A 57,487-nucleotide genomic window follows, 5' to 3' on the forward strand; every position below is an offset into this window, starting at 1 on the left:
CCGGGCCGAGAGCATCAGCACCGGCAGCTCTGCGTGCTCGCTGCGCAATTGCTTGAGCAGTTCCAGACCGCTGCCATCGGGCAGCATCACGTCCAGCACCACCGCCGCCGGGGCCGATTCGGCCAACGCCTTGCGCGCGCTCTGGCCATCGTGGCAGGCACGCACCAGAAAGCCTTCCTGGCTCAGCCAGCTACTCAGGAGTTCACACAACTCCTGGTCATCATCAATCAGTAACAGCTCGCTCATGACTCACTCAATTTAGCCATTGCCGACGTTTTCGGCTTGCTCCACTGGCAAAGATACCGCACAGCAGCGCCAATAGCGCTACCCCGGCGCCCGTAACGAACCATTGCTGCTGTTCGGTCAGCAAACGCGGCAAGGGACTGGCCTGGGCTTCCTTGAGTTGCAGCTTCAGGCGCTGATTCTCTTGGCGCAACCTGGCGAGCACGGCGCTTTCGCGGGTGTTGTCGGCATTTTGCAGTTGTTTGCTCAATTCTTCCCGCTGCTGCTCGCTGGCCTTCAGGCGCTGCTGCAACTCGGTAATCTGGCTGCCGGCACTTAATGACAATGGCGTGGAGCTGCCGCTTTCGGTGGTTTCTTCACCATGGGCGGGCGCCATGATCGTCAACGTGACCCACATCAGACACAACGGACCTTTGCGCATTGCGATTCCTGCTAGCAAATGGATATTGGGCAGGTTGTCGGCAGGCAAACGAGAATAATGAGCGATTGAGAGCGGTGAGAAGCGGGAAGGTTCAGTGCCGGGTAGAGGAGATATTGCGGTTGATGATTTTTGTGGTGAGGGGATTTATCCCCGATGGGCTGCGAAGCAGACCTGAAATGGGAGCATGCGGTGTGTCAGGCACACCGCATTGGATGGCTTTGGGGTTGCTGCGCAACCCATCGGGGATGAATCCCCTCGCCACAGAGCCCCTCCACATTCCTTGGTTACGGCAGGACTTGCTTGAACGGCTTGACGATCACATTGGCGTACACGCCAGCAGCGATGTACGGATCGGCGTCGGCCCAGGCCTGGGCGGCGCTCAGGGAGTCGAATTCGGCGACGATCAGGCTGCCGGTGAAACCCGCCGCGCCCGGATCATTGCTGTCGATCGCCGGGTGCGGGCCGGCCAGCACGATGCGGCCTTCGCCCTTGAGCACTTGCAGGCGTTCGAGGTGGGCCGGGCGCGCGGCGAGGCGGGCTTCGAGCGAGTTGGCGACGTCGGTGGCAATGATTGCGTAGAGCATGTCAGTCCTCGGTTTTTGGCGTTGTGGTATCGGCGTCGTGCAGATGGCGGGACAGGTAGATGCCCTGACCGACCAGGAACAGCACGGTCATGCCCAGGCTGCCGAACACCTTGAAGTCGACCCAGATGCTCTGGAAGGTGAATGCCACGAACAGGTTGGCAGCGCCGCAGAACAGGAAAAAGGCGATCCAGGCGATGTTCAGGCGGGTCCAGACCGGATCCGGCAGGGTCAGCGCGTGGCCCATGATGCGTTTGATCAGCAGGCGGTCACCGATGAAGTGGCTGCCGATGAAGGCCAGGGCAAACAGCCAGTTGACCACCGGGGCTTTCCACTTGAGGAAAGTCTCGCTGTGGAAGGCCAGGGTCAGGCTGCCGAACACCAGGCAGGCGATCAGGGTCAGCCATTGGCTCTTTTCCAGCTTGCGCTGCTTGATGAACAGCGCGCCGTAGACTACGAGGGAGCTGATGATCAGCATCGCCGTGGCGCTGTAAATACCGCCTACAGTCACCTCATGGCCGGCGATGTCGACGACCCGTGGATCCAGTTTGTAAACGATGAAAAACAGCAGAAGCGGGATGAAATCGATGAATTGTTTCACAGTGAGAGCCAGAAGCTGGATGTGGCGGCATAATAACAAACATATGGGCGCGCGATAGCGCCAGCTGATTTGAGGTTACAACTCCCCGTGAATGTTGATTTGCACTGCCACAGCACGGCCTCCGATGGCGCCTTGGCGCCGGCGGTTCTGGTTGCGCGTGCGTTTGAAAACGGCGTGCGAGTCCTGGCGTTGACCGATCATGACACCCTCGAAGGGCTCGCCGAAGCGCGCAGCGCTGCCGAAGAACTGGGCATGCAACTGGTCAATGGCGTCGAACTGTCCTGCACCTGGGGCGGCGCGACCATCCACGTGCTGGGCTACGGTTTCGACGTCAACGCCGCGCCCTTGGTCGAGGCCATCGCCAGATTGCACGATGGCCGCTGGCTGCGGTCGGAAGAAATAAGCCGCAAGCTTGGCCTCAAAGGTATGCCCGGTGCCCTCGAAGGCGCCCGGCAGATCCAGCAGGAACTGGGCGACAGCGGCAACGCGCCGGCCCGCCCGCATTTTGCCGACTGGATGGTGCGTGAAGGTTTCGTAAAGGATCGCGCCGAGGCATTCCGCAAATGGCTCGGCGCCGGCAAGCTGGGTGACGTCAAGCAGCACTGGCCGACGCTGGAAGACACCGTCGGCACCCTGCGCGCCGCCGGGGCGTGGGTCAGTCTGGCGCATCCGTGGCACTACGATTTCACCCGCAGCAAGCGCCGAAAGCTGATTGCCGACTATATTCAAGCGGGCGGGCATGCAATCGAAGTGGTCAATGGCCATCAGCCCGCAGAACAGGTCGGCAGCCTGGCGATCCTTGCCCGTGAGTTCGGTCTGCTGGTCAGTGCCGGCAGTGATTTTCATGGCCCTGGTGGCTGGTCCGAGATTGGCCAGTACCGGCCGGTTCCCGAGGACCTTCCACCCCTGTGGGGTCGGTTCAAACATGACACAGTTATCGCCGCCGTCTGAACAGGTAGAGAATGTGAGTCAATTTTTCCAGATCCATCCGGAAAACCCGCAAGCGCGCCTGATCAAACAGGCGGTCGAGATCATCCGCAAGGGCGGGGTGGTGATTTATCCCACGGACTCTTCCTACGCCATCGGTTGCCAGATCGGCGACAAGACCGCAATCGAGCGCGTACGCCGTCTGCGTCAGCTCGACGAAAAGCACAACTTTGCGCTGATCTGCAGCGATCTGTCGCAACTGGGCAACTATGCCAAGATCGACACCGGCACCTTCCGCATTCTCAAGGCGCATCTGCCGGGGCCTTACACCTTTATCCTCAATGCCACCCGCGAAGTGCCGCGTTTGCTGCTGCATCCGAAGAAACGCACCATCGGCCTGCGGGTGCCGAGCCATCCGATTGCCTTGGCGTTGCTGGCCGAACTCGGCGAGCCGCTGATGAGTGTGACCCTGATCATGCCCGGCGATGAAGATCCGCTGAGCGATCCGTACGAAATGCGTCAATTGCTGGAACACCAGGTGGATCTGATCATCGACGGCGGTTTCGGCGGGATCAAGGCGTCCACCGTGATCGACCTGACCGGCGACGACCCGGAAGTGATCCGCGTCGGTTGCGGCGACCCCGCGCCGTTCATGGTCGAGGCCTGAATGTCCGCAGTGGAAACCGTTGTCGATCCCCAGGCCGGCGCCCAGCAGGAACTGCCGTTTGCCATGGTCTATGGCCAGGCGGTCACGGAAATGCCGCTGGACCTGTACATCCCGCCGGATGCGCTGGAAGTGTTTCTCGAAGCCTTCGAAGGCCCGCTCGACCTGCTGCTGTACCTGATCCGCAAACAGAACATCAACATTCTCGACATCCCGGTGGCGGAAATCACCCGTCAGTACATGGGCTATGTCGAGTTGATGCAGTCGGTGCGCCTGGAACTGGCCGCCGAGTACCTGGTGATGGCCGCGATGCTGGCCGAAATCAAATCGCGGATGCTCCTGCCGCGGGCCGAAACCGTCGAAGACGAAGAGGACGACCCGCGCGCCGAACTGATCCGCCGCCTGCAGGAATACGAGCGCTTCAAGGCCGCCGCCGAAGGCATCGACGGCCTGAGCCGGGTCGGACGCGATGTTGTGGTGCCCAAGCTCGACGCCCCGGAAGCCCGGGCGCGCAAGCTGTTGCCTGATGTCGCGCTGGAAGAGATTCTGATGTCCATGGCCGAAGTGCTGCGCCGGGGCGACATGTTCGAGAGCCATCAGGTCAGCCGCGAGGCACTGTCGACCCGCGAGCGCATGAGCGATGTGCTGGAACGGCTCAAGGGCGGCGGTTTTGTGCCGTTTGTCGAGCTGTTCACCGCCGAGGAAGGTCGCCTCGGTGTGGTCGTGACCTTTATGGCGATCCTTGAACTGGTCAAGGAATCCTTGGTCGAGCTGGTGCAGAATGAGCCGTTCGCCGCGATCCACGTGCGAGCCCGAGCCGAATAACGAGTCGAAACATGAACCTGACTGAACCCCGCGAGCTGGCGCCCCTGCTTGAAGCCTTTCTGTTGGCCTCGGGAAAACCGCAATCGCTTGAACGCCTCTACGAACTGTTCGAAGAAGGTGAGCGCCCTGAACCGCCGGTCTTCAAGAAAGCCCTGAGCCTGCTGACCAAGTCCTGCGAGGGCCGCGCGTTCGAGCTCAAGGAAGTCGCCTCCGGCTACCGCTTGCAGATCCGCGAGAAGTTTTCGCCGTGGGTCGGGCGTTTGTGGGAAGAACGGCCACAGCGCTATTCCCGTGCGCTGCTGGAAACCATGGCGCTGATCGCCTATCGCCAGCCGATTACCCGGGGCGAGATCGAAGACGTGCGGGGTGTGGCGGTCAACACCAACATCGTCAAAACGCTGATCGAGCGCGAGTGGATTCGCATCGTCGGGTACCGCGACGTGCCGGGCAAGCCGGCGATGTTCGCCACCACCAAGGCGTTTCTCGATCACTTCAATCTGAAAAACCTTGAAGACCTGCCACCGCTGGCCGAACTGCGCGAGATGGAAACCGAGCCGGTCCTCGATTTCGACGACGCACCGGTACCGCAGGGCTTGCAGGAACAGGCCGACGCCAGCGCCGAGCCGGAAGAGCCGAAGGAGGAAACCAGCTTCCACAGCTTGCTGCTGGAACTGGACAGCATGGAGGAGGGGATCAAGACCGACTTCGATGATTTGTTGCGCGATGCGGCGGACGGGGAGGCGTCGGCGACTGAGCCGGAAGTCGAGACCGTCGAGCCGGCGATTGAAGTTGAACTTGAGGCCGAGCCTGAAGCCGAACCGGAGGAAGACATTCTTGGCGTTGCCGAGGCCCGGGAAAAACTTCTCGCTGCCGTCGCTGCCCTCGAACCACCTGCAGCAGAGCCCGAACTGAGTGAAGAAGAAGCCGAGGCGCGCGCCCTGGCCGAAGCCATCGAAGCCGAACGCCGCGAGTTCGAGGACTGAGGCGCGCCGAAAAGATCGCAGCCTGCGGCAGCTCCTACAGGGACCGTATTCCAATGTAGGAGCTGCCGCAGGCTGCGATCTTTTGATCTTCAAGGGAGACCCCATGAGCTCGACCAAAGACCCGTGCATCAGCCTCTGCAAGTTCAGCGATGACATCTGCCTCGGCTGTGGCCGCAGCAAGCGCGAAATCCGCGCCTGGAAGAAACTCGACAAGGACGACAAGCGCACAGTGCTGGCGGAAGCCGCGCTGCGCCTGATCAAACTCGGTGGCGCCGGTCGGCGGAAAAAGAAATAACTGTCGATCGATCAGCTAGTCTCTGATGCGCGATGGCGCACATCCGCGTATGATTCGCGACCCTTCGGCGATCCCTTCGCCCGAAAACCAGATTTCAATGTTTCAGGCGCCGCCTGAACAGACCACACCGGGAGGTGCCCAGATGAGTGACATCAATCAGAAAGACGACCAGGAAATCGGCCCGGCAGGCGAAAAACTGCAGAAAGTCCTCGCCCGTATCGGCGTCGGCTCACGCCGTGACGTCGAAGCCTGGATCAGCCAGGGCCGGATCAAGGTCAATGGCAAAGACGCCACCCTCGGCCTGCGCGTCGACATGCACGATGCCATCACCATTGATGGCAAGGTGATCAAGCGCGAAGAGGCGGCCGAGTCGGTGCGCCGCGTGATCATGTACAACAAGCCCGATGGCGAAATCTGCACCCGTGACGACCCGGAAGGCCGTCCGACCGTGTTCGACAAGCTGCCGCGCCCGAAAGAAGGCCGCTGGATCAACATCGGTCGTCTCGACATCAACACCACCGGTCTGCTGATGTTCACCACCGACGGTGAGTTGGCCAACCGTCTGATGCACCCGTCCTACGAGATGGACCGTGAGTACGCCGTGCGTGTCCGCGGTGAAGTCGACGACGAGATGATCGAGCGCCTGAAGGCCGGCGTGGTGCTGGAAGACGGCCCGGCGCGTTTCACCGACATTCAACAGGCGCCGGGCGGCGAAGGCTTCAACCACTGGTATCACTGCGTGGTGATGGAAGGCCGTAACCGTGAGGTTCGTCGCCTGTGGGAATCCCAAGGGCTGGTGGTCAGCCGTCTGAAGCGCGTGCGCTTCGGTCCGGTATTCCTCAACTCCGACCTGCCGATGGGCCGCTGGCGCGAAATGAGCCAGTACGAAGTCGACGTGCTCAGCGCCGAAGTCGGCCTGACGCCGGTGGCGATGCCGCAACTCAACGCCAAGAGCAAGGACAAGCTGGAGCGTATGCAGCGTAAATCGTCGCGGCCAATGGCCAAGACCGAGCGCGTGCGGACCCTGCGTCCCGCCGCTGGCGCGCCGACCGGTCCGCGTCCGAGCCGTGAGCCGAAGATCGAAGGCGAGCGTCCGGGTCGCAAGCCAGTGGCCCGTGACGGCGAGCGCGCACCGCGTCCGGCCAACGGTCGCACCGAGCGTGGCGAAGGTCGTGCGCCGGCCGGTCGTGGAACGCCAGTGGCGGATCGTCCTGCGGACACCACCAACAAGCGTCCGGCCAAGCCTGCACCGAAGCGTCCGGGGATCAAACTGGTCGACGGCGACAAGCCATCAGGCAAGCGCCGTGGCGCACCGGCCGGTTCCGGTCAGCGTCCAGGCTTCGGTCGCAAGAAGCCGGAATAAGGCAGCTGTGAGCTTTGAGCGGCAAGCTTCGAGCTAAAACAAAAACGCCAACCGTAGGGTTGGCGTTTTTTTTGTCTGGCAGAAGTTATGCAGCGACTGATTCGGCCTCTTCGCGAGCAGCCTCGCTCCCACATTGGAGATGCGACAAACACAAATCCCCTGTGGGAGCGAGCCTGCTCGCGAAGGCGTCAGTCGCCTGAAACACAATGCATCCGTCTGGATTATTGGCTGGGTTGCGCGCTATTCCTGTAGGAGCTGCGGCACGCTGCGATCTTTTGATCTTGATCTGCAAAAACAAGATCAAAAGATCGCAGCCTCGTTTCACTCGACAGCTCCTACAGGGGGGGGGGCAGTGGCTTCAGAATGGAAATGTCTGCTTAGAAGACAAAACGTCCGTCAAACACCGGCTTGTCATCCAGCGCCAACACCCCGCCGGAGAAAATCAGGTCCAGATGATGACTGCCCTTGGCCCCGCCGCCGAGGCCCAGGTGCAGGCCGCAATGGCGCTCCTCGAAACCGGCGTTGCGCGCATACAGATCCTTCACGCCTTCGTTGGTACCAATCCCCAATTCCTCAATGCGCCGGTTTGACGGATTGGCGTCCAGGTACTTGTTGAAATCATGCTCCAGCCCCGGCACATCAGTGGCGATGCGGCTGATGGTCGAGTTTTCGATCCACAACTCCAGTGGCGACTCCAGCACGCCGTACTTGCGCGCAAACGGGATAGTGCTGAGGAACGTGCCCTTGAATTTCACATGGCCGTTGATGGCTTCGCTGTGGGTGGCGATCTCGCCGGGGGCCAGGTCGAAGTTGCCGACGCCGTTGATGTCGGTCCACTTCTTGATGCTGCTCAGCGGCGTTTCAAACCATGAGCCGTGGTCGTCCTTGAAACTCAGCGTGGTCGCTTGGGACATGCGCTGGATCAAGTGACTGTTGAGCCCGGCGATACGCTGCGGCGTCACGCTGAAGGTGTCGTAAAAATAGTCGCCGTAATCCTTGAACAACAGCGACTTCTTCCAGTTTTCCGCCATCACGCTTTGCAGGGCGCGCACGAACTCCGGGCCGTCGGGGCGCGGATTGGGCAGCGTGGAAGAGTCGTAGAAGAAAATGTACAGATCGCTGTCGGCAATCGCCGCGGTCAGCGTTGCGGTGCTTTCCAGGTCCAGGCGTCTGGCGCTGAAGGTGAAGCGGGGATGATCGCCGGCCTGTTCGGCGATGGCGCCGGTCAGGGCTTCGTAATCGGCGGTGTGGCCGAGCAGTACCTTCGCCGAGTCGAGACCGGCAAGGGCAGGGTGATGTTCGAGGTAGTAAAGGAAATGCGAGATCGCGCGGGGCTTATCCATGAGTCCTCCCTGACTGACCGTGAGAAAGCGGCAGGCACGACCGGCCGGATCGTGCCTGCCCGGGGATGTCTTACAGAGGCCACATCGCCGTGCCGAACGGAACCACCGCGTCGGCTTGCATCATTTCCACGGCGGCCTCATGGGTTGGCGCTTCAAACCATTCGTCCAGTTGCAGTTCGGTGTCCAGGTCTTTTTCCAGTGCTTGCATGGTCGATCTCCTAGATGACATTCACGGTTATGACTGGCCGGTCGAGGTGGCCGGCAAGACGTGAAGAACCTAGTTCAGGGTGTTTTGTAATGCAAAAAATTATTTATTTAAAATTTAAATAAACTTTTTATTCTGTTTTTAAGCGGCGATTTTCTTATTTGAAAACAAAAAACTAAGCCGCCACTTTCATTAGCAAGCTTGCTACCGTCAATTTGCAGACGTCCTACAGAATTTTCCGAAATGGAAAATCTGCGTTACGCCTTGTAAAGAAAAATTTACGAAAACGCCGATGAAGTCCAGTGGATTCACCCCGTTGCCGACGCTGTAAGAAAAACCTGCCGACGCCCGCCTGCAAAGGCCTTGCGCAGGGCTCTGGCGTGCTTGTTTCAGCCTCGTTTGCAGGGTGAGATGCGCCTCATGCCTGTCGTGCAGGTGCATAACAAGAAGGAGGCGCAATGAACGCCGAGATTGATTTTCACTTCTCTCCGTGGGGCGGTTTTTCGCTCGTCCCCGTCGATGGCCTGCAAAGGCCTGACTCAATTTTTGCAGTCGCCCGAGTGTCTCGAGGCGGCCCCATGCAATCCCGGCAGGCGCCACGCTGATCCAGCGGGGTCTGGCAGCAGGGGGTTAGCGGTGTACAATGCGCCGCGTTTTAACTGTGACCCTCTGCGTAATCGCGCAAACCTCAAGGCTATCCGCCTTGTTCACTCCGCCACGTCACAAGCGTGTCGGGTTCGATTTCGTCACAGATAAAAACAAACAGGTGACGCATGACCGTTGTAAAAACGCTGAATTCCTGGTGCTTGCGCTGGGGTTTGATCGGGGTTGTCTGAAATCGCAACCTTGCAGCAACGTCTACTGAACATCATCAAACCTTGCGTGGGACCTTTTTCATGAGTGGACAAAACTCGCAATCAGGCGAGCTGAAACGCGGCCTGAAAAATCGCCATATTCAACTGATCGCCCTCGGTGGCGCGATCGGTACCGGATTGTTCCTTGGCTCGGCCGGGGTCCTGAAATCCGCCGGCCCGTCGATGATCCTCGGCTACGCCATCTGCGGCTTCATCGCCTTCATGATCATGCGCCAGCTCGGCGAGATGATCGTCGAAGAGCCGGTGGCCGGTTCCTTCAGCCATTTCGCGCACAAGTACTGGGGCGGTTTTGCCGGTTTCCTGTCGGGCTGGAACTGCTGGATTCTGTACATTCTGGTGGGCATGTCGGAGCTGACAGCGGTCGGCAAGTACATCCACTACTGGGCGCCGGACATCCCGACCTGGGTCACCGCCGCTGCATTCTTCGTGCTGATCAACGCGATCAACCTGGCCAACGTCAAAGTCTTCGGGGAGGCCGAATTCTGGTTCGCGATCATCAAGGTCGTGGCGATCGTCGGCATGATCGCGCTGGGCAGCTACCTGCTGGTCAGCGGCCACGGCGGTCCGCAGGCCTCGGTCAGCAACCTGTGGTCGCACGGCGGGTTCTTCCCCAACGGCGTCAGCGGTCTGGTGATGGCGATGGCGATCATCATGTTCTCCTTCGGCGGTCTGGAAATGCTCGGTTTCACTGCAGCCGAGGCCGACAAGCCGAAAACCGTGATTCCGAAAGCGATCAACCAGGTGATCTACCGGATCCTGATTTTCTACATCGGCGCGCTGGTGATCCTGCTGTCGCTGACCCCATGGGACAGCTTGCTGGAAACGCTCAATGCGTCCGGCGATTCGTACAGCGGCAGCCCGTTCGTGCAGGTGTTCTCGATGCTCGGCAGCAACACCGCCGCGCACATCCTCAACTTTGTGGTACTGACCGCGGCGCTGTCGGTGTACAACAGCGGTACCTACTGCAACAGCCGCATGCTGCTGGGTATGGCCGAGCAGGGGGATGCGCCGAAAGGTCTGGCGAAAATCGACAAACGCGGCGTGCCGGTGCGTTCGATCCTCGCGTCCGCGGCGGTCACGCTGGTGGCGGTGTTGCTTAACTACCTGATGCCGCAACAGGCGCTGGAACTGCTGATGTCGCTGGTGGTGGCCACCCTGGTGATCAACTGGGCGATGATCAGCTTCTCGCACTTCAAGTTCCGTCAGCACATGAACAAGACACAGCAGACGCCGCTGTTCAAGGCGCTGTGGTACCCGTACGGTAACTACGTCTGCCTGGCGTTCGTCGCGTTCATCCTCGGCGTGATGTTGCTGATCCCGGGCATCCAGATATCGGTGTACGCGATTCCGGTGTGGGTCGTGTTCATGTGGGTCTGCTACGTGATCAAGAACAAACGCGGTGCGCAGCAGGCGCTGCACGCGGCCAGTGCTTCCAAGTAAGCGCTGAGGCAAAAACGACAAACCCGGCCAATGCGCCGGGTTTTTTATTGCCCCTTCGGCAGCTCCTACAGGGTTGATGGCGTATCCTGCTGCTTCTGAATACGGACGCTTTTCCATGCTGGTGATTTCCAACAACGTGCATCTGCCGGATGCCGAGATCGAACTGACGGCCATTCGCGCGCAAGGCGCCGGTGGGCAGAATGTCAACAAGGTCTCCAGCGCTGTGCACCTGCGCTTCGACATTCCGGCCTCGTCCTTGCCCGAGTTCTACAAGGAGCGGCTGCTGGCACTGCGTGACAGCCGCATCACCAGCGATGGCGTGCTGATTATCAAGGCTCAGCAATACCGCACGCAGGAAGCCAACCGCGCCGATGCGCTGCAGCGTCTGGTCGAGCTGATTCTCAGCGCCACCAAGGTCGAAAAGAAACGCCGCCCGACCAAACCGACCCTCGGCTCGAAGAAGCGCCGGCTCGAATCCAAGACCAAGCGTGGCAGCATCAAGGCCGGGCGGGGCAAGGTGGATTTTTAATCTTCGAGGTACTTCGCCGTGTGCTTGTAAAGGTACACGCTCAACGCCAGGCCGCTCAGCGCAGCGAGGGCGGCGAACAGGAAGATCGAAGCGAAACCGAAACCCGACGCAATGGCCCCGGCCAACGGCCCGGTAATCCCCAAAGACAAGTCGATGAACAGCGAATAAGCGCCAACGGCCGCGCCTCGGCTGGAGGCCGGCACCAGGTTCACCGCTTCCACGCCCAGCGCCGGGAACACCAGCGAGAAGCCGAAACCGCTCAGCGCCGCACCGGCCAGTGCCCAATGTGCGTCTGGCGCTAGCCACAGCAGTAACAGGCCGAGGGTTTCCACCGACAGACAGGCAATCGCCACGCGAAAGCCGCCGAGGCGGTTGATCAGGTTGCCGAACAGCAGCCGTGCGCCGATGAAGCTGGCGCCGAACAGGCTCAGGCACAACACCGCGTTATCCCAGTGCCGAGTGGCGTAATACAGGGTGATGAAGGTGGCGATGGTGCCGAAACCGATCGAGCCCAGTGCCAGACCGCAGCCGTGCGGGAACACGCGACCGAGCACATGCATGAACGGCAGACGCTCGCCGGCGACAATCGGCGCTGCGGTTTTCGGCCACGCCAGCAGTAAGCCCAGCGCCGCCAGCAGAATGATGCTGACGCCCATGCTCCACAGCCCCAACTGGCCGACCAGCCACACGCCGAACGGCGCACCCACCGCCAGCGCGCCGTAACTGGCGATGCCGTTCCACGAGATGACTTTGGCGGTATTCGCCGCGCCAACGCGGCCGATGCCCCAGCCGATTGAACCGGAGCCGACCAGGCTTTCCGCGCTGCCCAGCACCAGACGGCCGATCAACAGGCTGATCAGGCTGAGCATCGGCAGGTTCGGTGTCCACGCCGAAATCAGCATGAACACGCCACTCAAGCCGCAACCGGCCAGACCAATCATCACCGCGCGCTTGCTGCCCTGGTTGTCGATGATCTTGCCGGCGTACGGACGGCTGAGCAGGGTGGCGAGGTATTGCACGCTGATCACCAGCCCGGCGATCACCGCGCCAAAGCCCAGATCACTGTGGACGTACCCGGGCAACACCGCGAGCGGAATGCCGATGTTCAGGTAGCCGATGAAAGTGAAGAGGACGATGGAAACGACTTGCAGCGTGACCGCCAGGGGGCGCTGGGGTTGTGGCATAGAGGACGACATGGGGAACGATCCACGGCAAAGCAGGATTAGATAGGCTGCTTATGATACCGGCGCGAACGCATCTGGGGCGGGGAAAAGTAAAACTATTTGCCGGATAGGGGGGATCAGGGTTTGGCCGGGGCGACCAGTTGCGTGGTGACGAGGGCGGCGAGGGCGTTTTCTTCGCTGCCGAAACGGGCGAGCAAGGCAGCCTGTTTTTCCGGAGAAAGGCGCTGCCAGATCTCGATCATTTTCTCGGTAGCGCCGATCAGGACGGCGGCTTGGCTTTCGGAGAATTCGTCGGTCATGGCGGGCTCGGTTTCAGGCAGTGTGGAAAGCGCATCTTAGCGCTTTCCACACGGTCTGTACGGCGGGGTTTTACTCTTCGTTGTCAGCCTGGCGGCGTTCAGCGGCTTCTTTCGGCTCGGGCTGTTGGGCACCGGCTTGTTGCGTGGTCGTCTGCTCAGGTACGTGCAGGCTTGGGAAGGGGAGATTAGGAATCTCGTGCATGGTTGCGCTCCTCGCTAAGTCTGTTGATAGATCTGGTAGATCCGCGCTTCTTGAAAGCCTGCGCAGGATACAGCAGGAAAAATGACAATCAGACTTTTAATTCAAATTAATGCGACAGATGGCCGCAGGGGAGCGCCGCGAACCAATGTAGGAGCTGCCGAAGGCTGCGATCTTTTGTTCTTTGTTTTTAAAATCAAAAGATCGCAGCCTTCGGCAGCTCCTACAGGGTATTGCGTGTAGATCGGGAGCGATCAATTGCTGTTGCAGCGTTATTTGCAGACGTTGGCGATGGCGTCGGCCAGCAGTGCCAGGCGCGTGGCATCTATGCCGGCAACGTTGGCCCGTCCCGAGCTGACCATGTACACGCTGTGCTGCTCACGCAGTTGTTTGACCTGCTCCGGCGACAGCCCGGTGTAGGAGAACATGCCGCGTTGCACGCCAATGTGCGCAAAGCGCTCGCGCAGACCGTGCGGTTCCAGTGCTTCGACCAGACCGCTGCGCAACTGCGCGATGCGTAGGCGCATGGCTTCCACTTCGTCGGTCCAGCGTGCTTTCAGCTCCGGATCGGCGAGGATGGTCGCGACCACGGCCGCACCGTGATCCGGTGGCGTTGACCACAGGTTGCGGGCGATGTGGGCCAGTTGGCTGCGGAGGTCGATCAGCTTGTCGGCGGTTTTCGCGCAAACAATCAGCGCCCCGGTGCGGTCGCGGTACAAGCCGAAGTTTTTCGAGCAGGAGCTGGTGATCAGCAACTCGGGCACTTCGGCAGCGAACAGCCGGGTCGACCATGCGTCCTGCTCCAACCCATCGCCAAAGCCCTGGTAGGCAAAGTCGATCAGCGGCAGCAGGTCACGCCGGCGCACCACGTCGAGCACACGCTGCCAGTCGTCATGGTTCAGGTCGAAACCGGTCGGGTTGTGGCAGCAGGCATGCAGCAGCACCACGTCGCCTTGCGGCACTTCGTTGAGCACGGCAAGCATCGCGTCGACGTCGAGGCGGTTGTCGCTGCCCACGTAGGGGTAGTGACTGACCTTGACTCCGGCGGCGGCGAAAATCGTCTCGTGGATCGGCCAGGTCGGGTTGCTCAGCCACACGCCCTTGCCCGGCAGGCACTGGGCGATGAAGTCGGCCGCCAGGCGCAGGGCACCGGTGCCACCCGGCGTCTGGGTGGCGCCGGCGCGCTGCTCGGCGATCAGCTTCGAGTCGGCGCCGAGCACCAGCTCATTGATGAACTTGCCGAACAATGGATTGCCGTGACCGCCGATGTAGGTCTTGGTGTCCTGGCTTTCGACCAGTCGTGCCTCGGCGATTTTTACCGCTTCGGGGATTGGCGTCAGGCCCTGGGCATCCTTGTAGACGCCAACGCCGAGGTCGAACTTGCGCGGGTTACTGTCCTGCGCATAGGCCTCCATCAAACCGAGGATCGGGTCGCCGGGTACCCGGCCGATGGCGTCAAAGTGCATTACTTGCGTCCTTCTGCGGTCTTGGCCACTTCATCAGTGCGCGCGGCCATGATGAAGTCGTTGCGGTGCAGGCCTTTGATCGAGTGGCTCCACCAGGTCACGGTGACTTTGCCCCACTCGGTCAGCAGACCCGGGTGGTGACCTTCGGCCTCGGAGATCTCGCCGACGGCGTTGGTGAAGGCCAGTGCGTGTTTGAAGTTTTTGAACAGGAAGACTTTCTCCAGCTGCATGATGCTGTCGCGCACTTCGATGTTCCAGTCAGGGATCTGCTTGATCAGGATCGGCAGTTCTTCGTCGCTGACTTGTGGCGCATCGGCACGGCAGGCTTCGCAGTGGGCTTGGTTCAAAGTGGACATGGTGTGATTCCTGAAATCGAGTGTGTTTTTTTTATAGAAACTATCGGCCCGTCAATGCCGTCACGCTAAACCAAAGTGGCGGCGACTGACAGACTCAATTGTCAGCAAAAGTCGCGGATCACGCGGCTTTCGGTTTTGGCGGAAACTTCGGTGCGTGCAACCCCAACTGCATGCCTTGCTTGACCATGCCCATGATGTCTTCGTGGGCCAGGTCGAACAGACGCTTGAGGTTGGGCAGGACAAAATAAAGCGGCTGCAGGATGTCGATGCGATACGGTGTGCGCATGGCTTCCAGCGGATCGAAGGCCTGATGTTCGGGCTCGTCCGACAGCGAATAAACGGTTTCCTTCGGCGAGGACAGGATGCCGCCGCCATAGATGCGTTGGCCTTGCGGGGTGTCGACCAGACCGAACTCGATGGTCATCCAGTACAGGCGCGCCAGGTACACGCGCTCTTCCTTGGTGGCCTGCAGGCCGAGCTTGCCGTAGGTGTGGGTGAATTCGGCGAACCACGGGTTGGTCAGCAGCGGGCAGTGGCCGAAAATCTCGTGGAAAATGTCCGGCTCTTGCAGGTAGTCCAGTTCTTCGCGGGTACGAATGAACGTGGCCACCGGAAACTGTTTGTTGGCGAGCAATTCGAAGAAGGTCTGGAAGGGGATCAGTGCCGGGACGCGGGCAACCTGCCAACCGGTGGTCTCACCGAGCACCTTGTTGATCTCGCCCAGTTGCGGAATGCGGTCATGGGGCAGGCCGAGTTTTTCGATACCGTCCAGGTATTCCTGGCACGCCCGACCCTCGATCACTTTCAGCTGGCGGGTGATCAGCGTGTTCCACACCGCATGTTCTTCGGCGGGGTAGTCGATAAAACCTTGCGCATCGGGCTCGCGGGCCACGTATTGCGTCTGCTTCATACTGCTCTCCTGCTAGGGGAATTCGTTCTTGTTATGTCCAGCGATGGGGTCAGGATTACCCGAGAGTGGGGCGGTATGCAGCAGGTTGAACGCGGTCGTTGTAGGAACAATCAGCGTATTTTGTAAATAAATCGTTACGCTTTGGCGGATATCTCGCGTTTGTGCTGATTTCAAGGTTTGAAAAGGGCTGTGGCTGTCACATAATCTTGACAACTATCTGCGCGCCTCGACAGAAAAGTCAGGCGTTACCCCCTGTGGGAGCGAGCCTGCTCGCGAATGCGGTCTGTCTGACACATCTATGCTGAGTGTGCAGCCGCCTTCGCGAGCAGGCTCGCTCCCACAGGTCTGTGTTCAACCTTATTGCTGGTTTTGTCGAGTCATTCATATGCGTATCAAAGTCCACTGCCAGAACCGCATCGGCATCCTGCGCGACATCCTCAACCTGTTGGTGGAGTACGGGATCAACGTGGCGCGCGGTGAGGTCGGCGGCGAGCACGGCAATGCGATCTACCTGCACTGCCCGAACCTGATCAACATTCAGTTCCAGGCGCTGCGGCCGAAGTTCGAAGCGATTGCCGGGGTATTTGGGGTCAAGCGCGTCGGGTTGATGCCCAGTGAGCGTCGGCACATGGAGTTGAACGCGTTGCTTGGCGCGCTGGAATTTCCGGTGCTGTCGATCGACATGGGCGGCTCGATCGTTGCCGCCAACCGCGCGGCCGCGCAGTTGCTCGGGGTGCGCGTGGACGAGGTGCCGGGGATTCCGCTGTCGCGCTATGCCGAGGATTTCGACCTGCCGGAACTGGTGCGCGCCAACAAGTCGCGAATCAACGGCATGCGCGTCAAGGTCAAGGGCGACATCTTTCTCGCCGACATCGCGCCGCTGCAATCGGAGCACGACGACAGCGAAGCCATGGCCGGTGCGGTGCTGACCCTGCACCGCGCCGACCGCGTCGGCGAGCGCATCTATAACGTGCGCAAACAGGAGCTGCGTGGCTTCGACAGTATCTTCCAGAGTTCGAAGGTGATGGCGGCGGTGGTGCGTGAGGCCCGGCGCATGGCGCCACTGGATGCGCCGCTATTGATCGAAGGCGAAACCGGCACCGGCAAAGAATTGCTGGCGCGCGCCTGTCACCTCGCCAGTCCGCGTGGGCAGTCGCCATTGATGGCACTCAACTGCGCGGGGCTGCCGGAGTCGATGGCCGAGACCGAACTGTTCGGCTACGGCCCCGGCGCGTTCGAAGGCGCGCGCGCCGAAGGCAAACTCGGCCTGCTGGAGCTGACGGCGGGCGGTACGCTGTTTCTTGATGGCGTCGGTGAAATGAGCCCGCGCTTGCAGGTGAAGTTGCTGCGCTTTCTGCAGGACGGCTGTTTCCGCCGGGTCGGCAGTGATGAAGAGGTGTATCTGGATGTGCGGGTGATCTGCGCCACTCAGGTCGACTTGTCCGAGCTGTGCGCGCGCGGCGAGTTTCGTCAGGATCTGTATCACCGCTTGAATGTGCTGTCGCTGCACATCCCGCCGCTGCGCGAATGCCTCGACGGTTTGACCCCGCTGGTCGAGCACTTCCTCGATCAGGCCAGTCGGCAGATCGGTTGCTCGCTGCCGAAACTGGCGCCGGCGGCGATGGAGCGCCTCAGTCACTATCACTGGCCGGGCAACGTGCGGCAGCTGGAGAACGTGCTGTTTCAGGCGGTTTCGCTGTGTGATGGCGGCACGGTCAAGGCCGAGCATATTCGCTTGCCGGACTACGGCGTGCGTCAGCCGCTTGGCGATTTCTCGCTGGAGGGTGGTTTGGACGAGATCGTCGGACGCTTCGAGAAAGCCGTACTGGAGCGGCTGTACTCCGAGCACCCGAGCAGTCGGCAGTTGGGCAAGCGGCTGGGGGTTTCGCACACCACCATTGCCAATAAGCTGCGCGAATATGAAGTTGGTAAAGACCCCGAGAGTTAACAGCAACACTGTGGTGAAAAGAGCTTTTGTGGTGAGGGGATTTATCCCCGATGGGTGGCGAAGCCGCCCCAAACCCGGCAAATGCGGTCCATCCGATACACCATCAATGGATGGATTGGGGCTGCTGCGCAGCCCATCGGGGATAAATCCCCTCACCACAGGTTCTTTTTCCATCTGCAAAAATCGGGATTGCCGCCAAGCGGCATAACACCGCCGGTTTTTCGACTTCGATACATTTCAAATTTCCCCGCAAACCCCCTCAAGTCCCTTGTTTACCGGGCTGCAAGCCGCCAGAAAAAAGTTGGTCTGCAAATTGCTTATGGCTCAGCAGTACAGCGGTGGGCGGCAAACGTCCGGCATGCAGAGGAAAGAGTGTGGACAAGTACCTTTATGTGGCAATGACCGGCGCCAGTCAGAACGCACTGGCGCAAAAGGCCCATGCCAACAACCTGGCGAACATCTCCACCAATGGTTTTCAGCGCGACCTGGAGCAGGCGCGTTCGATGCCGGTGTTCGGTGACAGCTTTCCGGCGCGTGCGTTTGCCATGAGCGAACGGCCCGCCACTGATTTCACAGCCGGTTCGCTGGTGCAGACCGGTCGCGACCTCGACGTCGCCGTGACCGGCAACGGTTTTATCGCCGTGCAGAACCCCAACGGCGGCGAAAGCTACGTGCGCACCGGCAGCCTCAACATCGACGCCCTCGGCGTATTGCGTGCCGGCAATGGCATGCCGGTACTCGGCAACGGCGGTCCGATCGCCGTGCCGCCGGAGCAGCAGGTCGAAGTCGGCGAAGACGGCACCATCAGTATTCGTGCGATGGGCGAAGGCCCGCGCGTCATGGCGGAAGTCGACCGGATCAAACTGGTCAACCCGGACATCAAGAACCTCAACAAAGGCCTCGACGGCTCGATCTACACCAAGGACGGCCAGCCGGCGCCGGCCGACGCCAACGTCAAACTGGTGTCGGGTTTCCTCGAGTCGAGCAACGTCAATGCCGTGGAAGAAATGACCTCGGTGCTGGCCCTGGCCAAGCAGTTCGAGTTGCACGTCAAGATGATGAACACCGCCAAAGACGACGACCAGGCCATGGCTCGGGTCTTGCAGATCAGCTAATTATCAGAACGTCGCGCCGTAAAACAGGCGCACGAGGAGAATCGAATGCTTCCGGCTCTATGGGTTGCCAAAACCGGTCTGTCCGCCCAGGACACCAACCTGACCACCATTTCCAACAACCTGGCGAACGTCTCGACCACGGGTTTCAAGCGTGACCGTGCCGAGTTCCAGGACCTGCTGTATCAGATCAAGCGTCAGCCAGGCGCCCAGTCGACCCAGGACAGCGAACTGCCGTCGGGTCTGCAACTGGGTACCGGTGTGCGCATCGTCGGCACCCAGAAAAACTTCACCGCCGGCAGCCTGCAAACCACCGAGCAGCCGCTGGACATGGCCATCGACGGTCGCGGTTTCTTCCAGATCCTGCAGCCGGACGGCACCACGTCCTACACCCGTGACGGTACTTTCCACCTCGACTCCAACGGCCAGATCGTCAACGCCAGCGGTTTCGCCCTGGAGCCGGCCATCGTTATCCCGAACAACGCTCAGAGCTTCACCGTTGGCACTGACGGCACTGTCTCGATCACTGTGCCAGGCAACCCGGCCGCTCAGGTGATCGGCAACCTGCAAACCGCCGACTTCATCAACCCGGCCGGTCTGCAGGCGGTGGGCAACAACCTGTTCCTGGAAACCGCTGCTTCCGGCGCGCCGCAAATCGGCACCCCGGGCCTGAACGGTTTCGGTACCACGCTGCAGAACACCCTGGAAGGTTCCAACGTCAGCACCGTTGAAGAGATGGTCAACATGATCACCACTCAGCGCGCCTACGAGATGAACTCCAAGGTGATCTCCACCGCCGACCAGATGCTCTCGTTCGTAACGCAGAATCTGTAATCAAGTCTATGGGGCGGCCTGAGGCCGCCAGCAACACCGTGAGGTAGGGTCATGAAACGCTTCGTATCTGTTCTGGCATTGGGTGGGGTCGTCTCGCTCGCGGGCTGCGTCGCACCGACGCCCAAGCCCAATGACCCTTACTACGCTCCGGTGTTGCCGCGCACGCCACTGCCGGCGGCGGCCAACAACGGCTCGATCTATCAGGCCGGCTTCGAGCAAAACCTGTACAGCGACCGCAAGGCGTTCCGCGTTGGTGACATCATCACCATCACCCTGAACGAGAAGACTCAGGCGAGCAAGAACGCCAACTCCCAGGTGGCCAAGAACAGCAAGACCGGCATCGGCCTGACCTCGCTGTTTGGCGGCAGTGGCACCACCAACAACCCGTTGGGTGGCAATGACCTGAGCCTCGACGTCGGCTACAGCGGCGACCGTGCGACCAAGGGCGACAGCAAGGCCGCGCAGGGCAACACCCTGACCGGCTCGATCACCGTGACCGTGGCCGATGTGCTGCCCAACGGCATCATCGCCGTGCGCGGCGAGAAGTGGATGACCCTCAACACCGGCGACGAGCTGGTGCGGATCGCAGGTCTGGTGCGTGCCGATGACATCGCCACCGACAACACCGTGTCGTCGACCCGTGTCGCCGATGCGCGCATCACCTACTCGGGCACCGGTTCGTTTGCCGATGCGAGTCAGCCAGGCTGGTTCGACCGTTTCTTCCTCAGCCCGCTGTTCCCTTTCTAGGTGGCGACTTTGAAATTCAAGAGCCTCATGCTGGCGGCGGCCCTGTTGTCCGCAGCCTTTGGTGCCCACGCCGAGCGGCTGAAAGATATCGCCAGCATCTCCGGCGTGCGTTCCAACCAGTTGATCGGTTATGGCCTGGTGGTCGGGCTTAACGGCACTGGCGACCAGACGACGCAAACCCCGTTCACCCTGCAGACCTTCAACAACATGCTCTCGCAGTTCGGCATCAAGGTGCCGCCTGGGTCGGGCAACGTGCAGTTGAAAAACGTCGCGGCGGTGTCGGTGAGTGCCGATCTGCCGGCGTTCGCCAAACCGGGTCAGCAGGTCGACATCACCGTGTCTTCGATCGGTAACTCCAAGAGCCTGCGCGGCGGCACCCTGTTGCTGACCCCGCTCAAAGGTATCGACGGCAACGTCTACGCCATTGCTCAGGGCAACCTGGTGGTCGGCGGTTTCGATGCCGAAGGGCGTGACGGTTCGAAGATCACCGTCAACGTTCCGTCGGCCGGTCGTATTCCGGGCGGTGCTTCGGTAGAACGTTCGGTACCGAGCGGTTTCAACCAGGGCAACAGCCTGACGCTGAACCTCAACCGCTCCGACTTCACCACCGCCAAGCGCATCGTCGACAAGATCAACGACATGCTCGGCCCTGGCGTGGCGCAAGCCATCGACGGTGGCTCGATTCGTGTGACGGCGCCGCTCGACCCGAGCCAGCGTGTCGACTATCTGTCGATCCTGGAAAACCTCGAAGTCGACCCGGGTCAGGCGGTGGCGAAAGTCATCATCAACTCGCGCACCGGCACCATCGTCATCGGTCAGAACGTGAAAGTTTCGCCGGCCGCCGTGACCCACGGCAGCCTGACCGTGACCATTACCGAAGACCCGATCGTCAGTCAGCCGGGCCCGTTGTCCAATGGGCAGACGGCCGTGGTGCCACGCTCGCGGGTCAATGCCCAGCAGGAAGCCAAACCGATGTTCAAATTCGGCCCGGGCACCACCCTCGACGAAATCGTGCGGGCGGTGAACCAGGTGGGCGCGGCACCGGGTGACCTGATGGCCATTCTCGAAGCTCTGAAGCAGGCCGGCGCGTTGCAAGCCGACCTGATCGTGATCTGAGGACGGCGACCATGGATATGCGCAAAGGCAGTCTGGTGGGCACTGGCGATTCGGGTTCGTACTCCGACCTCAATCGTCTGAACCAGCTCAAGGTCGGCGACAAGAACAGCGATGCGAACATGCGCAAGGTGGCGCAGGAATTCGAATCGCTGTTCCTTGGCGAAATGCTCAAGTCGATGCGTTCGGCCACCGAGGCGTTGGGTAAAGACAACCCGATGAACACCCCGGCGGCCAAGCAATATCAGGAAATGTACGACCAGCAACTGGCGGTCTCGCTGTCCCGTGAGGGCGGGGGTATCGGTCTGGCCGACGTGCTGATGAAGCAGATGTCGAGGAACAAACCACTGGCGCCAGGCGAGGCGGCGGCCGCGTCCGCCGCCAAGCAAGAGGCGGCGAAAGCGGCTGCGGTGCAGACGCCGATTGCCGCCGGCACGACCGCCACCCACGGGCCGTTATCGCGGCTCAATGGCGAGCGTCCGTTGTGGGCGTCGCGTTCCGGGCGTGTCGCCACGACCGAAGCCTCGCACAGCAATGACATGGCCATGATCAACAAACGTCGTCTGGCCTTGCCGCCGAAACTGGCCGATCGTTTGCTCGCCGGTCTGGTGCCTTCCGCTACGCCGACCGCCGCCAATGCCTTGCCGCAACGTGCCGCAACGACGGCCACCACCGGCGCCGGTCCGCTGTACAACGGCGACTGGCTGACCCGTGCCGAAGACGCCAAGGCGTCCGGCGGGCAGATGCAGATTTACGGCCGGGCGATGGCGCAGATTCCGCTGGCACCGGCCAAGCGCGCTTTCAGCTCCGCCGACGAATTCGTCAACACCATGTTGCCGATGGCCAAGGAAGCCGCCGCGCGTATTGGCGTCGATCCGCGTTATCTGGTGGCGCAAGCCGCACTGGAAACCGGCTGGGGTAAATCGGTCATGCGTGCCCAGGATGGCAGCAGCAGTCACAACCTGTTCGGCATCAAGGCCAGCAGCAACTGGACCGGCGATTCGGCCCGGGCGATCACCAGCGAGTTCCGCAACGGGCAGATGGTCAAGGAGACGGCGCAGTTCCGTTCCTATGCCTCGTACAAGGACAGTTTCCACGATCTGGTGACTTTGCTGCAGACCAACAATCGCTATCAAGATGTGGTGAAGTCGGCCGATAACCCAGAACAGTTTGTACGCGAGTTGCAAAAGGCCGGTTACGCGACCGACCCGAACTACGCGACGAAGATTTCGCAGATAGCCAAGCAGATGAACAGTTTCGAAAACTACGCTGCGGCCGGCGTTTCAACGACGCCTCTATAAACACACGGTAAGGTTTGAATCATGAGTTTGCTCAATATCGGGATGTCGGGGTTGTCCGCGAGTTCTTCCTCTCTCGCGACCACAGGTAACAACATTGCCAACGTCGACACCGCCGGTTATTCACGCCAGCAAACCGTGCAGAGCACCAAGTCCTCGCAGCAGTTCGGCAACGTCTTCATCGGGACGGGGACGACCCTGGCCGATGTGCGCCGGGTCTACAACTCTTACCTCGAAAACCAGCTGCATACCGCCACCTCGCTCAATAGCGAAGCGGCTGCGTACGGTGCCCAGGCCACTGCGCTGGATGCCTCGATGTCCGACACCAACACCGGCCTGACCGGTGTGCTGCAGAAATTCTTCACCTCGATGCAGGGCGTGGCGACCTCGGCCACGGACGACACCTCCCGTCAGTCGGTGCTGACCGGTGCGCAGGCGCTGACCAGCCGTTTCAATGCCCTGGCCAAACAGCTGAACGATCAGAACACCACGATCAACGGCAACCTTGCGGACATGACATCGCAAGTGAACAAACTGGCCACCTCGATTGCCAATCTCAACCAGAAGATCGGCGAGATTTCCACCAGCGGTGGTCAGCCGAACGATCTGCTCGACAGCCGTAACGAAGCCGTGCGCCAGCTCTCCGAGCTGACCGGTGCGCAGGTCGTTGAACGGGGTACCAGTTTTGATGTGTACATCGGCACCGGCCAACCGCTGGTGATCGGCAACACCACCAACACCCTGAGCACCGTGCCGAGCAAGGACGATCCGACGCGCATGGCCATTCAAATGGACCGTGGCTCAAGCGTCATCGACATCACCTCGGCCATGAGCGGTGGCGAAATCGGTGGTCTGCTGACCTATCGCAAGGAAGTGCTCGATCCATCGCTCAACGAGCTGGGTCGTGTCGCGCTGGTGGTGGCCGATCAGGTCAACAGCCAGCAAGCCCAGGGCATCGACAAGAACGGTGACTTCGGTGCAGCGATTTTCAACAACATCAACAGTGCCGCGCTGATCAGCCAGCGCAGCATCGCGCAGTCTGGCAACAGCGCCGGCTCGGGCAACCTCGATGTCACCATCAAGGACACCGGCAAGCTGACCACCAGCGATTATCAGGTGACCTTCACCAGCGCCACCAATTATTCGGTCAAGCGCTCCGATGGCACTGACATGGGCTCGTTCAGCACCACGACCACGCCACCGCCAGTGATCGACGGCTTCACCCTGGCCCTCAACGGCGGCGCCCTGAGCGCGGGCGACACCTTCAAGGTGACGCCGACCCGTAACGCGGCCAGTTCCATCCAGACCGTATTGACCGATCCGAAGAAAATCGCCGCGGCAGCACCCTTGACCGGCGTGGCCAGTGCCAACAATTCCGGTACCTACACCCAGCCGACGCTGACCGACACCGTCGACATCTACAACCCGGCGGCGCAGACCGAGTTGCAAAATGCGCTCAAATATTCAACGCCGGTCAAGCTGGTGTTCGGTGCGGTCGCCAGTGGCAGCCAGTCGTACAACATGGTCGACGCCAAGGGCAACACCATCGGCTCGGGCACCATCGTGCCGGGGCAGGCCAACACCTTGAACCTCAAGGTCGGCATGGTCGACTCCACCGGTGCTCCGGTGATGGACACCACGGTCACGCCGAACGTGCAGAAGACTTTCACTGTGCAGACCACCGTGGGGGCGACGCCAAAATCCGGCGAAACCTTCACCATCAACCTGACCGGCGCGGCCTCTTCGGACAACCGCAACGCCCAGGCACTGGTTGGCCTGCAGACCAAACAGACCGTGGACACCGGCAGCGGCAGCAAAGGCATCAGCCTGACCGACGCCTACAACAAACTGGTGACCAACGTCGGTACCAAGGCTGCGCAGAGCAAGTCCGACAACGACGCCACCTCGGTGATCCTCGATCAGGCCAAGGGCGCGCGTGATTCGCTGTCTCAGGTCAACCTCGATGAAGAGACCGGTAACCTGGTCAAGTATCAGCAGTACTACACAGCGTCTTCGCAGATCATCAAAGCTGCGCAGGAAACTTTCGCCACGCTGATCAACAGTCTTTAAGGAGTCGTAATTCATGCGCATTTCTACCGCCCAGTATTACGCGACGCAAGCTGCTCAATATCAGCGCAACTACAGCAAGACGGTCGCGACCGCTAACGAAGCGAGCAGCCTGCAGCGCATCAACACCGCTGCCGACGATCCGATCGGCGCCGGTCGTCTGCTCAAGCTGGGTCAGCAAAGTGCGATGCTCGATCAGTATCAGGGCAACATCGACACCACCAAGAGTGCGCTGACCGTGCAGGAGTCCACTCTGAACTCCATTACCACGGCTTTGCAGCGCGCCAAGGAAATCGGCCTGGCGGCCAACAACGGCATCGCCACCGACGACAACCGCAAGGCCTATGCGGCAGAACTGAGCCAGATCCAGCAACAAGTGCTGGGCCTGATGAACTCCAAGGATGCCAACGGCAACTATCTGTTCTCCGGTTCCAAGACCGATACCGCGCCGTACTCGCAAAACGTCGACGGCACCTACACCTACAACGGTGACCAGACCCAGATCAACCTGGGCATTGGCGACGGCATGTCGGTCGCGACCAACACCACCGGTTGGGATGCGTTCCAGCAGACCATCAACACCAGCCGTACGCAGACCAACATGACCGCTCCGGCGGTGGATGACGGTCGTGTGGTGCTGTCCAACGGTACGGTTGGCACCGCGGCGACCTACAACGCCAAGTTCACGGCGGGCCAGCCATACACCGTGGATTTCATCAGCAGCACGCAGTTGAAAATCACCGATGCCCTGGGCAACGACGTGACGTCCGAGGCCAGCCAGAACGGCCTGATCAGCAACAGCAATGGTGCCAACCAGACGGTCAGCTTCCGTGGCGTCGACATGAAGTTGAACATCAACCTCAAGGCCGGTGACACCAACCCGGACGCGGTAATCGCCGGTCACAGCTTCCAACTGTCGGCCACGCCTGACTCGTTCACCACCGCGCGCAGCCCGGGCAACCCGTCGACTGCCGTCATCACCGGCTCCAGCGTCACCAACCAGGCAGCCTACAGCGCAGCCTTCCCGTCGGGCGGCGGGGCAGTGCTGAAGTTCACCAGCGCCACCGATTTCGACCTGTACGCGGCACCTGTTACCGCCGACAGCAAGCCGGTGTCGTCGGGCACCATGGTCGGCGGTAACGCCACGGCCGCCGGTGTGACCTTCGCCATTGGCGGTACGCCGGGCGCGGGCGATCAGTTCTCGATCCAGTCCAACAACCACCAGACCCAGAACGTGCTCGACACCCTGGGCCAGATGGTCACGGCGCTGAACCTGCCGGTCGACGGTGATCCGGTGGTCAAACAGCAATTCCAGGGGGCCATGGAGTCGGCGTTGAGCAACATCGACAGCGCCTCCAACCAGATTGGCGCCGCCGTGACCTCGATCGGTGCGCGCGGTCAGTCGCTGGATGACCAGGACACCACCAACCAGAGCCTGATCCAGGCCAACACCACGACTCAGGGTTCGATCCGTGATTCGGATCCGGCCGAGGTGATGACCCGCCTGACGTTGCAACAGACCATGCTGCAAGCCTCGCAACTGGCGTTCAGCAAGATCAGTCAGTTGGGTCTGTTCAACAAGATCTGACGTTGGACGGGCGCCTCGGTGCCCGTTTGTCTCGTCCCTCAGTTAATGTTTTTTTGCGGTTTCATGGGCTCGCTTTACCGAGCGGGCTCGTACCGCCTGTGAGCCCGCCGTGAATTCACTTCCTCTCGTCAGTCTGGTCATTCCCGCCTTCAATCCGCGCTTCTTCGAGCGGACGTTGAACAGTGCGGTGAGCCAGACTTATGGCCAACTCGAAATCATCGTTTGCGACGACAGCCGCGGCAGCGAGATTGAAGCCATCGTTGCGGCGGTAGTCGAGCAGTCCGGCGTCGCCGTGCGTTACGTACGCAATCCGCGCACCCTGGGCATGGTCGGCAATCTCAAGGCCTGCCTGGAACAGGCGCAGGGCCAATTGGTCAAATTTCTGTGCGACGACGACCATCTCTACGCCGCCTGTGTTGAACAGCAAGCGCAGGAAATGGTGCGTGAGGAAGTCCGACTGGTGCTGGCTCAGCGTCTGTTCTGGGACGCTGACGACATCATTCTTCCGGCGCGTCTGGAAAACACTTCGCTGTCTCCGCTCAGTGGCTTGTTCAAGGGTGACGACCTGCTGGGTATCTTTGAAAAATTTCCGGTCAATGTGCTGGGTGGGTTCACCAATGCGCTGTTCCGCCGGGAAGATCTTGTCGAGTTGCTGCCGGCGTTGACTCAGGAAGGCCACTGTTTTGTGGCAACCCTGGATTTCGCGCTGTTCGTCTGTCTGATGCGGCGCGGCAATGTGGCGGTGTCCAACAATGTGCTCAGTGCCGAGCGTCTGTACCCGGAGCGCCTGAGCGCCCAGCAGTCGATGAAAGATGCGGTTGAAGTCGAGCGCGAGTGGATTCTGCAAATGCTCAAGGCGCGCAGCGGCGAATCTGCGCCTGCCCCGGGCTGGGTTCGCTACATCCCACTGACCAAGGTTGATGAGGCGCCACGGGTCTGGGAGGAGTTGCCCCTGAGCCGCACCCTGGGTACCAAGCAGAGTCGGCAGGAGTGGTGTGTCGGCATCGACAGCTGGAGTTTTGCCGAGCTTTACGCGCAATGGCTGGAGTGCCGGGTGCTCACCGAGGGGCAGCGCAAGTTGCTGCCGGAGACCCTGGCTGGCTGGTCGCATCAGCCGCGCATCGTACCGATCGTCATCGATCGCGACGGCAGTCGCGACGGCGTCGAGCGCACGCTGGAGGCGCTTGCCGCACAGGATTATCTGCCGGAACTGATTCTGGTGCTGTCCACTGCCTGTTCCGAGGCCGAGCTCGATGGTCGAGTGTTCCGCATGCCGTTGCAGGACGACGGACTGGAGCAGATCAATGCGTTGTTGCCGCAACTGGAAGGGGCCGACTGGTTCTACCTGTTGCAGGCCGGCGATCGTCCGGTGGTGCCGGCGTTGTTGATCATGGCCGAGCGCATCGCCCATTCTGCGGCGCTGACGTGTCTGTACAGCGATGAAGGCAGCCTGCGCAACGGCGAATCGGCGGAGCCTGCGTTCAAGCCGGATTTCAACCTCGACCTGCTGCGCAGTTACCCGTACGTCGGTCGCGCGCTGGCGTTCAAGCGCGAACGCTTTCTGGCGCTGGGCGGGTTCGCGGCGACGTTTGCCGAGTTGGCCCCCCACGACGTGCTGTGGCGCATGGTCGAAAGTGACGGTACGCAGGTGGTCGGACATGTCGCCGAAGTTCTGCTGCAATCGCCATTCGATCTGTCCGCCTGGCTCGCCGCTCCGGCGGTCATCGAGCAGAATTCGCGTGTACTCGAGGCCCATCTGCAGCGCTTGGGGATTGCCCATGAGATCCGCCGTGGCAGTTCCGAGCTGCTCAATCGTGTCGACTATCACCATGTCCGGCGTCCGCTGGTGTCGATCATTATTGTGACCAAGGACCAGACGGCTGCCTTGCAGCGCTGCGTCGAGACGCTGTTGGAGAAGACCGCTTACTCCGAGTACGAGTTGTTGCTGGTCGACAACGGCAGTGAAAGCCACGAGGCGCGGGCCTGGCTGGACGGCATGGCGCAGCTGGGCGGCGAGCGGATTCGTGTCCTGAACTACCCGCAGCAGGGCAACGCGGCGGCGCTGCATAATTTTGCGGTAGGGCAGGCGCGTGGTGAATACGTGCTGCTGCTCAATTCGTTTGCGGTAATTACCCAGGCCGACTGGCTCGACGAACTGCTCAATCATGCGCAGCGCCCGGAAGTCGGCGTGGTCGGCGCCAAGCTGTTCAATCCTGATGGGTGCGTGCTGCACGCGGGTCTGATACTTGGTCTGCAAGGTGCAGTGGGTTTGCCGTTCTATGGTCAGTCGTTGCATTCGGATGGTTACATGTTCCGGCTGCAAGCGGTCCATGACCTGAGTGCCGTCGGTGGCGATTGCCTGATGGTGCGCAAGGCGGTTTACGAGTCTGTCGCCGGTCTTGATGAGCAAGCGCTGAAACAGGCGCTGAATGTCGTGGATCTGTGCCTGCGGATTGGTCAGGAAGGATATCTGGTGGTGTGGACTCCTTATGCCTTGCTGGCGCTGGGCGCACGCCCCAGTGTCCAGGCGACGGCAGAAGAGGAGCAACTGCAGCTTCAGGAGCAGGAAACCTTCTATCAGCGCTGGTTGCCGCGCATTGCCCGTGATCCGGCCTTCAACGTCAATTTGTCGTTGCAGGGTGTCGGTGCGACGAGCTTCAGTCTGGAGCCGGGCCTGCGTACGGGCTGGAGTGCATTTTCCCGGGCGCAGTTGCCGAACGTGCTTGCCGTGCCGATCAACGCCTCGGCCATCGGTCACTACCGCATGAGCCAGCCGCTGATTGAACTGGAAGCGGCCAACCGCGCTGAAGGGCGGATTTGCTATGGCCTGCCGTCGATCATTGATATCGAGCGTCAGTCCCCGGACGTGATTGTTCTGCAAGGGCGTTATTCGCAAAGTGCCATCGATGAAATTCCGCCGCTGAAGAAGTTCTGCCACGCCCGGCGCATTTTTGAACTCGATGATTATGTGATCGACGTTCCCCATCGCAATGCGCATATTCGCAACATGCCCAATAAACAGGAAATGGCGCGGATGGTGCGCAGTGCGATCAACCTGTGTGATCGCGTGGTGGTATCGACCCAGCCACTGGCCAATGCGTTGTCGGACATGCACCACGATATTCGCGTCGTCCCCAATATGCTCGCGCGCAACTTGTGGACTGACTTGCGCAGCCAGCGCCGCACGTCGAAAAAACCACGGGTCGGCTGGGGCGGTGGCACCAGTCACCACGGCGACCTGGCGGTGATTGCCGATGTCGTGCGTGAGCTGGCCAGCGAAGTCGACTGGGTGTTCTTCGGCATGTGCCCGGATGATCTGCGTCCGTACATGCATGAATTCCACGGGGTAATCCCGTTGGAAGTGTACCCGGCCAAACTGGCAAGCCTGAATCTCGATCTGGCGCTGGCACCACTGGAATTCCACATCTTCAACGACTGCAAGAGCAACCTGCGTCTGCTGGAGTACGGCGCCTGCGGTTACCCGGTGATCTGCACCGATACTGAGGCCTATCGCGGCTACCTGCCATGCACCCGGGTCAAGACCAACAGCACCGATGAATGGCTGCAGGCGATCCGCATGCACCTGGCCGATCCCGATGCGAGCTATCGCATGGGCGATGAACTGCGAGAAATCGTATTGCGCGACTACGTACTGCGGGGCGACAACCTGCGCTATTGGGAAAACGGCTGGCTGGCGGATTGACCGGCACTGCTGAAAAAGGCGACTTTCGAGTCGCCTTTTTTGCGTCTTCAATATCCTGTTTGTATCAGTATCGACACTTTTTTACCGCAGAGCCTCAAGCATAGCGCTTTTCCTGTCGATACTTCTCTATTCGCTGACCTCGGACGGTTGCTGCTGGCGTGATCGGCTTGTTACCGGGAGGCAGGTTTCCGGATTCAACAACAATGCAAGGAAGAAGCAAATGGCAGTGATTTATGGGACGAGTGAAGCCGATGTCATGAGCGGCAGTGAAGGCAACGACGAGCTCTTCGGACTGGAATCGGATGATCAGATATGGGGGACTGCCGGAGCCGATCTGTTGGATGGTGGCGAGGGTTTTGATTCTGTGGATTATCGAATCATGTCTTCGGGCGTCAGCGTCGATATCCGCCAAGGGCTTGCCAGCGTCACGAAGGCAGATGGTTCCATTGACACGCTGGTTGCCATCGAAAAAGTGGTCGGCAGCTTCCTCGATGACACCCTTGCCAGTTCGGTTACCGGCGTCACGCTGGAAGGCAGTGGCGGGGATGACGTTTACATCATCGGCAGTGAGGGTGTGACGATCATCGAAGACGAGCGCGGCGGCTACGACGAGTTGCGCACCAGCGTTAACATCCAGAAGATGGACCCGTTCCTCGACAAAATGACCTTCACCGGAACCGGCGACTTCAAGGGCTACGGCAATGCCGAGCACAACGTGATCATTGCCGGCGCCGGTAATGACTGGCTGTGGGGTGGCGACGGCGGCGATCAGTTCATTGGCGGCGAGAGCTTCGACACCGTCAGCTACACCGACAGCCTTGAAGGCGTCAGTATCGAGCTCTCGAGCATTTGGGGCGCCACTGGTATTGCATTCGGCGATACCTACTCGAGCATCGAGGCCGTGCAGGGTTCGAATTTCAACGATGTGATCTTTGCCGGCGCAAGCGCAATGGTCATGGACGGTGCCGATGGCTTTGACGCCGTCGATTACAGCCGTTCCAACGATGCGGTCAGCATCGAGTTTCGTGATGGCAAGGGCTTCGGTTCCGGCGGTTACGCCGAGGGCGACACCTTGATCAATGTGGAAAAGGTTGTCGGGACTAACCTGGACGATCACTTCACTGCCAACTCGGGCGGCGTGACCTTCGAAGGTGGCTGGGGCAGCGACGTCTACACGATCAACAGCGAGGGTGTGACCATCGTCGAGACAGAATCGGGCATGGGGTTTGACGAGCTGTACACCAGCCTGTCGGTCATGAAGATGGACCCGTTCATCGAGAAAATGACCTACACCGGTACAGCCGATTTCACCGGTTATGGCAATGATTCCGACAACTACATCTTCGGCGGCAGCGGCGATGACCTGTTCTACGGTGGCGCTGGACGGGATGTCTTCGTGGGCGGCGCGGGAACGGACATCGTCAGCTATGAGGACAGCGACACGGGTGTGGTGGCCACGCTGTGGAGAATCGGCCAGAACGGCACGGCTGACGGTGACACGCATTACGATGTCGAAGGCTTGCGTGGCAGTCATTTTAACGATGAGCTGGGTGCCAACAGGGAAGATACGATTCTGGAAGGCAGCAGTGGTGACGATACCCTGAACGGCAACGATGGCAACGATCATCTCTATGGCGGGCTGAAGTCCGGTCTCGACGGCGACGCGGCGCAGGCTGACAAATTGTTCGGCGGCAACGGCGATGACGTCATCGTTAGTGCTGCGAATGACCTGGGCACTGTGGCGGACGGTGGACAAGGCAGTGACACCATCACGGTCCACAACGGCAGTGCCTTTGGTGATGACGGTTTTGACGTGCTCACCGGCACCGGCAACAGTTATCTGTTGTCAGGTGGCAGTGGCAACGACGTGCTGAACCTCAATCTTCAGGGGCAGTCCGGTACTGGCGGCACCGCACTGGGCGGTATGGGTGACGATACCTACATTGTGAACAGCACCGGGCTGGTATCGATTCAGGACGAGGGCTGGGATCTCAACGACACCCTGATCCTGAACACCATCGCCAATATCAGCCAGTTGAACGTCACCCGCATCGGTGACGACGCCTATCTGCATGGTGCCAACGACGGCAGCGCCGGTGTGCCGGACAACGGCGTGAAACTGGCGGGATGGTACGCCGGGTTCAACAACATCGAGCACCTGCAGACTGCCGACGGCCAGGTCTACGACCTGCCGGCGACGGTTGATGGGTTCGCCATGTTCGGCTGATCACTCGATCTGTTGATGCAACGCAATGAAAGGGATGAATCCGCTGCTGGATTCATCCCTTTTTTCATGCCTTACGGCGCACCCGACGCAGCGCTCGCGGAGCTGGCGCGTTTCCTGCAAGTCCCCCTCAAATCGCCATAAAACGAGCGCTCGCGGTCATCGCAGCGGCGCCGCAGGCGGCAAAAGGGTTAGCCAGACGGCCCGCATCGCTCAACCAAGCCATGCGCAGCCCGGTGACGAACGAGAGGGGAGACGATGAAGGCAGTTATTTTGGCGGGTGGCCTCGGCACGCGCATCAGTGAAGAGTCGCACCTCAAGCCCAAGCCCATGATCGAGATCGGCGGCAAGCCAATTCTCTGGCACATCATGAAGCAGTATTCCGCTCACGGAATTCACGACTTCGTGATCTGCCTGGGCTACAAGGGCTATGCGATCAAAGACTTCTTCGCCAACTACTTCCTGCACACCTCCGACGTCACGTTCGACATGCGCAACAACCGCATGGACGTGCACCAGAACTACAGCGAGCCGTGGAGCGTCACCCTGATCGACACCGGCGAGGAAACCATGACCGGTGGCCGTCTGCTGCGTGCCGGGCGTTACCTCAAGGATGAAGAGGCGTTCTGCTTCACCTACGGCGACGGTGTTTCCGACATCAACATTGCTCAACTCGTCGATTACCACAAAGCCCACGGTCGCCTGGCCACCGTCACTGCGGTGCAGCCGCCGGGACGTTACGGCGCCCTCGAGCGGCAAGGCGATCAGGTTCTGGGTTTCACCGAGAAACCGCGCGGCGACGGTGGCTGGATCAACGGCGGCTTCTTCGTGCTGTCACCCAAAGTCCTGTCCTACATCGCTGGCGATGAAACCACCTGGGAGGCCGAGCCGCTGGCGCGTCTGGCAGAGGATGAACAGCTGAACGCCTTCGAGCACGAAGGCTTCTGGCATCCGATGGATACCCTGCGCGACAAGAACCACCTCGAAGCGCTGTGGCAGAGCGGGGAGGCCCCATGGAAACAATGGGCCTGAGCGCGGATTTCTGGCGCGGCAAGCGCGTACTGATTACCGGCCACACCGGTTTCAAAGGCAGTTGGCTGACCCTGTGGCTACAAAGTCTTGGTGCGCAAGTCAGCGGTTTTTCGCTGGATCCGTCGACCGAACCGAGCCTGTATGAACTGGCGCGGGTTCACGAAGGGATCAACGATCAGCGTGGCGATCTGCGCGATCTCGGCGCGCTGCTGGAGATCATCGCCGACACCGAGCCGGAAATCGTCCTGCACCTGGCCGCGCAGCCGCTGGTGCGTGAAGGCTATCGCGACCCGCTGGGTACTTACTCCAGCAACGTCATGGGCACGCTGAACCTGCTCGAAGCGATCCGTCAGGTCGGTTGCGTGCGCGCCTGCGTGCTGGTGACCACCGACAAGGTTTACGCCAACAAGGAATGGCTGTGGCCGTACCGCGAAGACGAAGCCCTCGGCGGGCACGATCCCTACAGCAGCAGCAAGGCTTGCTGCGAACTGTTGGCGCAGTCTTATGCCGCGTCGTTTTTCCCGGCCGACAAGTACGCCGAACACGGTCTCGCCTTGGCCACCGCGCGCGCTGGCAACGTCCTGGGTGGCGGCGATTTTGCCCCTGAACGGCTGATTCCCGATGTGCTGAAAGCCTGGACCGCAGACGAGCCGGTGACCCTGCGTTACCCGCAAGCCGTGCGCCCGTGGCAGCACGCGCTGGAACCGCTGGCCGGTTACCTGCAACTGGCTGCCGGCCTCTACGAGCAAGGCCCGGAATACGCCGGGGCGTGGAACTTCGGCCCGGGCGAGGCGGACATGTGCAGCGTCGGCGAAGTGGTCGAACTGCTCGCCAACCGCTGGCCACAGGCACGCGGTTTGCGCATCGAGAAAAGCGAACTGCACGAGGCTGGCCTGTTGCGTCTGGACAGCAGTCGCGCCCGTCAGGTGTTGGGCTGGCAGCCACGCTGGACCTTGCAGCAATGCCTGACCCAGACCCTCGACTGGCACCTGGCGTGGCAGAACGGCGATGACATGCGCGCCGTGACCCTCGGCCAACTGAACCTGTACCGAGGCGCGCTGTGAGCGAGTTTTCCTTGAAACAGCTGCCGCTGGCCGGGTTGTTCAGCGTCCAGCACAGACGCTTCGAAGATCAGCGCGGGCATTTCGCCCGGCTGTTCTGCGAAGGCAGCCTGAGTGCGTTCGGCCGCGAATTTCATATCCGCCAGATCAACCATTCCTGCACCCGTGAGAAGGGCAGTGTGCGTGGTCTGCATTATCAGAATGCCAATGCCCCGGAAGCCAAGCTGATCACCTGCCTGCGTGGTGAAGTGTGGGATGTGGCGGTGGATCTGCGTCCGGATTCCGAGACCTTTTTGCACTGGCACGCCGAGCATCTCAAGGCTGGCGACGGTCGCAGCCTGTTGATTCCGGCGGGCTTCGCCCACGGTTTCCAGACCCTGACCGATGACGCCGAACTGCTTTACCTGCACAGCGCCGATTACGCGCCGGAGCATGAGGGCGGCTTGTCGGTGAACGATCCACGGCTGGCGATTGCTTGGCCGTTGCCTGTCAATAATTTGTCAGCGCGGGATTCCAGCCATCCCGCGCTTGATCAACACTTTGCCGGAGTGCGTCTATGAACTGCCGTGGGTGCGCCGCACCGCTGAGCCTGCCGCTGATCGACCTCGGCACCTCGCCACCGTCCAACGCCTACGTGCACGCCGAGCGCCTGGAACAGGCCGAGCAATGGGTGCCGCTGAAGGTCGCCGTGTGCCAGCAATGCTGGCTGGTGCAGACCGAGGATTACACCCGCGCCGACAGCCTCTTCGACGCCGAGTACGCCTACTTCAGTTCGTTCTCCAGCACCTGGCTGGCCCATGCCGAATGCTATGTCGCCGAGATGGTCGAGCGCTTTGGCCTGAACGCCGAAAGCCGCGTAGTGGAAGTCGCCGCCAACGATGGTTATCTGCTGCAGTACGTCGCTGCTCGCGGCATCCCGTGCCTGGGTGTCGAGCCGACCCGCAGCACCGCGCAAGCGGCGCGGGAAAAGGGCCTGCAGATTCGTGAAGTGTTCTTCGGTCGCGACAGCGCTGCGCAACTGCACAGCGAAGGCTGGGGCGCCGACCTGATGGCCGCCAACAACGTGCTCGCGCATGTGCCGGACATCAATGATTTCCTCGGTGGTTTTGCCACGCTGCTCAAGCCGACCGGCGTCGCTACCTTCGAATTTCCGCAACTGCTGACGCTGATGGCCGGCGCGCAGTTCGACACGCTGTACCACGAACACTATTCCTACCTGTCGCTGACCGCGGTGCAGACTTTGTGCGAGCGCAATGGTCTGGAAGTGTTCGACGTCAGTCAGTTGAGCACCCACGGCGGTTCGCTGCGGGTGTTCGTGCAGCGCCAGGGCGGTGAGCGTCGTGCGGTGCAGCCGGCGGTACAGCAACAGCTGCAGGCCGAACTGGATGCCGGGGTGAAAACCCCTGAGTACTACGCGACCCTCGCGCCGGCTGCCGAACGCATCAAACATGAACTGCTGCGCTTCCTGTTGCAGGCCAAGGCCGACGGCAAGCGTGTGGTCGGTTACGGCGCGGCGGCCAAGGGCAACACCTTGCTCAACTACGCCGGGGTCAAACCGGATCTGCTGGCGTGGGTGGCCGATGCCAACCCGCACAAGCAGGGCAAGTTTCTGCCGGGCAGTCGTATTCCGATTGTCGCGCCGGCGCAGATCGACAGCGAAAAACCGGACTACGTGTTGGTGTTGCCGTGGAACCTGCTGCACGAAGTCAGTCAGCAACTGGCACAGGTGCGCCAGTGGGACGGGCGCTTCGTGATCGCCGTGCCTGAGATGAAAGTCCTGTGAAAGTCCTGGTCACCGGGGCCACGGGCTTCGTCGGTCGGCATCTGGTCGCGGCGTTGCTGGCGCGTGGCTGCGCCGTGCGCGCGGTGGCGCGCAATACAGATACGGCTGCGAGCATGCCGTGGATCAGCGACGTCGAATTCGTCGCGGCGGATATTCACGCGTCGGATCTCGACATGGCGGCGCTCACCGACGGTATTGACGTCCTCGCGCACCTGGCCTGGCCGGGGTTGCCGAACTATCGGGCGCTGTTCCATTTCGAGCACAACCTGATGGCCGACTACCGCTTTATCAAAGGCGCGGTCGAAGCGGGTGTGAAGCAAGTGCTGGTGACCGGCACCTGCTTCGAGTACGGCATGCAAAGCGGCCCGCTCAGCGAAAGCGTCGAGCCGCAGCCGAGCAATCCTTACGGGTTGGCCAAGCACACCTTGCACCTGTTTTTGCAGAACCTTGCGCAAGAACATCCGTTCACTTTGCAGTGGGCGCGCCTGTTCTATTTGCATGGCGAAGGGCAGAACCCCAACAGTCTGCTGGCAGCGCTGGATCGGGCGATCGATAGCGGCGACGCGTCATTCAACATGTCTGGCGGCGAGCAGCTGCGGGACTTTTTGCCGATCGCCAGCGCTGCTGATTACCTCGCCGCGATCCTGCACCAACGTGATTTCAATGGCGTGATCAATTGCGCCAGCGGCCAGCCGGTATCGGTGCGCGCACTGGTTGAACAACGTCTGCGCGAGCGCGGTGCGGCACTGAATCTGAACCTCGGCCATTACCCCTATCCGAGCCATGAACCGATGGCGTTCTGGGCCGTGACCGAGCGTTTGCAACAGCTACTGGGAGAGCCGCAATGAGGCACGAGTTGTATCGGGTCACCGACCTGCCGGTGTTGCAGAACCGCACCTTTGCCGACCCTGAATCGGCAAAGGCGTCGGCCAGCGCCGACATGTTGCTGGTGCAGGATGAGCGCAGCGGCCTGATCTTCAACGCCGCGTTCGATGCCGACAAGCTCAGCTATGACGCCGACTATCAGAACGAACAGGCCCATTCGGGCCAGTTCCAGAAGCACCTGAGCGACGTCGAAGGCATCATCGCCAAACACTTCAAGGGCCGGGAGCTGATCGAAGTCGGCTGCGGCAAGGGCTACTTTCTTGAGCTGCTCAAGGGCCTCGGTTATTCGATCACCGGGATTGATCCGGCCTACGAAGGCGAAAACGCCGACGTAATCAAGGCGCCGTTCACCCGAGGTCTCGGCCTGGCCGCGGACGCCATCGTGCTGCGTCATGTGCTGGAACACATCGAAGACCCGGTCAGCTTCCTGTCGGTGATCGCCGAAGCCAACCAAGGCGGGCAGATCTACATCGAAGTGCCGTGCTTCGACTGGATCCTCGAGCACAAAGCGTGGTTCGACCTGTTCTACGAGCACGTCAATTATTTCCGCCTCGATGACCTGCGCCGGATGTTCGGCACCGTGCACGAGGCCGGCCACCTGTTTGGCGGCCAGTACCTGTACATCGTCGCCGACCTTTCGACGTTGCGCCTGACCCCGGAACAACCGGTGCCACGCCTGACGCTGCCGGACGGTTTCACGGCGAGCCTTGAGCGTGCAGTGCAGATCATCCAGTCCGCACCTGAACAGGGTTCGGCGATCTGGGGCGCGTCGTCCAAAGGCGTGATCTATTCGCTGTTCCTGCAGCGCGCGGGTGTCGCGGTGGATCGCGTGGTGGATATCAACCCCGCCAAGCAGGGACGTTATCTGCCACTGAGCGGCGCGCGGGTGTCCTCGCCGCAAGAGGCCATGGACGCCTTGCCCGAAGGCGCCAACCTGTTTGTGATGAACTCCAATTACCTCGAAGAAATCAAGCGGATGACCGGTGGACGTTACGTCTATCACGCCGTTGACAGCGCTTCGTTCCAGTGACCCTTGAGATTTTGAAAATGACCGACAACAGTATCAACAAAGCCTTCGAAGCCGAGTGCCGGGAACAGATCGCCCAGCAGGGTGACGACCAGAAACTGACTGGCCTGGCCCGTGATTTCTTCAACGAATCGGCCAAACACAAGTACAGCTATCACTTCTCGTGGATGGGCCGCCCGATCATCCAGCTGCCGCAGGACATGATGGCAATGCAGGAGATCATCTGGCAGGTCAAGCCGGATCTGGTCATCGAGTGCGGCATCGCCCACGGCGGTTCGATCATCTATTACGCCTCTCTGCTGGAGCTGCAAGGTCACGGCGAAGTGCTGGGCATCGACCTCGACATCCGCCCGCACAACCGTGAAGCGATCGAAAGCCACCCGATGGCCAAGCGCATCAAGATGATCGAAGGCTCGAGCATCGACCCGGCCATCGCTGCTCAGGTGCAGGCTGCGGCCAAGGGCAAGAAGGTCATTCTGGTGCTCGACTCCAACCACACCCACGACCACGTGCTCGAAGAGCTGCGCCTGTATGCGCCGCTGGTCTCGGTCGACAGCTACTGCGTGGTGATGGACACCGTGGTTGAAGACATGCCGGCCGATTTCTTCCCGGATCGCCCATGGGGCCCGGGCGACAACCCGAAAACCGCGGTGTGGAAATACCTGGAAGAAAACCAGGACTTCGAAATCGACCAGCAACTGCAAAACAAGCTGCTGATCACCGTGGCGCCGGACGGCTATCTGCGTCGCGTTCGTTAATTCGCAACATCACCAAAGCGTTATCTCGGCGAGTCGCCGGTTGTGGAGAGAAGTTATGCAAGGCAAGTACAGTTCTGAACTGGCGCTACCGCTCAACGAGCTGTTGACCGTGGTGCTGATTACTCACAATCGGCCGGCGTTCCTGCGTCGGGCGGTGAAGTATTACAGCAGCTTGCCCTGCCGGATCATGGTGCTCGACTCCACACCCGAGCGGCCGGAAGGGGACTTTTCCGCCGTCGATTACCATCACGTGCCGCAGTTCGCCTACTGGGGCATGCAGGCCAAACTGGCGTACGGTGTAGAGCGACTGACCACGCCGTACATGGTGCTGGCGGCTGACGACGATTTCATCCTGCATGATTCGCTGGCCGAGTCCGTCGGTTTCCTTAAGGCGAATCCGGACTATGGCATGTGCCACGGCTATTGCCTGATGTACCTGACGCTGTCGGGTGGAGTGAGCTATTACCGCCGCGACAAGAAAGTCCAGGAAGACTATGCGTCCGAGCGGGCTCAGGATCGGGTTATCGACTACATGAGTCAGTACATCCCGCCGTTCTATGCGGTGACCCGTACTGATCTGATGAAAACCTGGCACTCGGCATTGCCGGCGGGGACCAATTTCCAGTGGCAGGAAATCGGCCACGTGTACTTCCTGCTGGCGAGTGCCAAGGCGCGGATTCTGCCGATGCCCTATGTGGTGCGCGAGATCAACTATGGCAATTCCGAGCACAGCACCGAGGTGTATCACTCGCTGACCTATGTTGATGCCAAATCGGTCGCCGAGCGTGAAGCCTTTGCCGAGTTCCTTGCCTCACTGCCCACCGGCATCAAGGATCTTGATGCGCAACAGGGCAAGGCGTTTGCCCTGCAGAGCTTCGAGGCGATGGTCGACAGTCTGCAAAGCGGCAGGGCACTCACGGCGGAGCTGATTATCCAGTCCACCTGGAATCAGTCGCTCAAGAGGCCTGATCGGCGGTTCGGGCCTTTGCAGTACGTCGAGATGCCGTTCTACAACCAGCCATTTTTTGATCGTCTCGAACAGTTCGAATTCATGCTGCACGCCATGCCCGCCGGGCGCATTCAACTGCGGGACCTGGAGGGTGTGTGGACCCGTCAGGCGCACTTGCTGCAGGCGCGCAACAACGATACCCCGGAAAGTGTTCTGGATCGTTTGTGGCAGGCGCACGACCTGAATGCGTTCAACCGCACCGTGGTCAAGCGTCTGGCGCAACAGCTGGAACTGGCCGGCGAGGACGAAGAAGCGCAGAACATGCGCGACTGGAATGCTCGTCTCGATGCGTTGACGGTGGAAGACCATCATCAGGTATTCGACCAGACGCAGTCGGGTCGACTGCTCAAGTGGCTGGATTCGCGTCAGGCCGATGGCGCTCAGTTGGCATCGATTGCCGAGCACCTGTCGGTCAACGGCGGTGGCCCGCAGTTCGGCATTTTCCTGCTGGATCTGGACAACGACATCGACAAGTTGCAGGTCAGCCTCGACAGCTTGCTTGAAGGTCAATGCAAGGCTTTCAGAATTGTCGTGTTCACCACCGGCGAAGCACCGGCGGCTACCACGGCGCAGAACACTTTGCACTTTGTCCGGGTTACGCCGGCCAACCTGGTCGACAAACTCAATCAGAGTGCCAGTCAGTCGCCGTGCGACTGGGTGCTGCTGGCTGAGGCGGGCGATGAGTTCACCGCCAGTGGTTTGTTGCGCGCCAGTCTGGAGTTGATGTCCGCGGGCGATTGCCGTGCCGTTTCCACCGACGAGATCCAGCGCGGGGAGAAGGGCGCGCTGGTGGATGTGTTCCGTCCCGGCTTCAACCTCGATCTGCTCTTGAGCCTGCCGGGGCTGATGGCACGGCACTGGCTGGTGCGCCGTGACACGTTGGTCGAGGTGGGTGGCTACCGCGCCGATTTCAACAAGGCACTGGAATTTGACGTGCTGCTGCGCATCATCGAAGAGCACGGTTTGAACAGCCTGGCCCACCTCGACGAACCGCTGCTGATCACCGAAGCCGCGTCGCTGGAAGAAAACGCGCATGAGCGTCTGGCGCTGTTGCGCCACCTGGGCAATCGCGGCTACAAGGCCAAGGTCACCTCGGCGGTGCCGGGCATTTATCAGATCGATTACCACCACAGTGATCGTCCGCTGGTATCGATCGTGATTCCGGCCGGCGATGACCTGCCAGCCTTGCAACGCTGTCTCGAAGGGGTGCAGCTGCGCACCCGTTATCAGCATTACGAGATCCTGATCGCCACCACGGCCACGCAGTCGGCCCAGGTCAATGACTGGCTGGGTACTTACCAGCATCCGAAAGTCCAGGTGCTGCGTGCCGAGCAATCGCTGAGCGTACCGGCATTGCTCAACGCTGCCAGCCGCCAGGCGCAGGGCGAGTATCTGGTATTGCTCGCGGCCGACGCGGAAGTGGTCAACCCGAACTGGCTGGACTCGCTGCTCAACCATGCCCTGCGTCCGGAAATCGGCGTGGTCGGGCCGAAGCTGGTTGATCGCGATGGCAAAGTCAGCCAGGCCGGGCTGATCCTCGGTATGCATGGCGGGGTGGGGTCGGCGTTCGTCGGTGAAAAACATGATGCCGACGGCTATCTGTACCGGTTGTCGGTGGAGCAGAACTGCTCAGCGGTATCGAACGTGTGCCTGATGGTGCGCAAAGAACTGTTTGAAGCGCTGGGTGGTCTGGACGACAGCACATTCGGCGACGCTTTCAACGATGTCGATCTGTGTCTGAAAGCAGCTCAGGCCGGTTACCTCACGGTATGGACGCCATCGGTGCAGGTCCTGCATCAAGGCGCGATTGCCCAGGCACCCCGGGCACTGGCCGCGCTACAGGAAAAATGGGCCGCCGCGTTCGCTCAGGATCAGGCGTACAACGCCAACCTGAGCTTGAGCGGCAAAGGGTATGGTCTGAACGACAGTACGTCGCTGGACTGGTCGCAGTTACTCGCCTGAGCCGCGCCCAAGGAACGGAATACAAAATATGTTCAACGGTAAATCGATCTTCATCTCCGGCGGCACCGGCTCGTTCGGGCGCAAGTTCATCGCCCGTCTGCTTGAGCAATACCAGCCCAAGCGCGTGGTGGTGTTCTCCCGCGATGAGCTCAAGCAGTACGAAATGCAGCAGACGTTCAACGCGCCGTGCATGCGTTACTTCCTTGGTGACGTGCGCGACGCCGACCGTCTGCGGCAGGCCATGCGCGGCATCGACTACGTGGTGCACGCGGCGGCGCTCAAGCAGGTGCCGGCGGCGGAGTACAACCCCACCGAGTGCATCCGCACCAACGTCAATGGCGCGGAGAACATCATCGCCGCCGCCATCGACAACGGCGTGAAAAAGGTTGTGGCGCTGTCCACCGACAAGGCGGCCAGCCCGATCAACCTGTACGGCGCAACCAAGCTGCTGTCGGACAAGCTGTTCGTCGCCGCCAACAACATTGCCGGTGAACAACAAACGCGTTTTGCCGTGGTGCGCTACGGCAACGTGGCGGGCTCGCGGGGTTCGGTGGTGCCGTTCTTCAGCAAGCTGATTGCCGATGGTGCGCAGGAGCTGCCGATCACCGACGAGCGCATGACCCGCTTCTGGATCACCCTCGATCACGGCGTGCAGTTTGTCCTCGACAGCTTTGCGCGGATGCACGGCGGCGAAGTGTTCGTGCCGAAGATCCCGTCGATTCGCATCGTCGATCTGGCGCGGGGCATGGCCGAACATCTGCCGCACAAGAACGTCGGTATTCGTCCCGGGGAAAAACTGCATGAACTGATGGTGCCGCTGGACGATGCGCGGATGACCCTGGAATTCGAGGATCACTACACCATCCAGCCTTCCATCCGCTTTACCAGCGTCGATGTCGATTTCTCCATCGACAAGCTCGGCGAACATGGCCGGCCGGTGAGTGAGGATTTCGAATACCGCTCCGACACCAATCCGCACTACCTCTCGGTCGGGCAGATCGCCGAGCTGCACGCGAAGTTGTCGGCATGATTCCCTACGGTCGGCAGAGCGTTGATCAGGCGGACATCGATGCCGTGGTCGAGGTGCTGCAATCGGACTGGCTGACCCAGGGCCCGACCATCGAGCGTTTCGAGCAGGCAATGGCCGAACGTTGCCAGGCCGACTTCGCCGTGGCGGTGTGCAACGCCACGGCGGCGCTGCACATCGCTTGCCTCGCTGCCGGCCTTGGCCCGGGTGATCGCTTGTGGACCACGCCGAACACCTTTCTGGCTTCGGCCAATTGTGGGCGCTATTGCGGCGCCGAGGTGGATTTCGTTGACATCGATCCGCTGACCTGGAACCTCGATGCCTTCGCCCTCGCCGCGAAACTTGATCAGGCCGAGCAGGACGGCACACTGCCGAAAGTGTTGGTGGCGGTGGCGTTCTCCGGGCAGAGTTGCGATCTGCGCAAGATTGCCGAACTGGCCGAGCGCTACAACTTCACCGTGATCGAAGACGCCTCGCACGCGGTGGGCGCCAGCTACGCCGGGCGCCCGGTGGGATGCGGGGAATTTGCGGCGATGACTGTGTTCAGTTTCCACCCGGTGAAGATCATCACCAGCGCCGAAGGTGGCATGGTCCTGACCAATCGCCCGCAACTGGCGGAGCGTCTGCAACGCCTGCGCAGCCACGGCATGACCCGCGATCCGCAGCAGATGAGCGAACCCAGCCACGGCCCGTGGTATTACCAGCAGATCGAGCTGGGCTTCAATTACCGGATCACCGATTTGCAAGCGGCGCTGGGTCTGTCGCAACTGGCCAAACTGGACGGGTTTATCGCCCGTCGCCGCGAACTGGCGGCACGTTACGACCGGTTGCTGGGCTACCTGCCACTGACCTTGCCTAGCGCGCAGCCGGAGGCGGAATCGGCGTGGCACCTGTACGTGGTGCGCTTGCAGACCGAACGCATCGGCCTGACCCATCGTCAGGTGTTCGAAGGCTTGCGTGCCGCCGGCATCGGCGTGAACCTGCACTATATTCCTGTGCATTTGCAGCCGTACTATCGCGACCTGGGGTTTGCCGAAGGCGACTTCCCCGAAGCCGAGCGTTATTACGCCGAGGCGATCAGCCTGCCGCTGTATCCGTTGCTCACTGACGAGCAGCAGGATCATGTGGTCGAGCAATTGCGCCGGCTGACCGAATAAACCCCGCTGCGGCGGCGAATGAGACTGTGCAATGCGTGATCTGAGTGAGCAGGAAAAATTCTGGCAGGGCGATTTCGGCAACCAGTACGTCGATCGCAACGTCGGTCAGCCGCTGGTCGCGGCCAACCTGGCGTTGTTCGCCAAGGCCCTGAGCCGCGCCGGGCGCATCGACAGTGTGGTTGAGCTGGGCACCAATGCCGGCAACAACCTGCAGGCGCTGCGTCAACTGCTGCCGCACAGTGAACTGTTCGGCGTCGAGATCAATGAAAGCGCCTGTGCTCAAGCGCGGGCACTGGGCATCGCGCAGATCTGGCACGGCTCGCTGTTCGACTTTCCGCGCGAGCGCAGCTACGACCTGACCCTGAGCAAAGGCGTGCTGATCCATCTGGCGCCGGAGCTGCTGCCGACCGCCTATGCGCAATTGTATGCGTTGAGCCAGCGCTACATCCTGATCGCCGAGTACTACAACCCGGTGCCGGTGGAAGTGTCCTATCGCGGCAACAGCGGCAAGCTGTTCAAGCGCGATTTCGCCGGGGAAATGCTTGATCGTTATGCCGACCTGCAATTGCTCGATTACGGCTTTGGTTATCACCGTGACCCACAATTCCCGGTGGATGACATCACCTGGTTTCTGCTGGAAAAACGTCCTTGAACAGCGTCGCAATCATCCCGGCCCGTGGCGGCAGCAAGCGCATCCCGCGCAAGAATCTGTTGCCGTTCGACGGCGTGCCGATGATTGTCCGCTCGATCCGAACGGCGCTCGACAGTGGCCTGTTCGAACAGGTCGTGGTCAGTACCGATGACGCGGAAATTGCCGAGCTGGCGCTGGCTCACGGTGCGCAAGTGCCGTTCCTGCGCCCGGCTGAACTGGCGGATGATTTTACCGGCACCGCTGCGGTGATCGTGCATGCCTTGCAGCAACTGCCCGCGTTCGATTACGCCTGCTGCGTGTACGCCACGGCGCCGTTGTTGCAGGCGCGATTTCTGCGCGAGGGATTCGAGTTGTTGCAGCAGCATCCGCAGAGGTCGTTTGCTTTTTCGGTGTGCAGCTTTGGTTTCCCCGTACAGCGGGCACTGACGCTGGACGGGCAGGGCGCATTGACCGCGTTGTACCCGGAATTTCGCCAAACCCGCTCGCAGGATCTGCCCGAAGCCTTTCAGGACGCCGGCCAGTTCTACTGGGGCCGCAGTGAGGCATGGTTGCGCGGTGACGTGTTGTATTCGTCCGCGAGTCTGCCGGTCATTCTGCCGCGGCATCTGGTGCAGGACATCGACACCCTGCAAGACTGGAAACGCGCCGAATACCTCTACGCCGCGCTCAAGGCCGGCGGAGAACTGCAATGAAAGTGCTGATCCGCGCTGACGCTTCGCCGACCATCGGCAGTGGCCACATCGCCCGCTGCCTGACGCTGGCGCGGGTGCTGCGCCAGCAGGGCAGTCATGTCGCGTTTGCCTGCCGCCGGTTACCGGGGCATCGGCTCGATGCCCTGGCTGCCGAAGGTTTCGAGACCTTCGCCTTGCCGGACTTCTACCCCGACGAAGACCCGCAGCAAGCCATCGAATCGATGCTGCCGTGGCAGGCGGACATCGACGCGCTGGACGCCCTGCTGGCAGGTCACACCGCATTCGACTGGATTATCGCCGATCACTACGGCCTCGATCATCACTGGCAAACCGCAGCGCGCCGTTGGGCACCTCGGATCGCGGCAGTAGACGATCTCGCCACTCGCCGTTACAGCGTCGATCTGCTGCTTAATCAGAACCTGTCCGGTCTCAGCGCAAACTATGCGCCGCTGCTGCCCGAAGGCTGCCGCACCTTGCTCGGGCCGCGCTACGCCATGTTGCGCGAAGAGTTCGTCTGCCCGGCCATCGCGATCCAACCCAAGGCGCGGCGGGTGCTGGTGAATTTCGGTGGTTTCGATGCGGCGATGCAGACCCACCACGCGATGTTGGCACTGAAGGATTTCGCAGAGCTGGAAGTGGATTTCGTCGCCGGTGCAGACAATCCCGCGTGGGCACAAATGCAGGCACTGGCCGCCACACGGCCGCACTGGCGCCTGCACAGTTTCGTCAGCGATTTCCAGCAACGCATGACCGCGGCCGATGTGTTTATCGGCGCTGGCGGCGGCACCAGTTGGGAGCGTGCAGCCCTCGGCCTGCCGACAATCTGCATCGCGGTATCGAACAACCAGCAAGCCAACGGCGAAGTCATGGCGGCGGCGGGGGCGCATGTGTTCATGGGGGCTCGCGAGCAGGTCAGCGTCGAACAACTGCGCGATGCCATCGGTTTTGTCGTCGACAATGCCTATCTGCGCCAGAGTCTGGCCGAGCGTTCACGGCAACTGGTCGATGGGCGCGGTGCGTTGCGCGTGGCGGCAGCGCTGGCCGGTGCCGTGCTCAGGCTGCGCCCGGCGACCCTCGATGATGCGCAATTGCTGTTCGACGGGCGCAATGCCGAGGCTGTACGCCGTTGGTCACTGGACACGGCTGCAATCGAATGGCCGCAGCACCTGAACTGGCTGAATGCGAGCCTGCGCAACCCGCAGCGTCTGCTGTTGATTGCCGAGGCCGATGACGGTGCGGTCGGCGTCCTGCGTTATGACTTGCGTGGATTCGAGGCTGAAGTGTCGCTGTATCTGCTGCACGGGCGTTTTGGTCTGGGTTGGGGCAGGGCGCTGCTGGCGCGAGGCGAGGCGTTCGTCCGCGGGCACTGGCCGCAGATGACCGTTATCACCGCTCAGGTGCTGCCGGGCAATCGTCCGTCTTTGAATGTGTTTCGTGACGCCGGATTCACCCAGAGTGCCTGCGCGTTCACCAAGGTTTTGAAGGATCACCGCGATGAGTAGTTTCAAGATTGGCGAGCGTCTGATCGGTGCCGATGCGCCGCCGTTCATCATTGCCGAGATGAGCGGCAACCATAATCAGTCGCTGGAGCTGGCGCTGCAGATTGTCGAAGCTGCCGCCAAAGCTGGGGCGCACGCCTTGAAGTTGCAGACTTACACCGCGCAGACCATGACCCTGGATCTGGCCGAGGGCGAGTTTTTCATCAAGGACCCGAATAGCCTGTGGGCGGGTACTTCGCTGTACGACCTGTATGAGAAGGCCCACACCCCATGGGAGTGGCACGCGCCGATTTTCGCTCGGGCCAAAGAACTGGGCATGCTCGCGTTCTCGACGCCGTTCGATGACACGGCGGTGGACTTTCTCGAAAGCCTCGACGTGCCGGCGTACAAGATCGCCAGTTTCGAAAACACCGACCTGCCGTTGATCCGCCGTGTGGCGGCGACCGGCAAACCGCTGATCATCTCCACCGGCATGGCCAGCATCGCCGAACTCGACGAAACCGTGCGCGCCGCCCGCGAGGCGGGGTGCAAGGATCTGGTGCTGCTCAAATGCACCAGCACTTACCCGGCAACGCCGCTCAACAGCAACGTGCGCACGATCCCGCATCTGCGCGAACTGTTCGGTTGTGAAGTCGGGCTGTCCGATCACTCCATGGGCGTGGGTGTGTCCGTGGCCGCCGTGGCACTCGGCGCAACGGTGGTGGAAAAGCACTTTACCCTCGACCGTTCGGCAGGTGGCGTCGACGCCAGTTTCTCGCTGGAACCTGCGGAGCTGGCCAGTCTGGTGGTCGAAACCGAACGCGCCTGGCAAGCCATGGGCCAGGTGCATTACGGCGTCACCGAGGCCGAGCGCAAGTCGCTGGTCTATCGCCGCTCGCTGTACGTCACTGCCGATATGGCGGCCGGTGAGCCCTTTTCCGGGGACAATCTGCGCGCCATTCGCCCTGGTCTCGGTCTGCCGCCCAAGCACACCGATGCCGTCCTCGGTCGCCGCGCTCGTCAGGCGATCAAACGTGGCACGCCGCTGGACTGGTCGTTGGTCGAATAACCCGATCTGCCACCGATTCGGCAAAATAGCGTGACCTGCGAGTCATAACGCGCATCTTCACTGTATTGTATTGACCGGGGAGATGGCGCCTGGCCGTGTATTCGGTTCCAGTGATAGCCCTTTGCGCTCCCCGTGGCTGCCCTTTGTGGTGGCCGTTTTCTGTTTGTCGGCGCCCCTCGAATCCTTGCGAGCGGTGGTTTTGGGCTGTTTTTTATTGGGAAGCCGTAATGATTGGCATAAAAAGCATTGCGAGCTACGTTCCTGTAGCCGGCGTGGACAATTACGCACAAGGTGCAAAATTCGAGAAGGATGAAGAATTCATCCTCGGTAAAATCGGTTCGGCCTTCCTGCCGCGCAAAGACGCTGAACAGGAAACCTCCGATCTGTGCGTGGAAGCGGCCAATGCGCTGTTTGCCAACAACCCTGAACTGAAGCGTGAGTCGATCGACGCGCTGATCGTCGTTACCCAGAACGGTGACGAAGAAGGTCTGCCGCACACCGCTGCGATCGTCCAGGACAAGCTCGGTCTGCCGACTAATGTCGCGGCGTTCGATATTTCCCTGGGCTGCTCCGGATACGTCTACGGCATCTACGCGATCAAGGGCTTCATGGAAGCCGCCGGCTTGAAGAACGGCCTGCTGATCACCGCTGACCCGTATTCGAAAATCGTCGACCCGGAAGACCGCAACACCACCATGCTCTTCGGCGATGCCGCCACGGCGACCTGGATGGGCGAAGACCCGGCCTGGGCGCTGGGCAAGGCCAAGTTCGGCACCGACGGTTCCGGCGCGCCACACCTGAAAGTCACCGATGGCGTGTTCTTCATGAATGGGCGTCAGGTGTTCAACTTCGCGCTGCTCAAAGTCCCGGCGCACTTGCACGAATTGCTCGACGACTCTGGCCTCAAGGCTGACGACATCGACGCCTTCTGCATTCACCAGGGCAGTGCGGCGATTGTCGATGCGGTGGCGCGGCGTTTCGAAGGCGAGCCGGAGAAGTTCATCAAGGACATGGTCGAAACCGGTAACACCGTGTCGTCGAGCATTCCGCTGCTGCTGGAAAAACACGTGCTCGACTCCGACTGGCAGCGCATTGCCCTGAGCGGTTTCGGTGTCGGTCTGTCGTGGGGCTCGGCGATCATCTATCGTCCTTGATCCGGTCAAAAACGGCGAATACAAAAATAGCGTTCAAGGTTACCCTTGAACGCTATTTTTTTGCCTGAATGGAGCGCTAGGCGGCATGAGCGAGTTTTTCCAACCCAATGCCCAGGTCATCCAGCAACGCTGGCCGGCGTTGTTTGAGCGCTTGCAGGCTGAAGACACCTCAGTCGTTCAAGCCGAGCTGGTGCAGGGCTTGGGCTCGACGCTCAGCGTTAATGGCATTCAACTGACCAGTCGCCACGACCGCGTCCACGAAGCCCGCATCCAGGCGGCCAGCCTGGCGGAAAAGCCGCAGTTGCACGTCTATGGCACCGGCCTCGGCGACCTGCCATCGGTTCTGCTGGAGCGCGCCGGCCTTGAGCGGTTGTACGTTCATATCCTCAATGGCTCGTTGTTCGCCCTGGTGCTGCAACTGCTCGATCAACGCCAATGGCTGGAAGATCCGCGTGTGCAGCTGTTCTATGCCGGTGATCTGTCAGACATCTGCACACCGTTTTTCGCGTTGCCGGCGGAGATGCTGCTGGCTGATGACTTCAACGCGAAGATCCGTGATCGGCTGGTCAGCGAAGTGCACTTGAGCTTCAACAATCGTGAATTCGATCCACATTTGCCGTTCATTCAGCAGCGTCTGCAGGAGTGTTTGCCGGTGTTGCTGGGCGATGATGATGTGGCGCAGTTGTTCGGCACGGCCAGTGGCCGGGAAATCTATGTGATTGGCACCGGGCCGACGCTCGAAGGACATTTCCAGCGTCTGGCGGCGGTGCGCGCGCAGGCTGAACGTCCGTTGTTGATGTGTGTGGATACCGCTTACCGGCCATTGCGTGAGCACGGGATCGTCCCGGATCTGGTGGTCACCATTGATCAGCGCATCAGCTTCCGGCATCTGCCGTTCGAGGACTCCGCTGGCATCCCGCTGGTGTATCTGCCCATGAGCGATCCTGCGGTGTTGACCGCGTGGAAGGGCAAACGCTACGGCGGTTACTCGGCCAGTCCGGTGTACGCCGCGTTGCGCGAGCAATATCCGCGCGGGCAACTGCATGTCGGTGGCAGCGTGATTCATCCGGCGGTGGATCTGGCAGTAAAGATGGGTGCATCGCGCATTACCCTGTTCGGCGCCGACTTCGCCTTCCCGATGAACAAGACCCATGCCGGCTGGAATGACGGTGATCTGGGGCCGGGGGTCGATCAGGCGCGGCATTGGGTGCAGGACGGCCATGGCCGGCGGGTCAGCACCCAGCTGAACTTTCGCGGCTATCTGTGCGTACTCGAGCGTTATATCGCCGCGCATCCGCAGGTGCAGTTCTTCAACAGCAGTCGGGCAGGTGCACTGATCGCCGGGACACAGTTCAATCAGGAGTTTGTGCAATGACGACGATTGAGCAGTGCGTCGACGAGTGCCGTCAGTGCGCCGGGCTGTTTCGTCTGGGGCGTGACGTTGAGGCGGCGCTGGATATGGTCGAGGTGTTCGAGGGGGCGCAGCAGTTGCTGATGTCCGCACCGGCGACGGTACAGCAGGACTGGGCCTTGATACTCACGCAGATGCTCGACTGTCAGGAGCGTCAGGATTGGTTGGGCCTGGCTGACTGGATGGAGTTCGAGTTGATCGAAGTGTTGCAAAAAGCACGATCGGCAAACTGACCGACCGCGCTGGCCCGCGGCTTTGCGCGCGGGTCGGTTTTATGGCGTCATTTTTTCGCAGGTGGGGGGCGCTAAGCCCTTGTTTTCTCGGGGGTGGCAGGGTGATGGCAAATTTTTTTCAAAAAGCCCTCAAGCAACCTGCCAACCCGACGATAACTATTACGAAGGTTCTCTAGGCCATTCCAGGCGGTTGCCAGGGCCGGAAGCCGCAGTACCCAACCAACGAGGAATTCGTCATGGCTTTAACAGTAAACACCAACACCACGTCGCTGAACGTTCAAAAGAACCTGAACCGCGCTTCCGACGCTCTGTCGACTTCGATGCAGCGCCTGTCTTCCGGCCTGAAAATCAACAGCGCTAAAGACGACGCTGCTGGCCTGCAGATCTCGAACCGTATGTCTTCGCAGATCCGTGGTAACACCCAAGCCATCCAGAACGCCAACGACGGTATCTCCGTTGCTCAGACCGCTGAAGGCGCTCTGCAAGCTTCGACCGACATCCTGCAGCGTATGCGTGAACTGGCTGTTAAAGCACGTAACGGCACCAACGGCACTGCTGACCAGACCGCAACCAACGCTGAATTCGCTCAGATGTCTGACGAAATCACCCGTATCTCGGCTGCTACCAACCTGAACGGCAAAAACCTGCTGGACGGTTCGGCTGGTACTGTGACCCTGCAAGTTGGCGCAAACACCGGTTCGGCTAACCACATCGACCTGGTACTGAGCTCCAAGTTCGACGCCGTCAGCCTGTCCGTAGGTAGCGGTACTGTAGTTCTGACCGGTACCACCGGTACTGGCGCTGGTTCTGCTTCGCAGAACATCGACAACGCGATCACTGCAATCGACGCCGCTATCGCTGCAATCGGTGCAACTCGTGCCAGCCTGGGTGCTTCGCAAAACCGTCTGACCAGCACCATCCAGAACTTGCAGAACATCACCGAGAACACCACTGCTGCACAAGGTCGCGTACAAGATACCGACTTCGCCGCAGAGACTGCTAACCTGACCAAGCAGCAAACCCTGCAACAGGCTTCGACCTCTGTTCTGGCTCAAGCCAACCAACTGCCTTCCGCTGTACTGAAGCTGCTTCAGTAATTCGGAATGAGTTTGGGCGGGAGGGTGCGCTGGTCGCGCTCTCTCGCTTTTTTACGTTAGGAGGTGATGAGCATGGACATGAGCGTAAAGCTTAACGTGTCTTATCCGGCTCCCAAGCCAGCGACGCCTGTTGCTGACAAGCCGTCGGAGACGCCAAAAGTTGCATCGGCCGACGCTCCGGTCGCTGACAGGAAAAGTCAGCAAACGGATGACGCCAAGTTGAAACTGGCCGTGCAAGAGATCGAGAAGTTCGTTCAATCGATCAAGCGTAACCTGGAGTTCTCGATCGACGAGCACTCTGGCAAGGTCATCGTCAAGGTGATCGCAAGCGAGACGGGTGAGGTCGTACGCCAGATCCCCTCCGCAGAAGCACTCAAGCTCGCAGACAGCCTCGCCAACGCAAGCCATGTGTTGTTCGACGCCAAAGTCTGATAGCTGGCATGAATAGTGTTTGTCTTTCTTGAATGACGCCTGGATGGGTCAAAAGTCTGGCAACAATCTGAAGGGAGATGCACATGGCAAGTCCAATTCTACCGGGTTCCGGACTGGGTTCCGGCCTGGACATCGGCGCGATCGTGACCGCGCTGGTCAACGCCGACAAGTCGCCGAAACAGACGCAGATCGATTCCGCGACCAAGACCAATACCCTGAAGATTTCCGGTGTCGGCACGTTGAAGAGTGCGCTGACCGCGTACCAGACGGCGATGACCAACCTGGGCAGCAAGACCAACCCGGCATTTGCCGGCTTCACGGCGACCTCGAGCAACACAGCGATTCTCGGCGCCACCTCCGATAACACTGCGGTGTCGGGGACTTACAACGTTGTTGTCAACCAATTGGCCACTGGCTCGAAAGTTGCCAGCGCTTCTTTCGCCGGCGGTGCTGCCAGTGCCATTCCGAGTGGTACCCTGAAAATCAGTCAGAATGGCACTGATTACAATGTCACGATCCCGGCCAATGCGACCTTGCAGAGCACGCGTGATGCGATCAACACGGCTCAGGGCGCCAATGGCATTTCTGCCAACATCGTGACTGACAGCAGTGGTGCTTCGCGCCTGGTGATCAGCTCCAACAAGACTGGCGCGGGTACCGATCTCTCTGTCAGCGGGATCGCCGGTCTGGAGATCGACGGTACTCAGTCGATGGGTACTAATCCGGCGGCAGGCGCCTCGGGCAACGTCAATGGCCTTGCACAAGATGCCAAGGTGACCATCGACGGCCTGCAGGTTTCCAGCAAAAGTAACACGGTCAGTGGTGCAATCAGCGGCCTGACCCTGAATCTGACCACTGTCAGCCCTGTCGTTGGTGGCGTTGCCACGCCGACCGTTGTCAGCGTCGATACCAACACCAAAGGGCTGCAGGCTTCGGTTCAGGCGTTTGTTGACGCCTACAACACCCTGAAGACCACCATCGACACCCTGTCCAAGGCGACACCGGACGCCGATGGCAAGCTAACGGTGCAGGCCGCTTTTACCGGTGACTCGTTGCCGCGCTCGCTGATCTCCGACATCCGTGGCCAGTTGACTGCTCCTGGTGCTGGTGCAGAGGGTTCTTTGTCCTATCTGTCGGAGATCGGTGTGATGACCGATCGCAACACCGGCAACCTGACGTTTGATACTGCTGCGTTCACCAAAACCATGGCTCAGCCCGGGAAGGCTGGCCAGGTGCAGCAGATGTTCACCGGGACTAACGATACCAACGGTCTGCTGGCGCGCATGAACAAGGCGGTGGACCCGTATCTGAAGGCACCTGCCGGTAGCGCACCTACTGCCGTAGGCCTGCTTGATCAGCGCATGTCCATCCTGAACAACAACACCAAGAGCCTGACCAGTCAGCAATTGGCGCTGGATTTGCGTGTGGCCAACCTGACCAAGACGTTGACGGCCAAGTACAACGCCATGGACTTGCTGGTAGGGCAGATGAAAGCGACGGCCAGTAACATCACGTCGTTCTTCAGCTCGCTGAACGCTCAGCAATCCGCGAAGTAACCTGCAAGAACGACAAAAACCCGGCTACGCTTTATCGGCGTGCGCCGGGTTTTTGTCTTTTGATCTAAAGTTCTGTGATTCGTTGGCGATACACTGGTTATACGAGTCATTGTGGCAATGAGGTAGAACATGAACCCAATGTTAGCCCTTCGGCAATATCAGAAAGTCGGCGCGCACGCCCAGACCTCCGAGGCGAGTCCGCACCGTCTGGTACAAATGTTGATGGAAGGCGGGCTGGCCCGCATCGCTCAGGCCAAGGGTGCCATCGAGCGCAAGGACATTCCTGGCAAGTGCACCTCGATCAGCAAGGCCATTGGCATTGTCAGCGGGCTGCGTGAAGGTCTGGACCTGGAAAAGTGTGCCGATGAACTGGCCGATCTGGACGGGCTGTACATCTACATGATGAAGCGCCTCGCCGAGGCCAACATCAACAGCGATCCGCGCATTCTCGATGAGGTTGCCGGCTTGCTGAGCACGGTCAAAGAAGGCTGGGATGCCATCGCCCCCGAGCCTGCTCCGCAGTTTTGAAGGAGAGCACCATGAGTCTTGTATTGCAGCGAATCGCCGACACCCGTGAAGCGCTGGTCAGTGCGCTGGCCGAACGCAACTGGGAAGCCATTGGCGAGCTGGATCTGGCTTGCCGATCCTGCATGGAAGACGTCATGGCCGAGGCCTCGCTGGATGAGGAGGCCCTGCGCAATAACCTTGAGGAGCTGCTCCACGTCTACAAGGAGCTTCTGGAGGCGGCGATGGGTGAGCGGCAGGCGATAGCCAACGAGATGTCGCAGATCACCCAAGCGCAAAAGGCGGCAAAGGTTTACCATCTGTTTGGTTAATTAACCCCCAGTTAATCCAGACATGTGCGCCATAAATTTGACTGTGCACGGTTTTTTGACTTAACTAGTGGCTGTTTTCAGATTTCAGGCGTCTACAGGCACAAGGTGTCCTGCAAGCGTCTCGCTTGCCCCATTTTTCGGGCATTGAGTTGACTAGGGAAGTTGCTATTGCATGTGGCGTGAAACCAAAATTCTGCTGATCGATGACGATAGCGTCCGCCGCCGCGACCTGGCGGTGATTTTAAATTTTCTCGGCGAAGAAAATTTACCCTGCGGCAGCCATGACTGGCAGCAGGCTGTCGGCTCTTTGTCATCAAGTCGTGAAGTCATCTGTGTACTGATCGGGACGGTAAATGCTCCGGGTGCACTGTTGGGCTTGTTAAAGACACTCTCGACATGGGATGAGTTCCTTCCGGTTTTGCTGATGGGCGATAATTCTTCCGTCGACCTGCCGGAAGACCAGCGCCGCCGGGTGCTTTCAACGCTGGAAATGCCACCCAGCTACAGCAAGCTGCTCGACTCCCTGCACCGTGCCCAGGTCTATCGCGAGATGTACGACCAGGCCCGCGAGCGCGGCCGTCATCGCGAACCCAATCTGTTCCGTAGCCTCGTCGGCACCAGCCGGGCGATCCAGCATGTCCGTCAGATGATGCAGCAAGTGGCCGATACCGACGCCAGTGTGCTGATCCTCGGCGAGTCCGGCACCGGCAAGGAAGTGGTTGCGCGCAACCTGCATTACCACTCCAAACGTCGCGACGCGCCATTCGTGCCAGTCAACTGCGGGGCGATCCCGGCCGAGCTGCTGGAAAGCGAACTGTTCGGCCACGAGAAGGGCGCCTTCACCGGCGCGATCACCAGCCGCGCCGGACGTTTCGAGCTGGCCAACGGCGGTACGCTGTTCCTCGATGAAATCGGCGACATGCCGCTGCCGATGCAGGTCAAACTGTTGCGCGTGCTGCAGGAGCGTACCTTCGAGCGTGTGGGCAGCAACAAGACCCAGAGCGTCGATGTACGCATCATTGCCGCGACCCACAAGAACCTCGAAAGCATGATCGAGGTCGGCACCTTCCGCGAAGACCTCTACTATCGCTTGAATGTGTTCCCGATCGAGATGGCGCCGTTGCGTGAGCGCGTTGAAGACATCCCGCTGCTGATGAACGAACTGATCTCGCGCATGGAGCACGAAAAGCGCGGTTCGATCCGTTTCAACTCGGCAGCGATCATGTCGCTGTGCCGTCACGGCTGGCCGGGCAACGTCCGCGAGCTGGCCAACCTGGTGGAGCGCATGGCGATCATGCACCCGTACGGGGTCATCGGTGTGGTCGAGTTGCCGAAGAAGTTCCGCTACGTCGATGATGAAGACGAGCAGATGGTCGACAGTCTGCGCAGCGATCTCGAAGAGCGCGTGGCGATCAACGGTCATACCCCGGACTTCACCGCCAACGCTCTGCTGCCGCCGGAAGGTCTGGACCTCAAAGACTACCTCGGTGGTCTGGAGCAGGGTCTGATCCAGCAGGCGCTGGACGATGCCAATGGCATTGTGGCGCGTGCCGCCGAACGCCTGCGCATCCGTCGAACCACGCTGGTGGAGAAGATGCGCAAGTACGGCATGAGCCGGCGTGAAGGTGATGAACAGGCGGATGATTGACGCCTGTTTTTCAACGTCTTCATTTATAAGCAGTTTTTTTTAGGCACGGGTATTGCTACGTCCCTCGCAACGTTCCGTTTAACTGACGGTCAGCCAAGCGAGAGAACACAATGCCCCACGCCCAGATGTCATCTGCTTCCAATGCCGAGGGGCAATCGTCGTCCGTAGAGCAGGCGAGCCGTCAGGGTCTTGAGCAGGCGTTCGCGCTGTTCAATCAGATGTCCAGCCAGTTGACCGACTCCTACAGCATGCTTGAAGCCCGGGTCACCGAGCTCAAAGGCGAGTTGGCGGTGGTCAGTGCCCAGCGCATGCAGGAGCTGGCCGAAAAAGAACGTTTGGCCAACCGCCTGCAAAACCTCCTTGATCTGTTGCCCGGTGGCGTCATCGTCATTGACGGCCATGGCATGGTTCGCGAGGCCAATCCGGCGGCCATTGAGTTGTTGGGGCTGCCGCTGGAAGGCGAGTTGTGGCGCCACGTGATCGCCCGATGCTTCGCCCCGCGCGAGGACGACGGCCATGAAATCTCTCTGAAAAACGGTCGGCGACTGTCGATTGCCACCCGCTCGCTGGATGCCGAACCGGGGCAGTTGGTGCTGCTCAACGACCTGACGGAAACCCGCCACCTTCAAGATCAACTGGCGCGCCATGAGCGTCTGTCATCGCTGGGGCGCATGGTCGCCTCGCTGGCTCATCAGATCCGCACACCGTTGTCTGCCGCTTTGCTCTACGCCAGTCATTTGACTGAGCAGGAATTGCCGGTCGCCACCCAGCAGCGTTTCGCTGGCCGCCTCAAAGAGCGTTTGCACGAGCTGGAGCATCAGGTGCGCGACATGCTGGTGTTCGCCCGGGGCGAGTTGCCGCTGACCGATCGCATCACCCCCAATGCCTTGATGCAATCGCTGCAGGCGGCGGCGCTGACTCATGTGCAGGATTTGCCCATTCGCTGGCAGTGCGACAGTCATGCCGGCGAATTGCTGTGCAACCGCGACACGCTGGTCGGGGCCCTTCTCAATCTGATCGAAAACGCGATTCAGGCCAGTGACGGCAACGTGCGCCTGAAAGTGCATTGCTACACCCGCGACAACAGCCTGCGCCTGTGCGTCAGCGACAGCGGCAGCGGTATAGATCCGGTGGTGCTCGAACGTCTCGGCGAGCCATTTTTTACCACCAAAGTCACCGGCACCG

The 57,487-nt window shown here is 60.6% G+C and carries 54 protein-coding genes (2 of these 54 cut by a window edge); 42 read left to right on the forward strand and 12 right to left on the reverse strand.

The window, feature by feature from the left end; all coding sequences use genetic code 11:
* The 4 genes from HXW87_RS11525 to HXW87_RS11540 form a co-directional block, all read right to left on the reverse strand.
* Positions 1-246, reverse strand: partial view of a response regulator transcription factor gene (locus tag HXW87_RS11525; RefSeq protein ID WP_041073070.1) — the 5' end (the start) only. It extends 432 nt beyond the left edge of the window; 246 of the gene's 678 nt are visible here — the first part of the coding sequence; the start codon lies at positions 244-246; its stop codon lies off the left edge, out of view.
* A 7-nt stretch (positions 247-253) separates the two neighbouring features.
* The gene (locus tag HXW87_RS11530) at positions 254-664 is read right to left on the reverse strand and encodes a translation initiation factor 2 (protein ID WP_047292453.1); all 411 of its coding nucleotides are present in this window, start codon (positions 662-664) and stop codon (positions 254-256) included.
* 284 nt (positions 665-948) lie between these two features.
* A complete protein-coding gene (locus tag HXW87_RS11535; protein ID WP_047292455.1) occupies positions 949-1,248 on the reverse strand; it encodes a YciI family protein in 300 nt (99 codons plus the stop codon).
* Position 1,249: 1 nt separating this feature from the next.
* Positions 1,250-1,846 carry a septation protein A gene (locus tag HXW87_RS11540; RefSeq protein ID WP_027613975.1) on the reverse strand — a complete coding sequence of 199 codons (597 nt, stop codon included), beginning with the start codon at positions 1,844-1,846 and terminating at the stop codon, positions 1,250-1,252.
* Positions 1,847-1,933: 87 nt separating this feature from the next.
* Between HXW87_RS11540 and HXW87_RS11545 the strand changes: the two genes are divergently transcribed.
* The 6 genes from HXW87_RS11545 to rluB all read left to right on the forward strand — a co-directional run bounded on the left by HXW87_RS11545 (position 1,934) and on the right by rluB (position 6,903).
* Positions 1,934-2,797 carry a PHP domain-containing protein gene (locus tag HXW87_RS11545; RefSeq protein WP_047292458.1) on the forward strand — a complete coding sequence of 288 codons (864 nt, stop codon included), beginning with the start codon at positions 1,934-1,936 and terminating at the stop codon, positions 2,795-2,797.
* Positions 2,798-2,810: 13 nt separating this feature from the next.
* Positions 2,811-3,440, forward strand: a complete 630-nt coding sequence (locus HXW87_RS11550; RefSeq protein WP_007966016.1) for an L-threonylcarbamoyladenylate synthase — start codon at positions 2,811-2,813, stop codon at positions 3,438-3,440.
* 123 nt (positions 3,441-3,563) lie between these two features.
* Positions 3,564-4,262 carry a ScpA family protein gene (locus HXW87_RS11555; protein ID WP_171061841.1) on the forward strand — a complete coding sequence of 233 codons (699 nt, stop codon included), beginning with the start codon at positions 3,564-3,566 and terminating at the stop codon, positions 4,260-4,262.
* Positions 4,263-4,273: 11 nt separating this feature from the next.
* Positions 4,274-5,245, forward strand: a complete 972-nt coding sequence (gene scpB, locus HXW87_RS11560) for an SMC-Scp complex subunit ScpB (protein ID WP_239778941.1) — start codon at positions 4,274-4,276, stop codon at positions 5,243-5,245.
* 103 nt (positions 5,246-5,348) lie between these two features.
* On the forward strand, positions 5,349-5,540 hold the full coding sequence (locus HXW87_RS11565; RefSeq protein ID WP_047292462.1) for a DUF1289 domain-containing protein: 192 nt from the start codon (positions 5,349-5,351) through the stop codon (positions 5,538-5,540).
* A 142-nt stretch (positions 5,541-5,682) separates the two neighbouring features.
* A complete protein-coding gene (gene rluB, locus HXW87_RS11570; protein WP_239778942.1) occupies positions 5,683-6,903 on the forward strand; it encodes a 23S rRNA pseudouridine(2605) synthase RluB in 1,221 nt (406 codons plus the stop codon).
* Between the two features lie 377 nt (positions 6,904-7,280).
* Here rluB and HXW87_RS11575 read toward each other — a convergent pair whose 3' ends face one another.
* Positions 7,281-8,246: a leucyl aminopeptidase gene (locus HXW87_RS11575; RefSeq protein ID WP_121184301.1), complete on the reverse strand. Its 966-nt coding sequence runs from the start codon at positions 8,244-8,246 to the stop codon at positions 7,281-7,283.
* A gap of 70 nt (positions 8,247-8,316) precedes the next feature.
* On the reverse strand, positions 8,317-8,454 hold the full coding sequence (locus HXW87_RS11580; RefSeq protein WP_003222780.1) for a hypothetical protein: 138 nt from the start codon (positions 8,452-8,454) through the stop codon (positions 8,317-8,319).
* 893 nt (positions 8,455-9,347) lie between these two features.
* On the opposite strand from HXW87_RS11580, the gene HXW87_RS11585 reads away from it, so the two are divergent.
* Both HXW87_RS11585 and arfB read left to right on the forward strand, forming a co-directional pair.
* On the forward strand, positions 9,348-10,766 hold the full coding sequence (locus HXW87_RS11585; RefSeq protein WP_047292463.1) for an amino acid permease: 1,419 nt from the start codon (positions 9,348-9,350) through the stop codon (positions 10,764-10,766).
* A 115-nt stretch (positions 10,767-10,881) separates the two neighbouring features.
* The gene (gene arfB, locus HXW87_RS11590) at positions 10,882-11,295 is read left to right on the forward strand and encodes an alternative ribosome rescue aminoacyl-tRNA hydrolase ArfB (protein ID WP_095667202.1); all 414 of its coding nucleotides are present in this window, start codon (positions 10,882-10,884) and stop codon (positions 11,293-11,295) included.
* Here arfB and HXW87_RS11595 read toward each other — a convergent pair.
* The 6 genes from HXW87_RS11595 to phhA form a co-directional block, all read right to left on the reverse strand.
* Positions 11,292-12,479, reverse strand: a complete 1,188-nt coding sequence (locus HXW87_RS11595; protein WP_183082875.1) for an MFS transporter — start codon at positions 12,477-12,479, stop codon at positions 11,292-11,294. The two genes, arfB and HXW87_RS11595, sit on opposite strands and share 4 nt — an antisense overlap.
* Before the next feature lie 116 nt (positions 12,480-12,595).
* On the reverse strand, positions 12,596-12,778 hold the full coding sequence (locus tag HXW87_RS11600; RefSeq protein ID WP_007965516.1) for a hypothetical protein: 183 nt from the start codon (positions 12,776-12,778) through the stop codon (positions 12,596-12,598).
* Positions 12,779-12,848: 70 nt separating this feature from the next.
* On the reverse strand, positions 12,849-12,980 hold the full coding sequence (locus HXW87_RS29480; RefSeq protein ID WP_257012244.1) for a hypothetical protein: 132 nt from the start codon (positions 12,978-12,980) through the stop codon (positions 12,849-12,851).
* 269 nt (positions 12,981-13,249) lie between these two features.
* A complete protein-coding gene (locus HXW87_RS11605; RefSeq protein WP_239778943.1) occupies positions 13,250-14,443 on the reverse strand; it encodes an amino acid aminotransferase in 1,194 nt (397 codons plus the stop codon).
* Positions 14,443-14,799: a 4a-hydroxytetrahydrobiopterin dehydratase gene (locus HXW87_RS11610; protein ID WP_003222798.1), complete on the reverse strand. Its 357-nt coding sequence runs from the start codon at positions 14,797-14,799 to the stop codon at positions 14,443-14,445. The genes HXW87_RS11605 and HXW87_RS11610 overlap by 1 nt, the downstream gene beginning before the upstream one ends.
* Positions 14,800-14,917: 118 nt before the next feature.
* The gene (gene phhA, locus HXW87_RS11615) at positions 14,918-15,709 is read right to left on the reverse strand and encodes a phenylalanine 4-monooxygenase (RefSeq protein ID WP_239778944.1); all 792 of its coding nucleotides are present in this window, start codon (positions 15,707-15,709) and stop codon (positions 14,918-14,920) included.
* A 385-nt stretch (positions 15,710-16,094) separates the two neighbouring features.
* Between phhA and HXW87_RS11620 the strand changes: the two genes are divergently transcribed.
* The 34 genes from HXW87_RS11620 to HXW87_RS11785 all read left to right on the forward strand — a co-directional run.
* Positions 16,095-17,657: a sigma-54-dependent phenylalanine hydroxylase transcriptional regulator PhhR gene (locus HXW87_RS11620; RefSeq protein WP_047292474.1), complete on the forward strand. Its 1,563-nt coding sequence runs from the start codon at positions 16,095-16,097 to the stop codon at positions 17,655-17,657.
* A 374-nt stretch (positions 17,658-18,031) separates the two neighbouring features.
* Positions 18,032-18,772 carry a flagellar basal body rod protein FlgF gene (locus tag HXW87_RS11625; protein ID WP_007965507.1) on the forward strand — a complete coding sequence of 247 codons (741 nt, stop codon included), beginning with the start codon at positions 18,032-18,034 and terminating at the stop codon, positions 18,770-18,772.
* Between the two features lie 45 nt (positions 18,773-18,817).
* Positions 18,818-19,603, forward strand: coding sequence for a flagellar basal-body rod protein FlgG (flgG, locus tag HXW87_RS11630; protein WP_003222804.1), 786 nt, complete (start codon positions 18,818-18,820; stop codon positions 19,601-19,603).
* Between the two features lie 51 nt (positions 19,604-19,654).
* A complete protein-coding gene (gene flgH / locus HXW87_RS11635) occupies positions 19,655-20,350 on the forward strand; it encodes a flagellar basal body L-ring protein FlgH (RefSeq protein ID WP_007965503.1) in 696 nt (231 codons plus the stop codon).
* A gap of 27 nt (positions 20,351-20,377) precedes the next feature.
* Positions 20,378-21,466, forward strand: a complete 1,089-nt coding sequence (locus HXW87_RS11640; protein WP_161794916.1) for a flagellar basal body P-ring protein FlgI — start codon at positions 20,378-20,380, stop codon at positions 21,464-21,466.
* Between the two features lie 11 nt (positions 21,467-21,477).
* Complete coding sequence (gene flgJ, locus HXW87_RS11645; RefSeq protein ID WP_239778945.1) at positions 21,478-22,764, forward strand: flagellar assembly peptidoglycan hydrolase FlgJ; 1,287 nt, start codon at positions 21,478-21,480, stop codon at positions 22,762-22,764.
* A 21-nt stretch (positions 22,765-22,785) separates the two neighbouring features.
* Positions 22,786-24,831 carry a flagellar hook-associated protein FlgK gene (gene flgK, locus HXW87_RS11650; RefSeq protein ID WP_239778946.1) on the forward strand — a complete coding sequence of 682 codons (2,046 nt, stop codon included), beginning with the start codon at positions 22,786-22,788 and terminating at the stop codon, positions 24,829-24,831.
* A 13-nt stretch (positions 24,832-24,844) separates the two neighbouring features.
* Positions 24,845-26,416 (forward strand): flagellar hook-associated protein 3, encoded by a 1,572-nt coding sequence (locus HXW87_RS11655; RefSeq protein WP_047292481.1) that lies wholly within the window; start codon positions 24,845-24,847, stop codon positions 26,414-26,416.
* A 109-nt stretch (positions 26,417-26,525) separates the two neighbouring features.
* Positions 26,526-30,119 (forward strand): glycosyltransferase, encoded by a 3,594-nt coding sequence (locus tag HXW87_RS11660; RefSeq protein ID WP_239778947.1) that lies wholly within the window; start codon positions 26,526-26,528, stop codon positions 30,117-30,119.
* Between the two features lie 220 nt (positions 30,120-30,339).
* Positions 30,340-32,346 (forward strand): calcium-binding protein, encoded by a 2,007-nt coding sequence (locus tag HXW87_RS11665; protein ID WP_239778948.1) that lies wholly within the window; start codon positions 30,340-30,342, stop codon positions 32,344-32,346.
* Positions 32,347-32,601: 255 nt separating this feature from the next.
* Complete coding sequence (gene rfbF, locus HXW87_RS11670) at positions 32,602-33,375, forward strand: glucose-1-phosphate cytidylyltransferase (RefSeq protein WP_095139348.1); 774 nt, start codon at positions 32,602-32,604, stop codon at positions 33,373-33,375.
* On the forward strand, positions 33,357-34,439 hold the full coding sequence (gene rfbG / locus HXW87_RS11675; protein WP_239778949.1) for a CDP-glucose 4,6-dehydratase: 1,083 nt from the start codon (positions 33,357-33,359) through the stop codon (positions 34,437-34,439). The genes rfbF and rfbG overlap by 19 nt, the downstream gene beginning before the upstream one ends.
* On the forward strand, positions 34,436-34,996 hold the full coding sequence (gene rfbC, locus HXW87_RS11680; RefSeq protein WP_239778950.1) for a dTDP-4-dehydrorhamnose 3,5-epimerase: 561 nt from the start codon (positions 34,436-34,438) through the stop codon (positions 34,994-34,996). The genes rfbG and rfbC overlap by 4 nt, the downstream gene beginning before the upstream one ends.
* On the forward strand, positions 34,993-36,219 hold the full coding sequence (locus HXW87_RS11685; protein ID WP_239778951.1) for a class I SAM-dependent methyltransferase: 1,227 nt from the start codon (positions 34,993-34,995) through the stop codon (positions 36,217-36,219). Before rfbC ends, HXW87_RS11685 begins: the two co-directional genes overlap by 4 nt.
* Positions 36,216-37,067 carry an NAD(P)-dependent oxidoreductase gene (locus HXW87_RS11690; RefSeq protein WP_182404120.1) on the forward strand — a complete coding sequence of 284 codons (852 nt, stop codon included), beginning with the start codon at positions 36,216-36,218 and terminating at the stop codon, positions 37,065-37,067. The genes HXW87_RS11685 and HXW87_RS11690 overlap by 4 nt, the downstream gene beginning before the upstream one ends.
* On the forward strand, positions 37,064-38,134 hold the full coding sequence (locus HXW87_RS11695; RefSeq protein WP_047292498.1) for a class I SAM-dependent methyltransferase: 1,071 nt from the start codon (positions 37,064-37,066) through the stop codon (positions 38,132-38,134). Before HXW87_RS11690 ends, HXW87_RS11695 begins: the two co-directional genes overlap by 4 nt.
* Before the next feature lie 17 nt (positions 38,135-38,151).
* Positions 38,152-38,889, forward strand: a complete 738-nt coding sequence (locus tag HXW87_RS11700; RefSeq protein WP_047292500.1) for a cephalosporin hydroxylase family protein — start codon at positions 38,152-38,154, stop codon at positions 38,887-38,889.
* A gap of 55 nt (positions 38,890-38,944) precedes the next feature.
* Positions 38,945-41,860: a TIGR00180 family glycosyltransferase gene (locus tag HXW87_RS11705; RefSeq protein ID WP_239778952.1), complete on the forward strand. Its 2,916-nt coding sequence runs from the start codon at positions 38,945-38,947 to the stop codon at positions 41,858-41,860.
* 28 nt (positions 41,861-41,888) lie between these two features.
* Positions 41,889-42,890: a UDP-N-acetylglucosamine 4,6-dehydratase (inverting) gene (pseB, locus tag HXW87_RS11710; protein ID WP_027614222.1), complete on the forward strand. Its 1,002-nt coding sequence runs from the start codon at positions 41,889-41,891 to the stop codon at positions 42,888-42,890.
* On the forward strand, positions 42,887-44,044 hold the full coding sequence (gene pseC / locus HXW87_RS11715; RefSeq protein WP_239778953.1) for a UDP-4-amino-4,6-dideoxy-N-acetyl-beta-L-altrosamine transaminase: 1,158 nt from the start codon (positions 42,887-42,889) through the stop codon (positions 44,042-44,044). Before pseB ends, pseC begins: the two co-directional genes overlap by 4 nt.
* A gap of 31 nt (positions 44,045-44,075) precedes the next feature.
* Positions 44,076-44,696 (forward strand): pseudaminic acid biosynthesis-associated methylase, encoded by a 621-nt coding sequence (locus tag HXW87_RS11720; protein WP_047292509.1) that lies wholly within the window; start codon positions 44,076-44,078, stop codon positions 44,694-44,696.
* Complete coding sequence (pseF, locus tag HXW87_RS11725; protein ID WP_047292511.1) at positions 44,693-45,388, forward strand: pseudaminic acid cytidylyltransferase; 696 nt, start codon at positions 44,693-44,695, stop codon at positions 45,386-45,388. Before HXW87_RS11720 ends, pseF begins: the two co-directional genes overlap by 4 nt.
* Positions 45,385-46,890, forward strand: a complete 1,506-nt coding sequence (pseG, locus tag HXW87_RS11730; protein WP_239778954.1) for a UDP-2,4-diacetamido-2,4,6-trideoxy-beta-L-altropyranose hydrolase — start codon at positions 45,385-45,387, stop codon at positions 46,888-46,890. Before pseF ends, pseG begins: the two co-directional genes overlap by 4 nt.
* Positions 46,883-47,935: a pseudaminic acid synthase gene (gene pseI / locus HXW87_RS11735; protein ID WP_145593073.1), complete on the forward strand. Its 1,053-nt coding sequence runs from the start codon at positions 46,883-46,885 to the stop codon at positions 47,933-47,935. Before pseG ends, pseI begins: the two co-directional genes overlap by 8 nt.
* A 227-nt stretch (positions 47,936-48,162) precedes the next feature.
* Positions 48,163-49,089, forward strand: a complete 927-nt coding sequence (locus tag HXW87_RS11740) for a ketoacyl-ACP synthase III (protein WP_182404123.1) — start codon at positions 48,163-48,165, stop codon at positions 49,087-49,089.
* A gap of 85 nt (positions 49,090-49,174) precedes the next feature.
* Positions 49,175-50,464: a 6-hydroxymethylpterin diphosphokinase MptE-like protein gene (locus tag HXW87_RS11745; RefSeq protein ID WP_239778955.1), complete on the forward strand. Its 1,290-nt coding sequence runs from the start codon at positions 49,175-49,177 to the stop codon at positions 50,462-50,464.
* Positions 50,461-50,733 carry a hypothetical protein gene (locus HXW87_RS11750; protein ID WP_095667183.1) on the forward strand — a complete coding sequence of 91 codons (273 nt, stop codon included), beginning with the start codon at positions 50,461-50,463 and terminating at the stop codon, positions 50,731-50,733. Before HXW87_RS11745 ends, HXW87_RS11750 begins: the two co-directional genes overlap by 4 nt.
* Before the next feature lie 236 nt (positions 50,734-50,969).
* Entirely contained in the window at positions 50,970-51,830 is an 861-nt protein-coding gene (locus HXW87_RS11755) for a flagellin domain-containing protein (RefSeq protein WP_007958307.1), read from the forward strand.
* Positions 51,831-51,902: 72 nt separating this feature from the next.
* Entirely contained in the window at positions 51,903-52,262 is a 360-nt protein-coding gene (locus tag HXW87_RS11760) for a flagellar protein FlaG (protein WP_047292524.1), read from the forward strand.
* Between the two features lie 83 nt (positions 52,263-52,345).
* Positions 52,346-53,818 (forward strand): flagellar filament capping protein FliD, encoded by a 1,473-nt coding sequence (gene fliD / locus HXW87_RS11765; RefSeq protein ID WP_047292526.1) that lies wholly within the window; start codon positions 52,346-52,348, stop codon positions 53,816-53,818.
* A gap of 129 nt (positions 53,819-53,947) precedes the next feature.
* Positions 53,948-54,346 (forward strand): flagellar export chaperone FliS, encoded by a 399-nt coding sequence (fliS, locus tag HXW87_RS11770; RefSeq protein WP_027614233.1) that lies wholly within the window; start codon positions 53,948-53,950, stop codon positions 54,344-54,346.
* A gap of 11 nt (positions 54,347-54,357) precedes the next feature.
* A complete protein-coding gene (locus HXW87_RS11775) occupies positions 54,358-54,654 on the forward strand; it encodes a hypothetical protein (RefSeq protein ID WP_003222861.1) in 297 nt (98 codons plus the stop codon).
* Positions 54,655-54,826: 172 nt separating this feature from the next.
* Positions 54,827-56,302, forward strand: a complete 1,476-nt coding sequence (locus HXW87_RS11780) for a sigma-54 dependent transcriptional regulator (RefSeq protein ID WP_041073001.1) — start codon at positions 54,827-54,829, stop codon at positions 56,300-56,302.
* Positions 56,303-56,427: 125 nt separating this feature from the next.
* Positions 56,428-57,487 carry the 5' portion of an ATP-binding protein gene (locus HXW87_RS11785; RefSeq protein WP_179294989.1) on the forward strand. 134 nt of this gene lie beyond the right edge of the window, so 1,060 of the gene's 1,194 nt are visible here — the first part of the coding sequence; it begins with the start codon at positions 56,428-56,430; its stop codon lies off the right edge, out of view.

This window comes from Pseudomonas sp. Y5-11, assembly GCF_022368695.1.
In the GTDB taxonomy this organism is placed as follows: domain Bacteria; phylum Pseudomonadota; class Gammaproteobacteria; order Pseudomonadales; family Pseudomonadaceae; genus Aquipseudomonas; species Aquipseudomonas parakoreensis.

What these genes read in the sequence shown, in the direction of transcription:
- HXW87_RS11530 (WP_047292453.1), bottom strand. Translation starts at nt 664, where the DNA reads ATGCGCAAAGGTCCGTTGTGTCTGATGTGGGTCACGTTGACGATCATG.
- HXW87_RS11535 (WP_047292455.1), bottom strand. Translation starts at nt 1,248, where the DNA reads ATGCTCTACGCAATCATTGCCACCGACGTCGCCAACTCGCTCGAAGCC.
- scpB (WP_239778941.1), top strand. Translation starts at nt 4,274, where the DNA reads ATGAACCTGACTGAACCCCGCGAGCTGGCGCCCCTGCTTGAAGCCTTT.
- HXW87_RS11565 (WP_047292462.1), top strand. Translation starts at nt 5,349, where the DNA reads ATGAGCTCGACCAAAGACCCGTGCATCAGCCTCTGCAAGTTCAGCGAT.
- rluB (WP_239778942.1), top strand. Translation starts at nt 5,683, where the DNA reads ATGAGTGACATCAATCAGAAAGACGACCAGGAAATCGGCCCGGCAGGC.
- HXW87_RS11575 (WP_121184301.1), bottom strand. Translation starts at nt 8,246, where the DNA reads ATGGATAAGCCCCGCGCGATCTCGCATTTCCTTTACTACCTCGAACAT.
- HXW87_RS11580 (WP_003222780.1), bottom strand. Translation starts at nt 8,454, where the DNA reads ATGCAAGCACTGGAAAAAGACCTGGACACCGAACTGCAACTGGACGAA.
- HXW87_RS11585 (WP_047292463.1), top strand. Translation starts at nt 9,348, where the DNA reads ATGAGTGGACAAAACTCGCAATCAGGCGAGCTGAAACGCGGCCTGAAA.
- arfB (WP_095667202.1), top strand. Translation starts at nt 10,882, where the DNA reads ATGCTGGTGATTTCCAACAACGTGCATCTGCCGGATGCCGAGATCGAA.
- HXW87_RS11595 (WP_183082875.1), bottom strand. Translation starts at nt 12,479, where the DNA reads ATGCCACAACCCCAGCGCCCCCTGGCGGTCACGCTGCAAGTCGTTTCC.
- HXW87_RS11600 (WP_007965516.1), bottom strand. Translation starts at nt 12,778, where the DNA reads ATGACCGACGAATTCTCCGAAAGCCAAGCCGCCGTCCTGATCGGCGCT.
- HXW87_RS29480 (WP_257012244.1), bottom strand. Translation starts at nt 12,980, where the DNA reads ATGCACGAGATTCCTAATCTCCCCTTCCCAAGCCTGCACGTACCTGAG.
- HXW87_RS11605 (WP_239778943.1), bottom strand. Translation starts at nt 14,443, where the DNA reads ATGCACTTTGACGCCATCGGCCGGGTACCCGGCGACCCGATCCTCGGT.
- HXW87_RS11610 (WP_003222798.1), bottom strand. Translation starts at nt 14,799, where the DNA reads ATGTCCACTTTGAACCAAGCCCACTGCGAAGCCTGCCGTGCCGATGCG.
- phhA (WP_239778944.1), bottom strand. Translation starts at nt 15,709, where the DNA reads ATGAAGCAGACGCAATACGTGGCCCGCGAGCCCGATGCGCAAGGTTTT.
- HXW87_RS11620 (WP_047292474.1), top strand. Translation starts at nt 16,095, where the DNA reads ATGCGTATCAAAGTCCACTGCCAGAACCGCATCGGCATCCTGCGCGAC.
- flgG (WP_003222804.1), top strand. Translation starts at nt 18,818, where the DNA reads ATGCTTCCGGCTCTATGGGTTGCCAAAACCGGTCTGTCCGCCCAGGAC.
- flgH (WP_007965503.1), top strand. Translation starts at nt 19,655, where the DNA reads ATGAAACGCTTCGTATCTGTTCTGGCATTGGGTGGGGTCGTCTCGCTC.
- HXW87_RS11640 (WP_161794916.1), top strand. Translation starts at nt 20,378, where the DNA reads ATGCTGGCGGCGGCCCTGTTGTCCGCAGCCTTTGGTGCCCACGCCGAG.
- flgJ (WP_239778945.1), top strand. Translation starts at nt 21,478, where the DNA reads ATGGATATGCGCAAAGGCAGTCTGGTGGGCACTGGCGATTCGGGTTCG.
- flgK (WP_239778946.1), top strand. Translation starts at nt 22,786, where the DNA reads ATGAGTTTGCTCAATATCGGGATGTCGGGGTTGTCCGCGAGTTCTTCC.
- HXW87_RS11655 (WP_047292481.1), top strand. Translation starts at nt 24,845, where the DNA reads ATGCGCATTTCTACCGCCCAGTATTACGCGACGCAAGCTGCTCAATAT.
- HXW87_RS11665 (WP_239778948.1), top strand. Translation starts at nt 30,340, where the DNA reads ATGGCAGTGATTTATGGGACGAGTGAAGCCGATGTCATGAGCGGCAGT.
- rfbF (WP_095139348.1), top strand. Translation starts at nt 32,602, where the DNA reads ATGAAGGCAGTTATTTTGGCGGGTGGCCTCGGCACGCGCATCAGTGAA.
- rfbG (WP_239778949.1), top strand. Translation starts at nt 33,357, where the DNA reads ATGGAAACAATGGGCCTGAGCGCGGATTTCTGGCGCGGCAAGCGCGTA.
- HXW87_RS11685 (WP_239778951.1), top strand. Translation starts at nt 34,993, where the DNA reads ATGAACTGCCGTGGGTGCGCCGCACCGCTGAGCCTGCCGCTGATCGAC.
- HXW87_RS11695 (WP_047292498.1), top strand. Translation starts at nt 37,064, where the DNA reads ATGAGGCACGAGTTGTATCGGGTCACCGACCTGCCGGTGTTGCAGAAC.
- HXW87_RS11700 (WP_047292500.1), top strand. Translation starts at nt 38,152, where the DNA reads ATGACCGACAACAGTATCAACAAAGCCTTCGAAGCCGAGTGCCGGGAA.
- HXW87_RS11705 (WP_239778952.1), top strand. Translation starts at nt 38,945, where the DNA reads ATGCAAGGCAAGTACAGTTCTGAACTGGCGCTACCGCTCAACGAGCTG.
- pseB (WP_027614222.1), top strand. Translation starts at nt 41,889, where the DNA reads ATGTTCAACGGTAAATCGATCTTCATCTCCGGCGGCACCGGCTCGTTC.
- pseC (WP_239778953.1), top strand. Translation starts at nt 42,887, where the DNA reads ATGATTCCCTACGGTCGGCAGAGCGTTGATCAGGCGGACATCGATGCC.
- HXW87_RS11720 (WP_047292509.1), top strand. Translation starts at nt 44,076, where the DNA reads ATGCGTGATCTGAGTGAGCAGGAAAAATTCTGGCAGGGCGATTTCGGC.
- pseG (WP_239778954.1), top strand. Translation starts at nt 45,385, where the DNA reads ATGAAAGTGCTGATCCGCGCTGACGCTTCGCCGACCATCGGCAGTGGC.
- pseI (WP_145593073.1), top strand. Translation starts at nt 46,883, where the DNA reads ATGAGTAGTTTCAAGATTGGCGAGCGTCTGATCGGTGCCGATGCGCCG.
- HXW87_RS11740 (WP_182404123.1), top strand. Translation starts at nt 48,163, where the DNA reads ATGATTGGCATAAAAAGCATTGCGAGCTACGTTCCTGTAGCCGGCGTG.
- HXW87_RS11745 (WP_239778955.1), top strand. Translation starts at nt 49,175, where the DNA reads ATGAGCGAGTTTTTCCAACCCAATGCCCAGGTCATCCAGCAACGCTGG.
- HXW87_RS11750 (WP_095667183.1), top strand. Translation starts at nt 50,461, where the DNA reads ATGACGACGATTGAGCAGTGCGTCGACGAGTGCCGTCAGTGCGCCGGG.
- HXW87_RS11755 (WP_007958307.1), top strand. Translation starts at nt 50,970, where the DNA reads ATGGCTTTAACAGTAAACACCAACACCACGTCGCTGAACGTTCAAAAG.
- HXW87_RS11760 (WP_047292524.1), top strand. Translation starts at nt 51,903, where the DNA reads ATGGACATGAGCGTAAAGCTTAACGTGTCTTATCCGGCTCCCAAGCCA.
- fliD (WP_047292526.1), top strand. Translation starts at nt 52,346, where the DNA reads ATGGCAAGTCCAATTCTACCGGGTTCCGGACTGGGTTCCGGCCTGGAC.
- fliS (WP_027614233.1), top strand. Translation starts at nt 53,948, where the DNA reads ATGAACCCAATGTTAGCCCTTCGGCAATATCAGAAAGTCGGCGCGCAC.
- HXW87_RS11775 (WP_003222861.1), top strand. Translation starts at nt 54,358, where the DNA reads ATGAGTCTTGTATTGCAGCGAATCGCCGACACCCGTGAAGCGCTGGTC.
- HXW87_RS11780 (WP_041073001.1), top strand. Translation starts at nt 54,827, where the DNA reads ATGTGGCGTGAAACCAAAATTCTGCTGATCGATGACGATAGCGTCCGC.